This is a genomic window from Pseudomonas sp. GD03944, assembly GCF_029839275.1.
GTDB lineage: Bacteria > Pseudomonadota > Gammaproteobacteria > Pseudomonadales > Pseudomonadaceae > Aquipseudomonas.
In genome coordinates this window covers 167,509-224,665 of the sequence record NZ_JAOCAH010000006.1, presented here as the reverse complement: position 1 = coordinate 224,665, position 57,157 = coordinate 167,509, and the positions used below count along the sequence as shown (strand labels likewise).

Annotated in this window: 46 protein-coding genes and 3 tRNA genes (2 of these 49 running past the window's edge); 25 read left to right on the top strand and 24 right to left on the bottom strand. The window is 64.3% G+C overall.

From position 1 onward, the window contains the following. Positions 1–3,345 carry the 3' portion of a type VI secretion protein IcmF/TssM N-terminal domain-containing protein gene (locus tag N5C28_RS12165; RefSeq protein WP_279822578.1) on the top strand. The gene continues 465 nt to the left of window position 1, outside the view, so 3,345 of the gene's 3,810 nt are visible here — the last part of the coding sequence; the start codon falls outside the window, past its left edge; its stop codon occupies positions 3,343–3,345. Continuing rightward, entirely contained in the window at positions 3,342–4,442 is a 1,101-nt protein-coding gene (gene tssA, locus N5C28_RS12160; protein ID WP_279822577.1) for a type VI secretion system protein TssA, read from the top strand. The genes N5C28_RS12165 and tssA overlap by 4 nt, the downstream gene beginning before the upstream one ends. Before the next feature lie 49 nt (positions 4,443–4,491). Here tssA and N5C28_RS12155 read toward each other — a convergent pair whose 3' ends face one another. The 9 genes from N5C28_RS12155 to N5C28_RS12115 all read right to left on the bottom strand — a co-directional run bounded on the left by N5C28_RS12155 (position 4,492) and on the right by N5C28_RS12115 (position 11,374). Continuing rightward, positions 4,492–5,418, bottom strand: coding sequence for a zinc ABC transporter substrate-binding protein (locus N5C28_RS12155; protein WP_279822576.1), 927 nt, complete (start codon positions 5,416–5,418; stop codon positions 4,492–4,494). Beyond that, entirely contained in the window at positions 5,415–6,320 is a 906-nt protein-coding gene (locus N5C28_RS12150; RefSeq protein WP_279822573.1) for a metal ABC transporter permease, read from the bottom strand. The genes N5C28_RS12155 and N5C28_RS12150 overlap by 4 nt, the downstream gene beginning before the upstream one ends. Beyond that, complete coding sequence (locus tag N5C28_RS12145) at positions 6,317–7,102, bottom strand: metal ABC transporter ATP-binding protein (RefSeq protein WP_279822571.1); 786 nt, start codon at positions 7,100–7,102, stop codon at positions 6,317–6,319. Before N5C28_RS12145 ends, N5C28_RS12150 begins: the two co-directional genes overlap by 4 nt. Then, positions 7,099–7,959, bottom strand: coding sequence for a zinc ABC transporter substrate-binding protein (locus N5C28_RS12140; protein WP_279822660.1), 861 nt, complete (start codon positions 7,957–7,959; stop codon positions 7,099–7,101). The genes N5C28_RS12145 and N5C28_RS12140 overlap by 4 nt, the downstream gene beginning before the upstream one ends. Positions 7,960–8,073: 114 nt before the next feature. Continuing rightward, a complete protein-coding gene (locus N5C28_RS12135; protein WP_279822570.1) occupies positions 8,074–8,655 on the bottom strand; it encodes a DUF6162 family protein in 582 nt (193 codons plus the stop codon). Further along, a complete protein-coding gene (locus N5C28_RS12130; RefSeq protein WP_279822569.1) occupies positions 8,652–8,987 on the bottom strand; it encodes a hypothetical protein in 336 nt (111 codons plus the stop codon). Before N5C28_RS12130 ends, N5C28_RS12135 begins: the two co-directional genes overlap by 4 nt. Further along, a complete protein-coding gene (locus N5C28_RS12125) occupies positions 8,984–9,523 on the bottom strand; it encodes a thiamine pyrophosphate-binding protein (RefSeq protein WP_279822568.1) in 540 nt (179 codons plus the stop codon). The genes N5C28_RS12130 and N5C28_RS12125 overlap by 4 nt, the downstream gene beginning before the upstream one ends. Continuing rightward, positions 9,520–10,713, bottom strand: a complete 1,194-nt coding sequence (locus N5C28_RS12120; RefSeq protein ID WP_279822567.1) for a PepSY domain-containing protein — start codon at positions 10,711–10,713, stop codon at positions 9,520–9,522. The genes N5C28_RS12125 and N5C28_RS12120 overlap by 4 nt, the downstream gene beginning before the upstream one ends. Before the next feature lie 214 nt (positions 10,714–10,927). Then, positions 10,928–11,374 carry an Rrf2 family transcriptional regulator gene (locus N5C28_RS12115; RefSeq protein ID WP_279822566.1) on the bottom strand — a complete coding sequence of 149 codons (447 nt, stop codon included), beginning with the start codon at positions 11,372–11,374 and terminating at the stop codon, positions 10,928–10,930. A 311-nt stretch (positions 11,375–11,685) separates the two neighbouring features. Between N5C28_RS12115 and N5C28_RS12110 the strand changes: the two genes are divergently transcribed. Further along, complete coding sequence (locus N5C28_RS12110) at positions 11,686–11,943, top strand: DUF2790 domain-containing protein (protein ID WP_279822565.1); 258 nt, start codon at positions 11,686–11,688, stop codon at positions 11,941–11,943. Between the two features lie 132 nt (positions 11,944–12,075). On the opposite strand, the gene N5C28_RS12105 is transcribed toward N5C28_RS12110, so the two are convergent. The 3 genes from N5C28_RS12105 to N5C28_RS12095 all read right to left on the bottom strand — a co-directional run bounded on the left by N5C28_RS12105 (position 12,076) and on the right by N5C28_RS12095 (position 15,013). Then, complete coding sequence (locus N5C28_RS12105) at positions 12,076–12,444, bottom strand: cupin domain-containing protein (protein WP_279822564.1); 369 nt, start codon at positions 12,442–12,444, stop codon at positions 12,076–12,078. A gap of 75 nt (positions 12,445–12,519) precedes the next feature. Beyond that, positions 12,520–13,305 (bottom strand): AraC family transcriptional regulator, encoded by a 786-nt coding sequence (locus N5C28_RS12100; protein WP_279822562.1) that lies wholly within the window; start codon positions 13,303–13,305, stop codon positions 12,520–12,522. 166 nt (positions 13,306–13,471) lie between these two features. Beyond that, entirely contained in the window at positions 13,472–15,013 is a 1,542-nt protein-coding gene (locus N5C28_RS12095) for an alkaline phosphatase family protein (RefSeq protein WP_279822561.1), read from the bottom strand. 225 nt (positions 15,014–15,238) lie between these two features. Between N5C28_RS12095 and N5C28_RS12090 the strand changes: the two genes are divergently transcribed. Further along, positions 15,239–16,150, top strand: a complete 912-nt coding sequence (locus N5C28_RS12090) for a pyridoxal-phosphate dependent enzyme (RefSeq protein ID WP_279822560.1) — start codon at positions 15,239–15,241, stop codon at positions 16,148–16,150. Between the two features lie 279 nt (positions 16,151–16,429). Beyond that, positions 16,430–17,905, top strand: coding sequence for an inorganic phosphate transporter (locus N5C28_RS12085; protein WP_279822559.1), 1,476 nt, complete (start codon positions 16,430–16,432; stop codon positions 17,903–17,905). A 60-nt stretch (positions 17,906–17,965) separates the two neighbouring features. On the opposite strand, the gene N5C28_RS12080 is transcribed toward N5C28_RS12085, so the two are convergent. Then, a complete protein-coding gene (locus N5C28_RS12080) occupies positions 17,966–19,069 on the bottom strand; it encodes an NADH:flavin oxidoreductase (RefSeq protein WP_279822558.1) in 1,104 nt (367 codons plus the stop codon). Positions 19,070–19,192: 123 nt separating this feature from the next. Between N5C28_RS12080 and N5C28_RS12075 the strand changes: the two genes are divergently transcribed. Then, complete coding sequence (locus N5C28_RS12075; protein ID WP_279822557.1) at positions 19,193–20,077, top strand: LysR family transcriptional regulator; 885 nt, start codon at positions 19,193–19,195, stop codon at positions 20,075–20,077. Positions 20,078–20,369: 292 nt separating this feature from the next. Next, on the top strand, positions 20,370–22,169 hold the full coding sequence (locus tag N5C28_RS12070) for a methyl-accepting chemotaxis protein (RefSeq protein WP_279822556.1): 1,800 nt from the start codon (positions 20,370–20,372) through the stop codon (positions 22,167–22,169). A 132-nt stretch (positions 22,170–22,301) separates the two neighbouring features. On the opposite strand, the gene N5C28_RS12065 is transcribed toward N5C28_RS12070, so the two are convergent. Beyond that, the gene (locus N5C28_RS12065) at positions 22,302–23,504 is read right to left on the bottom strand and encodes an FAD-dependent oxidoreductase (RefSeq protein WP_279822555.1); all 1,203 of its coding nucleotides are present in this window, start codon (positions 23,502–23,504) and stop codon (positions 22,302–22,304) included. 313 nt (positions 23,505–23,817) lie between these two features. Between N5C28_RS12065 and N5C28_RS12060 the strand changes: the two genes are divergently transcribed. Both N5C28_RS12060 and N5C28_RS12055 read left to right on the top strand, forming a co-directional pair. Beyond that, a complete protein-coding gene (locus N5C28_RS12060; protein ID WP_279822553.1) occupies positions 23,818–24,345 on the top strand; it encodes an Rrf2 family transcriptional regulator in 528 nt (175 codons plus the stop codon). A gap of 80 nt (positions 24,346–24,425) precedes the next feature. Then, entirely contained in the window at positions 24,426–26,789 is a 2,364-nt protein-coding gene (locus N5C28_RS12055) for a DNA polymerase II (RefSeq protein ID WP_279822659.1), read from the top strand. Positions 26,790–26,798: 9 nt separating this feature from the next. On the opposite strand, the gene N5C28_RS12050 is transcribed toward N5C28_RS12055, so the two are convergent. Next, complete coding sequence (locus N5C28_RS12050; protein ID WP_279822552.1) at positions 26,799–28,646, bottom strand: sigma-54-dependent Fis family transcriptional regulator; 1,848 nt, start codon at positions 28,644–28,646, stop codon at positions 26,799–26,801. Positions 28,647–28,918: 272 nt separating this feature from the next. Between N5C28_RS12050 and N5C28_RS12045 the strand changes: the two genes are divergently transcribed. Genes N5C28_RS12045 through N5C28_RS12020 form a run of 6 tightly spaced genes read left to right on the top strand, consistent with a single transcriptional unit; the run spans position 28,919 to position 34,855 of the window. Next, positions 28,919–30,013, top strand: a complete 1,095-nt coding sequence (locus N5C28_RS12045) for an ABC transporter ATP-binding protein (RefSeq protein ID WP_279822551.1) — start codon at positions 28,919–28,921, stop codon at positions 30,011–30,013. Continuing rightward, positions 30,013–31,110 (top strand): ABC transporter ATP-binding protein, encoded by a 1,098-nt coding sequence (locus N5C28_RS12040; RefSeq protein WP_279822549.1) that lies wholly within the window; start codon positions 30,013–30,015, stop codon positions 31,108–31,110. The genes N5C28_RS12045 and N5C28_RS12040 overlap by 1 nt, the downstream gene beginning before the upstream one ends. Next, on the top strand, positions 31,107–31,970 hold the full coding sequence (locus N5C28_RS12035) for a sugar ABC transporter permease (RefSeq protein ID WP_279822547.1): 864 nt from the start codon (positions 31,107–31,109) through the stop codon (positions 31,968–31,970). Before N5C28_RS12040 ends, N5C28_RS12035 begins: the two co-directional genes overlap by 4 nt. 10 nt (positions 31,971–31,980) lie before the next feature. Next, entirely contained in the window at positions 31,981–32,778 is a 798-nt protein-coding gene (locus N5C28_RS12030) for a carbohydrate ABC transporter permease (protein WP_279822546.1), read from the top strand. Between the two features lie 10 nt (positions 32,779–32,788). Further along, positions 32,789–33,061: a DUF2160 domain-containing protein gene (locus N5C28_RS12025; RefSeq protein ID WP_279822545.1), complete on the top strand. Its 273-nt coding sequence runs from the start codon at positions 32,789–32,791 to the stop codon at positions 33,059–33,061. Positions 33,062–33,112: 51 nt separating this feature from the next. Next, positions 33,113–34,855, top strand: a complete 1,743-nt coding sequence (locus N5C28_RS12020; RefSeq protein ID WP_279822543.1) for an ABC transporter substrate-binding protein — start codon at positions 33,113–33,115, stop codon at positions 34,853–34,855. A 131-nt stretch (positions 34,856–34,986) separates the two neighbouring features. Here N5C28_RS12020 and folD read toward each other — a convergent pair whose 3' ends face one another. Further along, positions 34,987–35,841 (bottom strand): bifunctional methylenetetrahydrofolate dehydrogenase/methenyltetrahydrofolate cyclohydrolase FolD, encoded by an 855-nt coding sequence (folD, locus tag N5C28_RS12015; RefSeq protein WP_279822541.1) that lies wholly within the window; start codon positions 35,839–35,841, stop codon positions 34,987–34,989. Positions 35,842–36,111: 270 nt separating this feature from the next. On the opposite strand from folD, the gene N5C28_RS12010 reads away from it, so the two are divergent. The 9 genes from N5C28_RS12010 (at position 36,112) to N5C28_RS11970 (ending at position 45,057) form a co-directional block, all read left to right on the top strand. Continuing rightward, a tRNA-Arg gene (locus N5C28_RS12010) sits at positions 36,112–36,188 on the top strand. Positions 36,189–36,221: 33 nt separating this feature from the next. Further along, a tRNA-His gene (locus N5C28_RS12005) sits at positions 36,222–36,297 on the top strand. A 59-nt stretch (positions 36,298–36,356) separates the two neighbouring features. After that, positions 36,357–36,441 (top strand) — tRNA-Leu (locus N5C28_RS12000). 125 nt (positions 36,442–36,566) lie between these two features. Next, positions 36,567–37,877: a trigger factor gene (tig, locus tag N5C28_RS11995; RefSeq protein ID WP_279822539.1), complete on the top strand. Its 1,311-nt coding sequence runs from the start codon at positions 36,567–36,569 to the stop codon at positions 37,875–37,877. Between the two features lie 94 nt (positions 37,878–37,971). Next, on the top strand, positions 37,972–38,613 hold the full coding sequence (gene clpP, locus N5C28_RS11990; protein WP_279822538.1) for an ATP-dependent Clp endopeptidase proteolytic subunit ClpP: 642 nt from the start codon (positions 37,972–37,974) through the stop codon (positions 38,611–38,613). Between the two features lie 117 nt (positions 38,614–38,730). Further along, positions 38,731–40,014 (top strand): ATP-dependent Clp protease ATP-binding subunit ClpX, encoded by a 1,284-nt coding sequence (clpX, locus tag N5C28_RS11985; protein ID WP_279822537.1) that lies wholly within the window; start codon positions 38,731–38,733, stop codon positions 40,012–40,014. Between the two features lie 149 nt (positions 40,015–40,163). Next, the gene (gene lon / locus N5C28_RS11980; RefSeq protein WP_279822536.1) at positions 40,164–42,560 is read left to right on the top strand and encodes an endopeptidase La; all 2,397 of its coding nucleotides are present in this window, start codon (positions 40,164–40,166) and stop codon (positions 42,558–42,560) included. A 135-nt stretch (positions 42,561–42,695) separates the two neighbouring features. Next, complete coding sequence (gene hupB / locus N5C28_RS11975; protein ID WP_003239952.1) at positions 42,696–42,968, top strand: nucleoid-associated protein HU-beta; 273 nt, start codon at positions 42,696–42,698, stop codon at positions 42,966–42,968. Between the two features lie 226 nt (positions 42,969–43,194). Next, complete coding sequence (locus N5C28_RS11970; protein WP_279822534.1) at positions 43,195–45,057, top strand: SurA N-terminal domain-containing protein; 1,863 nt, start codon at positions 43,195–43,197, stop codon at positions 45,055–45,057. Positions 45,058–45,294: 237 nt separating this feature from the next. Here the strand turns inward: N5C28_RS11970 and fabI are convergent, their stop codons facing one another. The 6 genes from fabI to N5C28_RS11940 are packed head-to-tail and all read right to left on the bottom strand — an operon-like array spanning position 45,295 to position 53,502. Beyond that, positions 45,295–46,089 carry an enoyl-ACP reductase FabI gene (fabI, locus tag N5C28_RS11965; protein WP_279822533.1) on the bottom strand — a complete coding sequence of 265 codons (795 nt, stop codon included), beginning with the start codon at positions 46,087–46,089 and terminating at the stop codon, positions 45,295–45,297. A 22-nt stretch (positions 46,090–46,111) separates the two neighbouring features. Beyond that, positions 46,112–47,731, bottom strand: a complete 1,620-nt coding sequence (locus N5C28_RS11960; protein ID WP_279822532.1) for an ABC transporter ATP-binding protein — start codon at positions 47,729–47,731, stop codon at positions 46,112–46,114. A gap of 1 nt (position 47,732) precedes the next feature. Further along, positions 47,733–48,752, bottom strand: a complete 1,020-nt coding sequence (locus N5C28_RS11955) for an ABC transporter permease (protein ID WP_279822531.1) — start codon at positions 48,750–48,752, stop codon at positions 47,733–47,735. A gap of 1 nt (position 48,753) precedes the next feature. After that, the gene (locus N5C28_RS11950; protein WP_279822530.1) at positions 48,754–49,827 is read right to left on the bottom strand and encodes a microcin C ABC transporter permease YejB; all 1,074 of its coding nucleotides are present in this window, start codon (positions 49,825–49,827) and stop codon (positions 48,754–48,756) included. Between the two features lies 1 nt (position 49,828). Next, positions 49,829–51,676, bottom strand: coding sequence for an extracellular solute-binding protein (locus N5C28_RS11945; protein WP_279822529.1), 1,848 nt, complete (start codon positions 51,674–51,676; stop codon positions 49,829–49,831). Beyond that, the gene (locus N5C28_RS11940; RefSeq protein WP_279822658.1) at positions 51,673–53,502 is read right to left on the bottom strand and encodes an extracellular solute-binding protein; all 1,830 of its coding nucleotides are present in this window, start codon (positions 53,500–53,502) and stop codon (positions 51,673–51,675) included. The genes N5C28_RS11945 and N5C28_RS11940 overlap by 4 nt, the downstream gene beginning before the upstream one ends. Positions 53,503–53,648: 146 nt before the next feature. Between N5C28_RS11940 and N5C28_RS11935 the strand changes: the two genes are divergently transcribed. Continuing rightward, positions 53,649–55,094 carry an HDOD domain-containing protein gene (locus N5C28_RS11935; RefSeq protein ID WP_279822528.1) on the top strand — a complete coding sequence of 482 codons (1,446 nt, stop codon included), beginning with the start codon at positions 53,649–53,651 and terminating at the stop codon, positions 55,092–55,094. Here the strand turns inward: N5C28_RS11935 and N5C28_RS11930 are convergent, their stop codons facing one another. Both N5C28_RS11930 and gloB read right to left on the bottom strand, forming a co-directional pair. Next, positions 55,095–56,660 (bottom strand): LysM peptidoglycan-binding domain-containing protein, encoded by a 1,566-nt coding sequence (locus N5C28_RS11930; protein ID WP_279822526.1) that lies wholly within the window; start codon positions 56,658–56,660, stop codon positions 55,095–55,097. It abuts the gene before it with no gap. A 99-nt stretch (positions 56,661–56,759) separates the two neighbouring features. Beyond that, positions 56,760–57,157 carry the 3' portion of a hydroxyacylglutathione hydrolase gene (gene gloB / locus N5C28_RS11925; protein ID WP_279822524.1) on the bottom strand. 376 nt of this gene lie beyond the right edge of the window, so the window shows 398 of its 774 coding nt (coding positions 377–774); the start codon falls outside the window, past its right edge; its stop codon occupies positions 56,760–56,762.

Below are 57,157 nucleotides of genomic sequence, written 5' to 3'. Positions count from 1 at the left end.
TATGGCCTGGCGGCACGGCGCAAGTTCATCGACCTGCTGCAACGCCTGGGGCTGAGCCTGCCGGTGTACGTGGTGGTCACCGGTATGGAAGAGGTGCCGGGGTTCCAGGCGCTGCTGGCGGCGTTGCCGGCAGACAGCCGCGAATCCTGCCTGGGCTGGGCATCGCCCTATGGTGTGGAGGCGGCCTGGCAGCCGCACTGGAGCGACGCGGCGCTGGACGAGATCAGTCGTTCGGTGACCGAGGTGATGCTCGAACTGGGCACGTTGTCCGGCGGGGTGAGCGATGAGCTGTACCGCCTGCCCCAGCAACTCGACGCCTTGCACGACAACCTGCAGCTGATTCTGGACCCGGTGTTTCAGGGCAACGCCCTGGGCGAAGCACCGCGGTTCCGGGGCCTGTACCTGACGGCCAGCCAGGCCGTCGCCGAGGACGATGACTGGGGCAACACGGCGGCCAGCGCGCCACGTCGCAGCCTGCTTACCACCGGGCTCTGGCATCAGCGGTTGCTCGCCGAACAGGGCCTGGCCCAGGCGGTGCCGCGCATCCTGCGCCTGCGCCAGCGTTGGCAGCGGGTGGTGGGGGCGGGCGCCCTGGTGGTGGCGGTGCTGTGGGTGGCCGGCATGGCCTGGGCCTGGCGCGATGCGGTGGGGGATGCGGAGCGGCTGGCCACGGTGCTGCAGCGGGCACAGTTGCAGTATGTGGCGATCAACGATGAAACCCGTCGCCGCGACCTGACTCGGCAGAACGTGCAGACCTTCTGGAGCGTGCTGGAGCAGGGGCCGCGCTGGCGCTACACCTCCCCGGCGTTCCCGACCTCGTGGTTTTCCTCCCTCGACAGCCGCCTGGCCGACATCCTGCGCCACAGTGCGGTGACCCACCTCTACCAGCCGCTGTATCAACTGATGGAGGCCGAGTACCAGGCCCTGAGCCGCATCCAGCCGAGCGGGCGGGGCTCCACGGTCGAGGGCAGTGACCCGGAGCTGTGGCCGAACTACGTCAATGCCCGGGCGCTGGTGGACAAGGCGCTGCGGGTCGAGCAGCAGAACCAGCTGTTCTACCACGCGCTGAATCACCCCGACGGGCCGCTCGATGACCTGGCGCAGATCAGCAACAGCGCCTTCGGGCTGAACCTGAACGTCGGCACCCTGCGCCGGGGCAGCTACTACAACCGGGTGCTGTCGACCGCCGCGCCGCGTGGCATGCAGGCGCTGGACCTGCAGAAGAGCCGGCCGCTGATCACCGAGCACTTCCAGCGGCTCATGCAGTTCTGGCTGGCCCAGTATTCGCTGAGCGACAACTTCGTGCGCCCGGCGGGTTACCTGCGTATCCAGGTCAATAAGCTGCGGGATGGCTACGGCAATTCCCTGGAGGAGCTGGAAACCACCAGCGCCCTGATCGACGACCTGCAGGAGGTTATCGGCCTGACCAACTCGGCCTGGAGCCGCAGCAGTGGCCGCGACCTGGTGCCGGGCTACCGGGCGCTGCTCGAGGACGTCGACAAGAGCACGCTGCTCGGCCCCTCGGTGGCCAAGTCGGTGGACGACCAGGCCGCGCGCCTGCAGAGCGCTTTCCGCGACCAGTGGGTGGCCCGTGCCGGCACCAGCGACAACCTGCTGGTGCAGCAGAGTACCGGGGCCCTGTCGCTGCAGGAAGGCATCATCGGCCTGGATAACGCCATCGACAGCCTGCTCAAGTACGACTTCGTCGCGCTGGCCCTGCGCCAGGACGAGACCTCGGGCCGCACCCAGTCGGTGGATGGCAACGGCCTGGGCGCTGCGCTGGACTTCTACGACAGCTACAAGGGCTACGCCAGCCGCGAACTGCCGCAGATTCCGCCGGTCTACCGCGCCGCCTTGCTGGGGGCAGCACAGAGCGCGGCGGCCACGGCGATGTGGGTCAGCCTGGAAAGCCGGGCGAACCTGCCGCGGCTGCGGGCCCAGCAGACCTTCGACGTGCCGGCGGACAAGGCGCTGTTGCTGCAGAAGGCCTTCGTCGAGCTGAAGCGGCCGGACCTGGCGACGACCTTCCAGAACGTGCTCAACCAGCGGGCCCTGGCCGATGTGCAGCGGGCGCTGGAGGAGGTCGAGGTGTTACCGGTGTTCCACCCGCGCTATGCCATCGAGCAGTGGGACGGCGGCAAGAACCTGGGGCTGCAGCTGTTCCGCTCCACCGATGCCCAGGACCTCAAGCTGAGCCTCACCCAGCAGTTCGCGATCATGCAGAAAACCACCGAAGACCACGTGGCCGCCCTGGAGTGGCTGAAGGTGCAGCAGGCCAACCTGTCGGCCAGCGACTACGGCAAGGTCAGCCGCTTGCTGGCCCTGAACGAGGAGATGCTCAAGTACAAGGGACAGAACCCGGTCAGCGCGCCGGCGCTGTTCGAGCAACTGGTCAGCCGCGACTTCATCGACATGGACGCCCAGAGCTGCGCGCAGATTCTGCAGTCGGCCGCCGTGCCGCGCGGGGCGGACGATGTTTCCCGGCGTGGCCTGGCGCTGTGGAACCAGGCGCAGCAACGCTGCATGGTGTTGCAGCAGCAGCGCGGGGCCCTGGCCTGGAACCAGCTGGCCGGCTACTTCAACCAGTACCTGGCCGACCGCTTTCCGTTTTCCTACGACGTGGATGCCAAGGACGCCGACCCCGACCGGGTGCGCTACATGGTGCAGTTGATCGATTCCAGCCTGGCCCAGGCGGAGAGCGCGCTGATCTACAGCCGCTCCGCCGACCGCCTGGCGGCCCAGGATTTTCTCGACCGGCTCAAGCAGGCCCGGGTCTGGCTGGGGCCGTTGCTGGTGCGTGACCAGGACGGCGTGATCGGCCTGGACATGGACATCCTGTGGCGCACCGACCGCGACGGCGAGCGGGGCGCTGACCAGATCATCGCCTGGGGGCTGCACACCGGCAGCCAGTCCATCGTCTACCCGGGCGACGAGCAGAAACGCCTGAACTGGACCGTGGGTGAACCGGTGCGGCTGGTGCTGCGCTGGGCCAAGAACGGCTCGCAGCGCCCGGCCAACGACCCGCTGCAGCCGAGCCTGGCGGTGCATGGCCTGGAAGCCGGCTGGGAGTACACCGGCCCCTGGTCGCTGTTGCGCCTGATGCGTTCGCACGTGTCGGTGCAGCGACAGCCGAGCGTCGACCACACCCAGTTCCCCCTGACCCTGCAACTGCCGGTGCATGCCCCCTATACCGCCGACACCCAGGCCCAGATGTTCATGCGCCTGTCCCTGATGACCCAGGGCGGCAAGCTGCCGTTGTCGGTCCAGCCGTTGCCGGTGCGGGCGCCGCAGTCACCGTTCGCCATCGACGACACCCCGTTGCTCAGCGTCCAGGAGATCCCATGAGCCTGTTATCCGACGCACCTGCTCCCGAGTTGCTCCAGGCGCTGCTGGCGCCCCTCTCCGACGAGGCGCCCTGTGGCGTGAGCCTGCGCTACGAGCCGGACTTCGATCGCCTGCGGGAGATGCGCCGCGAAGACGACACCAGCCTGCCCACCGGGGTGTGGAAGGCCGAGGTCAAGCGCAGTGACTGGGCGGCGGTGGAGCGCCTGGCCAGCGACCTGCTCAAGACCCGCAGCAAGGACCTGATGGTCGCCGCCTGGCTGGGTGAGGCCTGGCTGCACCGGCAGGTGCCGGATGCGCTGCCCCGTGCCCTGGGGCTGGTGGCCGGATTGTGCGAGCGTTACCCCGAGACGCTGCACCCCCAGGCCGAGGACGGTGACCAGTCGTGGCGCGTGACGCCCCTGGACTGGCTGGCCCGCACCTATGCCACGGTGCTGCACACCCGGGTGCCGCTGTTCGATGACGAAGGCGGCGATTTCGCCACCTTTACCCTGCATGACTGGCAGCAGTTGCAACACCAGCAGGTGGTCGGCGCCGACAGCAAGGCGGCCAAGGCCGCTGCCGAGGTGGCCCACCTGCGCCAGCAGAAGCTGAACGAGCGGGTGCGCGAGGTGCCGATCGCCGTGTGGCTGCGCAAGAAGGGCAGCCTGGAGGCGAGCGAACAGAACCTGCAGCGCCTGGATCAGTGGAGCGACGCCTGGCTGGGGGATATCGGCCCCAGCTACAGCCCGCTGCGCGAGGTGATCGCGGCCCTGGCTACGCTGGTGCAAGGCTTCATCGACGCGCACCCGCAACGCCCCAGCCCGCAGCCAGCAGAGCCGCTGCCGACGACGGTCGAGGCCCGGCAAACGGATAACGAGGAAGTCGAGGGGAACAGAACCGTGGACGCCCAGAACCTGAGCAATCGCGACGACGCGTACCGGCAGCTGGAGCTGATCGCCGACTACCTGGCCAGGACCGAGCCGCACAGCCCGGTGCCGTACCTGATCCGGCGGGCGGTGGAGTGGGGCAACAAGCCGCTCAACGAGTTGCTCAACGAGCTGATCTCGGCGGATGCCGAGGCGCGACGCGTGTGGTCGCTGCTGGGGGTGTTGAAGTAGGGGAAGGGGGAGGCGCCGCCAACATTGGCGACGCCTCGCGGGGCACGGCTCAGCCGTTGCCCAGGGCCTTGAGCAGTTGCCCGATCAGCGTATCGAGGGTGGCCAGCGGCGTGCTGTCGTCGGCCTCCAGCACCACCGCCTGGCTGCCACCGGCTTCGATGGCGGCGGCCAGCTCGGCCGACGCCTTCTGCGCCAGCAGCACCACCGCCACGTCATCGGCCTCGAGGGTTTCCGTCAGGGCCTTCAGCGCTTCCGGGCTCCAGTCGTTGTTGGCCGGCAGCTCGACGTCCACGCGGTCCAGGTTGAGGCCGCTGATCAGGTAGTCGAAACGGTCCGACAGGCTGACCACGGTCAGGTTGTCGGCACGGGCCAGGATCGCTTCGCTGTCGGCGTTGAGCTTGAGCAGGTGCTGCTTGAACGCCGCCAGGTTGCCTTCCACCTGGGGCTTGGCCTGGGGCGCCAGGCGCACCAGGTCGGCGGCCAGCACATCGGCCATGCGCCCCATGTTGTTGATGGCCAGCCACGGCTGGCTGCTCAGGCCGTCGGCGGCGCGGCTGTCGCTCTGGGTGGCGATGCCGGGCAGGGCGCCGTCCACCGGCCGTGCGGCATCGATCTCGACGATGCGGATATTGCTGCGGCGGGCCATGGGGTAGAGCGGATCATCGGACCAGATCGAGCGCAGGCCGATCACCGCGTCGGCCTTGACCGCCAGTTTCTGCAGGCTGCCGGCGCCACGGCCGCTGAAGTAGGACACCTGGCGCGTGCCCGGCAGGTTGGCCGGTGCGGCGCGTTGCAGGCTCACGTCGGTGCCCTTGAGCAGCAGTTCACCGAGGCCGTAGGTGATCGGCAGCGAAGCGAGCACGGTCACCGATTGCTGGCTCTGTGCGGCAGGGGCGGCGGCCTGGGCGGCGTGGCCGAGGGCGGGCAGGCCGGCGAGCAACAGGGCCAGGCCAAGGCAATGGGGTTTCAGGTTCATCCGATATTCCCTTTCAGGCTGGGCAGGGTGCCCCGGGCAATGGCCGACAGGGCGAAGGTCAGGCCGGCGACCAGGATGATCGCGGCGCCCGACGGAATGGGCAGGTCGAGCACGATGGGCAGCATGATGCCGGCCAGGGTGCTGACGGTGGCGATCACCACGGACAGCCAGAAGAAGCCTTTCAGCGACTGGCTGAGCAGGCGGGCTGCCGCGGCCGGGATCACCAGCAGGGCGCCGACCAGGATCGCGCCGATCACTTTCACCGCGGCGACGGTGATCAGGGTGACCAGCACCACGAACAGGTAATCCAGGGTCTTCACCGCGACGCCGCGCACGGCGGCCAGTTGCGGGTTGAAGCTGGCCAGCATGATGCGGTTGTACAGCGGCAGCGCCAGGCCCATGACCATCAGCCCGACCACGGCCAGGACCACCAGGTCGTTGCCGTTGACGGTCAGCACCGAGCCGAACAGCACGTTTTCCAGGATGTGCACGTTGATGCGCCCGGCCAGGATCAGCAGCAGGCTGGCGCCCATGGCCAGGGACACCGAAAGGAACACGCCGATCAGGGTGTCCGGCGACAGGCCGGTGCGGTTGCGCAGGTAATTGAGCAGGATGCCGAACAGCAGGCAGTAGCCGAACAGGCTGCCATAGGGGCCGGTGTAGGGCTCGCCGAGCAGGATGCCGATGGCCACGCCGGTCAGGGCCGCGTGACCCACTGCTTCGGAGAAGAAGGCAAAGCGCTTGACCACCACCAGGGTGCCCAGGCCGCCCAGCACCGGGCCGATCAGCAGGCCGGCGAGCAGGGCGTTGACCACGAAGCCGTAGGCGAGGGCTTCGGGCAGGTAGCCGGAGGATGCCCAGCCCTGGATCAGCAGGCGGAATTGTTCGTAATCGAAAGTCATGCGGCGGGGCTCCCGGCGGGCTGGTCGCTGCTGCGCGGGTGGCTGGAGAACAGCGTGAGCAGGCGGTCTGGCGTGAGGGTCTGGGCGGGCGGGCCGTCGAACAGCACGCGGCGGTTCAGGCCGGTGACCCGGTCCGCCAGGCGGCCGACCGCTTCCAGGTCGTGCTCGATCCACAGCACGGTCATGCCGGCCTGACGCCAGTCCACCAGCAGGCGTTCGAAGACCTGGATGCCGGCTTCGTCCAGGGCCGACATCGGTTCGTCCAGGACCAGCAGTTGCGGCATGGGGATCAGCCCCTGGGCCAGCAGCACGCGCTGGCGTTCACCGCCGGAGAGAGCACCCATGCGGCGTTTGCGCTTGTCCTGCATGCCGACGCGGGCCAGGGCCGCTTCGATGGCCTGGGCGTAGTGACGGGACAGGCCGAGGAAGGCCGGGCGGCGCTGGCACATGGCGGCCATGAAATCGTCCACGGTCATTGGCAGGCCACGGTCGAATTCCAGGGCCTGCGGCACGTAGCCGATGGTGCCGGGTTCGCCGGCCCAGTCCAGGCTCAGCTGGCCCTGGTGCGGCATCTGCCCGAGCAGGGTCTTGATCAGCGAGCTCTTGCCGCCGCCGTTCGGTCCGACCAGTGCGTGCACGCTGCCCGGGGCGACCTGGAAGGTCACGTCATCGAGGATGACGGTGCGGCCCAGCGTCAGGCCGACGTGCTGGAAATCGAGGGTCGGGCCGCGGCTGGCATCGTTGCGCACCGGTTGTTCACCGAGGTTCTGCACCGCGGTCATGCCCCGGCCTCCTGGATGGCACGGACCACGGTGTCGAGGTTGCGGGCCATTTCCTCTTCGTATTTCTTGCTGGTGTATTCGCCGTAGGAGATGTGGGTCAGCGGATAGATCTTCACCCCGGACTCACGCTGGATGGTGTCGACGTAGGCCGAGGGGAAATCCATCTCCGAGAAGATCACCTTCACGTCCAAGGTGTTGAGCTGGTCGATGGTCTTCTTCAGCTGGCTCGGGCTCGGCTCGATGCCGTGGGCCGGCTCGACCACGGCGGTCACTTCCAGGCCGAACTCACGCAGCAGGTAGTCGTAGGCGGCGTGGATGGTGGCGACGCGGAAGTCGGCATTCGGGGCGCTGGTCAGCTTGCCCAGGGCCTCGGCACGCATCAGGCGCAGGCGCTTTCCATAGGCACGGGCGTTGCGGGCATAGGTCTTGGCGTTGTCCGGGTCGAGCTTGCCCAGCTCGCGGGCGATGTTGTTGACCTGGGCGATGGTGGCGCTGATCGACAGGAAGGTGTGCGGGTTGACCACCTTGCCGGCGCCGCGGGCGGCGTTGCCGGTGGCGGCCAGCAGCGGCACGTTGGCGTTGGCTTCGATGGTGGCGATGCCGGGCTTCTCGCTGGCCTCGATCATGCGGTCGGCGAAGTCGTCATGGCCCACGCCGTTGAGCACGACCACGTCCAGCGAGCCGATGCGCTTGATGTCTTCGGCGCGGGGCTCGTAGGCGTGGGGGTTGAAACCGGCCGGGATCAGCGGCACCACCTCGGCATGGTCGCCGACGATGTTGGTCACGTAGCTGTAGTAGGGGTGCAGGGTGATGCCGATGCGCAGGCGCTTGCCATCTTCGGCCATGGCCGAGGGCATCAGGACCGCAGCGATCAGGCCGAGCAGCGCGACCCGCAGCAGGGGGCGCTTACGCGGGGAAAACAACGAGGAAATAAGCATCGGAGAGCGTCTTCTGTCTGGAGGGCGGAAGGATCAGTGACGATGTTGACGGGTGACACCGGCGTCGTATTGCGCGACCACCTGCTTCCAGCCGGCTTCGCTCAGGGCCTGTTCGCCCAGGTCGGTGGGGAGGCCGGTCGCGGCGGTGCGGTTGAGCCACACCTGGGCGGTGCTTTCTGCCGTGCCGTCGAGGTCGATGAACAGCAGGAAGGAGCCGGCGGTTTCAGCGTCCTGGCTGAGCCCCAGATAAACGGGCGCGGTGTCCGCCTGCAGGACCTGCCACTGGTGGGCGCCCCGGGTGGTGGCGCTGGCGTCGGCGATGAACGGCGGGAAGCCTTCCTCGGCCAGGTCGTCGGGGGTGAGCAGGCTGTCGTCTTCGTGACGGCGGGTCTGGATTTCTTCGTAGGCGATGCGCAGGTCGGCGTAGATGCCCTGCTCGGCAGGGCTCAGGTCGCGCCGGGCATCGAGCTGGCCGCTGGCCACGCTTTCGTACTCGTCGGTCTCGGCGTGCAGGCTCACGACCAGAGCGGCCAGGGCCACGATGAACAGGCAGCACAGCAGGACATACAGCGTTTCATGCCCGGCGCCGGCCGGGCGTACCACTTGAACGGTCATTGGCCACCGATTTCCGTGTGATCGACTTCCACCACGTGGCCCGGGCCTGCGTCGAACAGCACGTAGAACTCACCGTCCGGGCGCTTGAAGGTGATGGTCGAATCGTCACCGAGCTTGCCGGGCACCAGGATGTTCTCGTCGTAGCTGATCACATCCAGGGTCACGCCCGGGGCGCCGCTGCCGTCGGAGAAACCGCCGGTGCAGCGGATTTCCTCGGTGCCGTGCTCTTCGCACTGGCACATCGGGTTGTGTGCGTAGGCCTGGGTGCCGAGCAGCAGCAAGGCGGCTCCAGCGGTCAGGCTCCAGCGGTTACGGATCTTGGTAATCATCATTTGCCTCCTTGTTGCTTCAGCCAGGCGATGGTGGCGGGGGATGCTTCGGCAAGCGGAATCGATGCCTGGTGCACCACGCCGTCCCAGCCTTCGATGGTGATCCAGAGATCGGCATCGGGCTTGGTGCGGGGTGGAATCGGTACGTTGGCGCTCATGCGGTAGGGGCTGCCGAAGAAGATACCGCCGGCGGCGCGCAGGCTGCGTGGCTTGCCAACGCGCACGTAGGTGGCCTTGACCTGGTCGATGCAGGCCTTGCACAGCGCGGCGTTGAAGGTCTTGATGTAGCCGGCCGGACCGTCCAGCAGCGGCGCCTGGGCGCGCAGTTCGGCCAGTTTCACGTTGTATGGGCCGACCTGCAGTTCGCCGAACTCACGCTCGCCCAGGCCGCTGTCGCCACGGAACAGCGCCACGTCCTGAAAGTACTTGGGCATGAAGCCCAGCGGAATGATCAGCAGCACGACGCTCAGGTGGAAGCGCCACTTGCGCCACAGGCGTGCCAGGGTCGAAGGCTGTTGTGCGGCTACCGCGTTGCTCATGGGGTCACCTCACTGGTTTCCGTGCGCGCGAGGGCGGCCGGCTGGGTCTTGCGGGCAGGGCGCTTGAGCGCGGCTGCGGTGGCTTGGACAGTGCGCTTGCTCCAGATCAGCATGCCGCTGAGGACCATCATGCTGAGCAGCAGGCCGAACACGAACCAGATCATCTTCACCCAGATACCGCCGAAATCACCGGTGTGCAAGGGGCGCATGGACTCGGTGACGAACTCCAGCTTGCTGCGGTCGCCCAGCAGGCGGGAGTACTCCACCTCGCCGTTGTACGGGTTGACCCCGGCAGTCTGGTACATCAGCGGGTACCAGCCACGGCCTTCGACGAAAATGTGGCTGTAGGCGTTGGCCGGCAGGAACACCGAGCTGATGTCCAGGCTCGGGATCTTGTCGATGGCGATGCGGCCGGCTTCGTCGATGGCGATCCACGGAGCGGGGCGGCCATCGGCGGTGCTCGGCACGTCTTCACGCGCCACCACCGGCGGCACGCCTTCGGTGCTGATGGTGACGTGGTTGTCGAACAGGATGGCCTGGATCAGGAACCACACGCCGGTGATCGAGATCACCGCGATGAACCAGATCGACCAGATGCCGCTCAGGCGGTGGAAGTCGCCCCAGAAGATACGGGCACCCTGGTTGAAACGCAGGCGCGGCTTGAAGAAGCCTTTCCAGAAACGCTTGTAGACCACCAGGCCGGTGACCAGCGAGGCGAGCATCGGCAGGCCCAGCAGCGACACCAGGTACCAGCCCCAGCTGAAACCATTGGTGAACGGCACCAGCCACCAGCCATGCAGGGCACGGGTGAACTGGCGGAAATCGAATTGCGGGCTGACCCCCTGGATGGCCCCGGTGTAGGGGTTCACGTAGAGGGTAGGGGAGCTGCCGTCGGGGTAGTTAACCCGGGCGGTGATGGCGAAGTGCGACTCGTCAGGGCGAGTCAGCGAACGCACGGAAATCTCCGGTTCGGCCTTGTTGATGGCGGCCAGCAGCTCGCCAAACGTCAGCAGCTCGGCGTCGTCCGAGGGCTTGGAGGCGCGGACGTCGGGGTTGGCCAGCCAGACGATTTCCTGGCTGACAACGGCCAGCGTACCGGTCACGCAGACGATCAGGACGAAGAACCAGATCGGCAGGGCCAGCCAGCTGTGAACCAGAAACCAGAGTTTCGAACGGGATTTCTTAGACATACATCGGAGTCTTTATCGCGGGTTGTCGGAGTCAGGCAGCGTCGAGCGGAGAAGACGCGATCAGGATGCGCTGAGCATCATATAGCATCGGCGATTGATTCGCATTTGTTCTCGCTCACCTTACTAGGACGAACGAGACGGGAAAAACCCGCATCCTGGGGCGTTTCAACTGCAAAAAAAGTGCATTTCGGCGACCGACGGTGGCCGGCGCGGGTCAGTCGGGGGCGCGTCCCATGACCGTGTGGTAACGCTGCTCGAAATCGGCGGCGAGGTCCGCCAGGGTGATGCCGCTCAGGCGCTCGAGCAGCAGCGCGCGGGCCTGGTCGAGGGCCTCGGTCAGGGAGGCGTTGACCGCCTGTTCGACCAGGCAGCTGGGGTTCTCGTTGGACAGCCCGATGGCGAACAGCGGCGGTTCGCCCAGGGCCTGGTAGATGTCGAGCATGCTGATCTCGCTCAGCGGGCGCGCCAGCGTCCAACCGCCGCCATGGCCCTTTTCCGACCGCACGTAGCCCTGTTCGCGAAGGCCCGCCATGGTACGGCGCACCACCACCGGGTTGGTGCCGAGCATTTGCGCGATGTTGTCGGAGGTCGCCCGCTGGGCGTGACGATCCATGTGGATCAGTACGTGCAGCATGCGGGAGAGGCGGCTGTCGTGGCGCATCGGGCGGTCATCCTGGCGAGAGGCTGGCAGGTATAACAAAGCGGCCCGCATGCAACAAGGCGAGTTACGAGACGGCGGGCGAGCGGAGCGGCACGCCCATGGTGCTCGACTATCGATGCTCGTTGATCGATCAGGCTCAACTATCAGTGGCAATGATCTTTGGTACAAATCGGGTCGATTTTTCGGCGGGAATACGCGGTGGTTAACTAACCCCGTCCCCAGCAGATACCGGACGAAACCCCAGGCACAGACGCCCGGACCGATCAGGTAACTGCATGTACTTACCGTTAAATCACTCAGGAGTTACCGACATGAAAGCTACCATCGCCCTCGCCGCTGCACTGTTCACTCTGGCTCCCGCTGCCTTCGCCGCGTCCGCCGATAACGCCGACACCCAGGCGCCGAACTACGAGTACGGCATGAAACTGGATGTGAAGAAAGTGATCTCGCTGACCGACGTCAGCCAGGAAGTCGGTGTGGTGCCGGTCACCATGGTCTACCAGGACAGCAACGGTTACGTACAGTCCGTGCAGTTCCTCCAGCTTGGCGGCCAGAACACCTCGGGTTGAGCCAATGCGTACTGACAACCGGGAGCCGAACCCAAACGGTTTACTCCCGGTTTTTTTATGCCTGCCGTTTATGGGCAGCCACCTCTCTACGGCCGGTTGGCCGCACTGGCAGCGCCGGGCGCTGCACCTGCCTCAGATCCAGATATCGTTCTGCGCCGTGCGTTCGGTGATTTCATCGCCGGTGTTCAGCACCCCCTTGGGCTCGATCAGCATCAGCTTCACCTCCCGTTCGGCATAGGGCTTGTGTTCCACGCCCCTGGGCACGACGAACAGTTCGCCGGCATTGAGCAGGACGAACCCGTCCCGAAAATCGATGCGCAACTGGCCGTCGACCACGATGAACGTCTCATCGGTCTCGGCGTGGCTGTGCCAGACGAAGTCCCCTTCGAGGCGGGCGATCTTGAATTGGTAGTCGTTCATCTCGGCGACCACCTTGGGTTGCCATTGCTCGGTGAACAGGCTGTATTTCTGGGCGAGGTTGACGCTCTGGTAGCTGGACATCTGGGGGCTCCTGACTGTTGGATGCCCCGATGCTACGCAGCGTGCCGGTGTCGATCTTGTACGTTATTGCAGTGCTTAGCCGCGGCGGGCCTGGAGCATTTTCTGCCAGCGGCCCGGCGAGTGGCCGAAGGCTTTGACGAACTGGCGGGTCATGTGGCTCTGGTCGGCGAACCCGGCCAGGGCGGCGGCCTCCACCAGTGGCGCGCCCTGGGCGATCGCCTGGCGCACCAGGTCCAGCCGACGCAGCGTCAGGTAGCGGTAGGGGCTGGTGCCGAACAGCTCGCGGAAATCCCGGGACAGGCGCCAGCGGTCGGTGTCCGTGGCCTGTTCCAGCTCCTCCAGGGTCACGCCGTCCTGCAGGCTGGCGAGCATCCGCTCCCGAGCACGCTGGGCGGCCGCGTAGTTGATGATCTGGCGGCCCTTGCGCACACCAGCGGCGTCCTGCAGGGCCATGGTCAGGTCATACAGGGCATCGTCCATTTCCAGCGGGTCGAGCGGGGTGTCGAGGTCGCGCAGCAGCACCTCGGTGGCGGCGAACAGGCGTGGGTCGCCGGATACGCCGCCCTTGATGAAGGGCAGGGGCTTGCCGCCCAGGATCTCCTGAATGACGGCGGGCTCCAGGTAGAACATGCGGTAGCGGAAGCCTTCGTCGCTGCCGGCGTGGCCGTCGTGGGGCTCGTCCGGGTGCAGCACCATGGTCTGGCCGGGCAGGTTGTTCACCTTCTCCTTGCCGTAGTGAAAACTCTGCACCCCGGACAGCGTGCGGCCGATGGCGTAGGTGTCGTGGCGGTGCATTTCGAAGCCATGGCCAAGGAAATATGCCTCGATCCGTTCCATCTGCGGCGTGGGGGCGGCCCGCATGACCCAATCCTTGCTGGAATGGGTGTGGTGGCTTTCGCCTGTCGAGTAGGTGTCCATGCGCGTGCTGCGAACCGGCTGCGAAGGGCCCTCACTGATAGCACTTCGCACCGGCCTTGGGAATACCGGGCGCTCACCCGAACGCCCAGAGCGGAGCCGCGCCCGCTGGCTAGTTGATCAGCCGTTCCACCGGGTGTGGCAGGCCTTCGATGTGCCATTTCGCCCAGAGCCGCTTGCGCCCGTCCGCCTTGCTGTCCGGCTCCAGGGCCAGCCAGTTGCGCGCCGGGATCAGGTATTGGCCCTTGGTGCCGATCGGCTGCATCGAACCGGTGATCCGGACGTCGATGGTCTCGGGACTGGCGCCGATCTGCTCGAGGAACCAGACCTCATAGGCCTTGGGCGCTGGATGGACCATGCCGGAGGCGATCAACTGGTGAATGGTGTTGTACTCGCCCCCGGTGTGCTCGGGGCGCTGGGATTCGATCAGGCAGGCACCGGCCACATGTACGTCGCCCGAGACGATGGTGACCTTGGTCTTTTCGCGGGCGGCGAAGTCGAGCAGGCCATGGATCAGGCGGCGCCGCTCGGCGACATGGGGCTCGCTGCGCCAGTGGTCGCGCAGGTCGTCTTCCAGTTCCTGGCGGCCCGGTGCGGACAGCAGCATGCGCTCCGCCAGGTGCAGGTCGAGGTAGGCCACCGGGATGCTCGACACCACGACCAGGTGCTGGTGCTTCTTCACCGTGGCGAGCCACTCGATCATCGCTTTCCAGCTTTCGTTGCTGACGATCCGGGTGGGGGAATAGGCCGGGCGGGTCAGGTCCGGCTGGCGCTCGAAACGCAGGTCCGGCACCAGGATCGCCAATCCGCCCAAGTCCTTGAAGCCCATGTGGAAACCGGTCGAGCCTGGTACCGCGCTGGGGTGCGTGTCGGCGTCGATGTCGGCGATCTGCTGCTGGAAGATCTTGAAGTAGCGCGAGGCGGTGCGAAAGATGCCGCCCAGCACCGGGCTTTCATGCAGGTCGGTGGAGTATGAGCCCCAGCCGTCGAAGATGTCGTGGTCGTCCCACATCATGATGGTCGGGATGCTGGCGAGCGCTTGCTTCGGTTCGTCCTGCTTCCAGCGTGTCAGGTACAGGTTGGTGAAGAAGCCGTCGAGCTGGTGCTCCATCTGCTTGGTCCAGGGGGCGGTGGCCCGCTGGCTCCAGGTCTTGGCCAGCCAGTCGCGCATGGTGGTGGCCTCGTAGCGCATGGAGTCGCTGTAGACCTGATCGCCCCCCATCAGAAACACATGGAACGGCTGCGCCTGGTGCTCCCTGATCAGGTGCTTCCAGCGCTCGTGGTTGTCGTCGATCTTCTCCATCAGCTGCGGGCTGGAAAAACCGAAGCAGGAGGCGAAGGCCATGCGCGGCGCCTCGTTCCTGGCCGGCACGCTGAACTGCGCCTCGATGCCCGCGACGCTGTAGCGCACGGTCTCGCCGCTGCTGCCCTGCTTGGCATGAAAGTCCACGCGAAATACCTTGGCGCGCGGGTTGAGCACCGGCACATCGGCCAACAGCACGGCCGGTTTCACCGTCACCCCGCTGGGCGACGTCGCCGTGGCAACGGGGGGCGTTGGCGTCGGGGCGCGCGGCAGCACCACCAGTGCCGATACATGGTATGTGCCATTGTGAATGCCACGAAATTGCAGGATCGGGCCGAGTAACACACTCATGGGGAAGTCCTCCTTGATCGGTGAAAGGAACGCCGTCTCCCTGGTTGTAGAACACGTCCGCCTGCTGGAGGGCGAGTAAGAGCGTAGTTGGGCTTTCAAGCGGTGCGGTGCCGGCAGTCGGCGAAGCGGGGCGTCAGGCCTGCAATTTCATCCAAGACGAAATCGCCTTGTGCAGGTAGCGTGGTGCTCATCCTCTGTCCCCTGAATCGCCGTCGAGAGAACGCCATGCTGCACATTCAAACACCGCTGATCCTGCACCCCGGTCTGTCCACGCCGTCCCGGCGGATCTGGCTCAAGCTGGAAAACCTGCAGCCGAGCGGCTCGTTCAAGATGCGTGGCATGGGCCTGTTCTGCAGCCAGGCGGTGGAGGCGGGGAATACGCGCCTGGTGTGCCCGTCCGGCGGCAACGCCGGCTACGCCACGGCCGTGGTGGCTGCCGGGCTGGGCGTGCAGGCCTGCATCGTGGTGCCGCAGACCACACCGGAGGCGACCCGCGCGCGGATCGAGGCGGTTGGCGCGCAGGTGATCGTCCACGGCAAGCTGTGGGACAAATCCAATCAGTTGGCGCTGGAATTGGCCAAGGAGGCGGGCTGCGCCTACGTGCCGGCCTTCGACCACCCGCTGCTCTGGGAGGGGCACAGCACCCTGGTGGATGAAGTTCTCCAGGCCTGCCCGCAGGTGGATACCATCGTCGCTTCGGTGGGCGGGGGCGGTCTGCTGGCGGGGATCATGACCGGCCTGCTGCGCCACGGGCGCACGGATTGCACGGTGGTTGCCTGCGAGACCGAAGGCGCGGCATCGTTCGCGGCGGCCCTGGCGGCCGGTGAGCCGGTACGCCTGAGTGAGGTGAAGACCATCGCCGGGTCGCTGGCGGCGTCTCAGGTGTCCGCTTGGCCGGTGCAGGCGATCCGCTCGTTCCCCCACGCCAGTGTGGTGCTGAGCGATGAGCAGGCGAAGCAGGGCGTGGTGCGGTATGCCGACGACCTGCGCCAGTTGGTGGAGCCGGCGTGCGGCGTGTCGCTGGCGGTGGGGTATCTCGATCACCCGGCCATTGCTGAAGCGCACGACGTGGTCATCGTGGTCTGTGGCGGGGTGAGCATCAGCGCGGCCACGGTGGCGCAGTGGCGTACGGCCTGATCGGGGTCGGGCGGCGGTGCAGGCCTAGCACAGCGCGACTCGCGCGGGTGGGGTCTGGTGTTTCTCTTCGTTGCAGAAGATGCCGATCGGCCTGAATCAGCAACATCCTGGCGCCTGATCCGTTCGAAGGCATTGCCCGGTTTTCGCCCAAAGATCGCCGATCGTTGTCCCCTAAGGCCGTAAAAAGCGATGAGCGGCCCCGAACTATCCTGCGTTCGTCTGCTGTAATTCTGAAAAACTTTTGTAACAATGCGCGCCCCCAATTCAGAGTGCTCTTGCATGCTCTCTTTTTTCGCAGGTCTGGACGCCTGGCTCGTGGTGAGCCTGGTCGTCGCACTGACCTTCGTGCTCGCGTTCGAATTCATCAACGGTTTTCACGATACGGCCAACGCCGTTGCCACGGTGATCTACACCAAGGCGATGACGCCCAACCTGGCGGTATTTTCCTCGGGGGTGTTCAACTTCCTCGGGGTGTTGCTGGGTGGGGTCGGGGTGGCATACGCCATCGTCCACCTGCTGCCCGTCGAGCTGCTGATCAATGTGGACACCGGCCAGGGGCTGGCCATGGTGTTCTCGCTGCTGGCTGGCGCCATCATCTGGAACCTGGGGACCTGGTACTTCGGTATCCCGGCGTCCAGCTCCCATACCCTGATCGGCTCGATTCTCGGCGTGGGCCTGGCCAACGCCATGCTCACCGACATCACCGTCGCCGACGGCGTGAACTGGCAGAAGGCCACCGACATCGGCCTTTCCCTGCTGCTGTCGCCGGTCGCCGGTTTCGCCGTGGCCGGCCTGCTGCTGCTCGGCCTGAAGCTGTGGAAGCCACAGTCCACCATGCATTCCTCGCCGGAACAGCGGGCCGAGGAGAAGGGCAAGAAGCACCCGCCGTTCTGGAACCGCCTGGTGCTGGTGGCGTCGGCCATGGGCGTGAGCTTCGTGCACGGTTCCAACGATGGCCAGAAGGGCATCGGCCTGATCATGCTGGTGCTGATCGGCATCGTGCCGGCGCAGTTCGCCCTGAACCTGGAAAGCACCACCTATGAAATCGCCCGGACCCGCGATGCGGCGGTGCACCTGGGCGAGTTCTACCAGCGTAATTCCGATTCGCTGTCCGAGTACCTGGCGCTGGGCAAGCCCAGCACCACCGAGCTGCCGAAGGAATTCCGCTGCGATCCGAAGCAGACCGAGGCGACCCTGACGACCTTGCTCAGCCGCCTCGATGGCATTCGCAGCTACTCCGAGCTGCCGGATGGCACCCGGGTGGAGCTCCGCCGCTACCTGTTGTGCCTGGACGATGCCGCTCGCAAGGTGGGCAAACTCGACCTGCTGCCGGCCGCTGAGAAGCGTGACCTGGAAAAACTGCGCAAGGACCTCACGGCGACCACGGAATACGTGCCGTTCTGGGTGATCATCGCGGTGGCCCTGGCGCTCGGCCTGGGCACCATGGTCGGCTGGAAGCGCGTGGTGCTGACCGTGGGCGAGAAGATCGGCCGTGGTGGCATGACCTACGCTCAGGGCATGAGTGCCCAAGTGACCGCCGCCGTGGCCATCGGCATGGCCAACGTGTTCAGCCTGCCGGTTTCCACCACCCATGTGCTGTCGTCCGGCGTGGCGGGCACCATGGTCGCCAACCGCAGCGGCCTGCAGGCCGGTACGGTGCGCACCATCCTGCTGGCCTGGGCGCTGACCTTGCCGGCCGCGATGACCCTGGCGGCTGGCTTCTACCTGCTGGTGAACATCGTCTTCCTCCGCTGAGGACGTAGCCAGCAACAAAAAAGGGCCACATAAGTGGCCCTTTTTCATTTCCGGGATGCCTCAGGCGAGGGCCAGTTCGCTGTCCTTGATGTTGGCGATCGGCCCCAGGATCGCCGGGTCGAAATCCGCCAGGGGCTGGCCGTTGGCCAGGCGTTTTGGCCAGTCCGGATTGGCCAGCGCGGCCTTGCCCAGGGCCACGATGTCCGCACCCTCCCGCCGCGCCTGGACAGCACGCTCGGGGGCGTTCAGGCCGCCGTTGGCGATCAGTGCCACCTGGGGTGCGAAGCGCCGGGCGAGGCTCACCAGGCTGTCGCCGCCATCGGGGAAGGCCGGTGCCCAGGCCTCGAATTCAGTGACATGGATGAAGTCGACCCCGGCATCGGCCAGGGAACCGAAGATCACCTCGGCGCCGGCATCGCCTTCCGCCCATTTGTGCGTGTAGTCGTTGACCTTGCTTTGCGAGATGCGCACGCCCAGCGGCACCGGGCCCACCGCCTGGCGCACGGCCTTGACCACCTCCAGCGTCAGGTTCAGGCGCTGGCGCACGTCGCCGCCCCAGCGGTCATCCCGCTGGTTGGTGTAATCGGTGAGGAATTGGTCGAGCAGGTAGCCGTTGGCCCCGTGGATCTCGATGCCGTCGAACCCCGAGAGGGTCATGGCCCGTTTGGCGGACCGGGCGAACCCGTCGATCGCATCGGCGATGTCTTCGTCGCTCATCGCCTGCGGCACCGGGTATTGGCCCTGGCCATAGTAGAAGGCCATCTGCGTGCCTTTCGGGCGGACGGCCGACGGCGCGGCGGACTGCGTCATGAAGCGGTTGCCCTGGTTCAGCGCGCCGGCGTGCATCAACTGGGCGAAGAGGGTTCCCTGTGCGGCGTGCACGCGGTCGGTCACGGCGCGCCAGGCCAGGGCCTGCTCGTCATCGCTGAGACCGGGCTGGAACGCATAGCCCTGGGCGAAGCGCTGGTCGGTGTAGAGGCCTTCGGTGATCACCAGGCCGAAGCCGCCCTTGGCGAAGCGTTCGTAGTAGCGGGCCATGGTGTCGGTGGCCAGGCCTTGTTCCGTGGCGCTGACCCGGGTCATGGGGGCGACGGCCAGGCGGTTGCGCAGGTGCAGGTTGCCGATATCGAAAGGCGTTAGAATTTGCTCGTTGTTCGTGCTCATGGTGACGGCCCTCATGCAGTCGAAGTGGTGGGCTGGATGCCTGAGCGCTACAGTAGGACGGTCGTGTCGTCGGCAGAAGACCACCGGCCCGATAAGGCGCTTTAACGAAAATGGATATGATCCGTGCAGATTTCCGATGTCGAGGTGTTCCAGGCCATCGCCGCCGGCGGCAGCCTGTCCGGGGCGGCGCGGCGGTTGGGGCTGACGCCGATGACGGTGTCCCGGCGCCTGGCGGCGCTGGAGAAGGAGCTGGGCGTGCGGCTGGTGCACCGCACCACCCGGTCGGTGGCCCTGACTGCCGAGGGCGATGTGTTCCTGCCCTATGCCCAGCGCATGCTGGAGGCCGACGAGGCGGCGCGCGTGACGCTGCGCAGTCATGCGGGCATGGCCAGCGGCCTGCTGAAAGTGACCGCGCCCACGGTGTTCGGCCAGGCGGTGATCATGCCGCTGATTCCGTCGCTGCTGGCCGACAACCCGGGCCTGCAGCTGGACCTGACCCTCTCGGACAGCATCGTCGACATCGTCGGCCTGGGGATTGACGTGGCCATCCGCATCGCCACCCTGCGTGATTCCGCCCTGGTGGCGCGGCCGCTGGCCGATAACCCGCGGGTGGTGTGCGCCAGCCCGGACTACCTGGTGCGCCAGGGTGTGCCTGCGGTGCTGGACGACCTGCGCCAGCATGCCTGCATCGCCTTGCACGGCATGCCGTACTGGCCGTTCGTGCGCAACGGCGGCAGCGTGTCGGTGCGGGCCGAGGCGGCGTTTTCCGCCAACAGCGTCGAGGCCGTGCGCACGGCGTGCCGGCAGGGGCTGGGGTTGGCCATGCTGACCTACTGGGATGTCCGCGAGGAGTTGCTCGACGGGCGACTGGTGCAGATCGAGCTGGCCGATGTCACGCCCGAACGCCTCTCCATCACCGCGGTATTGCCGACGCGCCAGCATGTGCCGCACCGGGTGCGGGTGTTCCTGGAGCGTCTGGAGGCCGTGCTGGCACCTGTCGGAGGCTAAGAGAGGCAGGGGCGTTCAGTGTCGCTGTGGTGGTGGGGCGCGCCGTCGTTCCCTGACGAACGTCGCGCGACTGGTCATCGTACGACTGGCACCGTGCCATGTATAATCGCCGCCCCTGACGGGCGTCAACGCAGGGTTCCGCGCAAGGTGGGACCCTTATGCAAAGAGGCCTGCTTGAGCGGTTTCGGGCCAGCAGCGGCGCAGGAATCTGTCGCCGGTTCCCCTTCAGCTTTTGCGTCAGCGGTCGATCTTTAGAGCTTGATGTCCCTTTATTCTGCCAAGGAGCAGTGGCATGCAGTCGTTAAAGGCTTTGTATGAAGCGATCGAGATGCAGTTCTTCGATACGCTGACCAAGAAGCTCTCAAGTCTTTTTCTGATTGTCCTGGCCAGTGGCCTGCTGTACTGGGTCGTTCTGAGCATGCGCAGCGACATCCTGCAGCAGCTGCAGGAGGCGCAACTGGATGCCGCCGTGCTGGCGCAGATCCAGAGCAAGCTCGACAACCTCGGCCACGCGATCCTGCTCGGCACGCTGTTCACCTTCGGCATGATCAGCTTCATGGTGTGGTACTTCCGCCACCTGATCGTGCGCCCGGTGTCGTTCATGACCAAGGCCCTGGAAGAGATCGCCAACGGCGAGGGCGACCTGTCCAAGGACCTGCCGCTGCTGACCCACGACGAAATCCGCACCCTGGCCAGCACCTGCAACCGCTTCCTGGCCAAGCAGCGCGAGATCATCAGCAACGTCCAGGCGCTCACCGTGCACATTGCCGTGGAATCGGCCCGCTCGCTGAAGAACATCAGCGATTCCAGCCAGAGCGCCACCGACCAGGCGCGCTTCGCCAAAGAGGTGATGAGCCAGAGCAACGAGGCGGTGGGGCGCGTCGAAGAGGTGTCGCTGCAGACCCAGGAGATCTCCAGCGTCACCGCGCAGAACCTGAGCATGGCGCGGGACTCCTACGCCGAACTGCTGGAAGTGACGCAGAACATCGGCAAGATTTCCAACAGCCTCGATGAATTCGCCACCCTGGTCGCCGCCCTGAACCAGCGTTCGTCGAGCATCAAGTCGATCGTCGGGCTGATCCAGCAGATTTCCTCCCAGACCAACCTGCTGGCTCTCAACGCCGCCATCGAGGCGGCCCGGGCCGGCGAGAGTGGCCGCGGTTTCGCGGTGGTGGCGGACGAGGTGCGGACCCTGGCGCAGAACGTCAGCAAGGCCACCGACGACATTTCCCAGAACATCGACGCAATGCTGCGCGAGGTGAGTTCCACCCACGAGCAGACCACCCAGATCAGCCACAGCGCCCATGAAACCCAGAAGGTCGTGGAGCGGGCATCCGGCCACTTCGAGATCATGATCGGCGACTTCGAGTCCACCAATGGCAAGCTGGCCGATATTGCCGAGCACATCCAGCAGTTCGCCGATACCAACACCGGTATCAACGAGCGGGTCACCCAGATCCATGCCGACAGCCAGTCCATCGACCAGCGCATGCAGCACTCGGCCACCGCCATCCGCGACCTGACCGGCGTGGCCGAGCGGGTGCAGGCGCTGCTCGGGCGTTTCGTGCTGGGCCATGGCGAGCTGGATGCCGCCATCACCCGGGCCAGCCGCTGCCGTGATGTGCTGCAAGAGCGTCTCGCCGGGTTGAAAGACCAGGGCGTCAACCTGTTCGACCAGAGCTACAAGCTGATCCCGGACACCGACCCCAAGCAGTACATGACCAGCTACACCGAGCGCTTCGCCCAGATCTGCCAGGAAGAGTGCGACAAGCTGACCCGCAGCACCCCGGGCGGCATCGTGACGTTCATCGTCGACAACCGCGGCTATTGCCCGGTGAACAACAGCTGGGTCTCGAAGAAACCCACTGGCAACCGCGAGGTGGACCTGCCGGTGTGCCGCAACAAGCGCATGTTCTCCGACCCGATCGGCCTGCGCGCCGCGGCCAACACCCAGCGCTTCCTGCTGCAGACCTACCTGCGCGACACCGGAGAAATCATGACCGAGATCGACGTGCCGTTCTTCTTCGAAGGCCGTCACTGGGGCAACCTGCGCATGGGCTTCGACGCGTCCAAGCTGCTGGAAAAAGGCTGAGCACTCGGTCGTTCGACGCTCCGCTGGCGGGCAGAGCCCGCGCAGCCAATCAGCCGCCCATGAAAAAGCCCCGAACGTCTCGCGACGGTCCGGGGCTTTTTGTTTGCCGGGCCTCGAGGCCCAGCGCCTGGGTCAGGCAACGACCGGGATGCTCGGATCGGCGGCGGCCAGTGCAGTGGCGCGGTCGGCTGCCGGCGGGTAGATCCACACGCTGTTGATCTCGCTCTTGATCTTCTTGGCCTCGTCGCGAACGAAGCGCACCTGACGGTCCCAGCCCTCGGTGAAGGCTGCCCCCCAGCCACCCAGGTCGATACAGGTCACGTACTTGGGCTGGCTGTAGGCGGTCGGGTCGACGTCGATCAGGCTGGCAGCCACGTTGTTGCCGGCCGAGCGGCCCAGGGCAATGGCGTGCTGGCAGGACATCGCGGCGTAGTTGCCCAGGTCATCGGTGGCGGCATAGGCCACGTCGCCGGTGGCGAAGATGTCGTCCTGGCCGATCACCTTGAGGTTAGCGTCCACGTGCAGGCGGCCATAGGCATCACGTTCGCCGGGGATCTGCTCGGCCAGGGAGCTGGCGCGGACGCCGGCGGTCCAGATCACGGTCTTGGTGAAGATGCGCTCGCCGTTGGCGAGGAAGATGCCGTCGGCGTCCACCGATGCCACGGTGCTGTTCAGGCGCCATTCCAGGCCCAGTTCTTCGGAGGCTTCGGCGATCAGCGGGCTCGGGTTGTCACCCAGGGCACCGCCAAGCTTGCTGCCACGGTCGACCACGATGACCCGCACGTTGGCGTCGGCACCCAGCACGGCACGCAGGCGGGCCGGCATTTCGGTGGCGACTTCGATTCCGGTGAAGCCGCCGCCAGCGACCACCACGGTGTTGCGACCGGCAGATTCCGGCTGTTGGGCCAGGGATTTGATGTGCTCTTCCAGGCGGATGGCCTGCTCGATTTCATCCACGTCGAAAACACGTTCGATGCCCGGCAGGGTCGGACGAGCGACCTTGCTACCGGTGGCCAGGACCAGGCGGTCGTAGTTCAGAAGCGCGGGGTTGCCGCTGGCGTCGCGGTATTCGATGCGCTTGCCGGCAATGTCGATGCGCTCGGCCGCGCCCTTGACGAAGGTGACACCGACAGCGTCGAACAGGGCGTCGAGCGGGGCGGTCATCTTGTGTACATCCTGCTCATAGAAGCGAGGGCGGATACGCAGCTCGGCCTGAGGGGCCAGCACCACGATTTCAGTGCCAGTGTGGCTGTGCAGGTCGAACAGGCGCGCCGCGCTCAGGGCGCTCCACATGCCTGCGAAGCCGGTACCAACAATCAGAATGCGCTTTGTCATGGTTATCTCCTGATATCAAACGTTGCTTGGGGGTGGCGAAGAGTTCGTGGTGCTGATGAGTGGTCAGCCCTCACTTCGTAACTGCGACTCTATTGGTCGGAGTTTGTGGTGGCAAGATTTTTTTTCATCGCGGAGATGCCGTTCGTCGGTATTGTGGCGACCAAGGTAGTCGTAGTTTTGCGTGGCGCTCAGGTGGATTGGGGCTTTGCGGGGGGTTGAGGTGGTTGTGTTGTCTGTTGTTTGGCGGGCTTCAGCCTTGTGATTGGCTGGGTAAAGCCTTATTTTATTGCGACTACTTGAGTCGGAGTTTGTGATGTCTCTTTATAGCGCAGGGGTGGAGTACGGCATTCATTGCCTGCTCTTCCTCACCGATGAAAAAGGCGACAGCCACGAAGCCAGCGTGCGTTCGCTGGCCGAGTTGCAGGGTGTGCCCCAAGAGCTGCTGGCCAAGGTCTTCACCAAGCTGGCCAAGGCCAAGCTGGTGGCGGCGACCGAGGGCGTGCGCGGCGGTTTCCGCCTGGCGCGGCCGGCCGATGAAATCACGGTGCTGGATATCGTGCGGGCCATCGATGGCCACAAGGCGATCTTCGAGTGCCGGGAAGTCCGTGGACGCTGCGCGGTGTTCGACGGCTGCCCGCCGGATTGGGCAACCAGCGGCACCTGCGGTATCCATGCGGTGATGCTCACGGCCCAGAAACGCATGGAAGAAGCCCTGGCCCAGCAGACCATCCTCGACCTGGTGCGGCGTACCGCGCGCAAGGCGCCGATGGAGTATGGCGAGCAGGTGATCCGCTGGATGGACGAACGCCGCGACTGCAAGACCGCTACGCCGGCGGCCTGAGCCATACGCACACCCGCTGCGCAATTGCCGCCGGGGCCGCGTAGAATCGCGCGGTGAAAAACGGCTTCGAGGGTGCAGTGGTGGCGTTACGGCAGGGCTTCGTCCTGACCCGGCATTGGCGTGATACGCCGGCCGGTACCGAAGTCGAATTCTGGTTGGCGACCGATGATGGCCCGCAGCGTGTGCGGGTGCCGTACCAGCCTTCGGTGGCGTTTATCCCGGCGGCGCAGCGTGAGCGGGCCGAAGCCTTGCTGCGCGGCGAGCGCGGTATCGAACTGCGGCCGCTCGGCCTGTGCGATTTCCAGCACCGCCCGGTGCTGGGGCTGTACTGCCAGCAGCACCGCCAGTTGATGAACGTCGACAAACTGCTGCGCAGCGCCGGCGTCGAGGTCTACGAGGCGGACGTGCGCCCGCCGGAGCGCTACCTGATGGAGCGCTTCATCACCGCGCCGGTGTCCTTTGGCGGAACCCCGGACGGCGACGGAACGCTGCTCAACGCCCAGCTGAAACCCGCACCGGATTACCGCCCGACCTTGCGCCTGGTGTCGCTGGATATCGAAACCACCGAGCGCGGCGAGCTGTACTCCATCGCCCTGGAAGGCTGCGGCCAGCGCCAGGTGTACATGCTCGGGCCGCCGAACGGGCAGGGCGACGAGGTCGATTTCCAGCTCGACTACTGCGACAGCCGCGCGCACTTGCTGGAGCGCCTGAATGAGTGGTTGGCCCGGCATGACCCGGACGCGATCATTGGCTGGAACCTGGTGCAGTTCGACCTGCGGGTGCTGCACGAACACGCTCAGCGCCTGCAGGTGCCGTTGCAGCTGGGGCGCGGCGGCGATGCCATGGGCTGGCGCGAGCACGGTGGGCGCAACAACCACTTCTTTGCCAGCGCGGCCGGGCGGCTGATCATCGACGGCATCGAAGCGCTGCGCTCGGCGACCTGGAGCTTTCCGTCCTTCAGTCTGGAAAACGTCGCGCAGACGCTGCTCGGTGAGGGCAAGTCGATCGACAACCCCTACCAGCGCATGGACGAGATCAACCGCATGTTCGCCGAGGACAAGCCGGCCCTGGCCCGCTACAACCTCAAGGACTGCGAGCTGGTCACGCGGATTTTCGCCAAGACCGAAATCCTCACCTTCCTGCTGGAGCGCGCCACGGTCACCGGCCTGCCGGCGGACCGCAGCGGCGGCTCGGTGGCGGCTTTCACCCACCTGTACATGCCGCTGATGCATCGCCAGGGGTTCGTCGCCCCGAATCTTGGAGGGCTTGCGCCGGAAGCCAGTCCCGGCGGATTCGTGATGAACTCGCAGCCGGGGCTGTACGAGTCGGTGCTGGTACTGGACTACAAGAGCCTGTATCCGTCGATCATCCGCACCTTCCTGATCGACCCCATCGGTTTGGTGGAAGGCCTGCGCGAGCCGGACGATGCGGCGTCGGTCGCCGGGTTTCGCGGCGCCCGGTTCTCTCGCACGCGGCACTGTCTGCCGTCGATCGTGGCGCGGGTTGCGGAGGGCCGCGAGACAGCCAAGCGCGAGCACAATCAGCCGCTGTCCCAGGCATTGAAGATCATCATGAACGCCTTCTACGGGGTGCTGGGCTCCAGCGGCTGCCGCTTCTTCGACCCGCGCCTGGCCTCGTCCATCACCCTGCGCGGCCACGAGATCATGCGCCGCACCCGGGAGCTGATCGAGGCCCAGGGCTATACGGTGATCTACGGCGACACCGACTCCACGTTCGTCTGGCTCAAACGCGCCCATGGCGAAGACGAGGCCGCGCGCATCGGCCGGGCGCTGGTGCAGCACGTCAACGACTGGTGGCGCGAGCACCTGCGCACGACCCTGGGGCTGGAGAGTGTCCTCGAGCTGCAATTCGAAACCCACTTCAAGCGCTTCCTCATGCCGACCATTCGCGGCGCCGAGGAGGGCAGCAAGAAGCGCTATGCCGGGTTGGTGGCGAAGGCTGGCGGCAGCGAGGAGATGGTCTACAAGGGCCTGGAAACCGTGCGCAGCGACTGGTCGCCCCTGGCCCAGCAGTTCCAGCAGGAGCTGTACCTGCGCATATTCAAGCGCCAGCCGTACCAGGACTATGTGCGCGACTACGTGCGGCGCACCCTGGCCGGGGAGTTGGACGAGCTGCTGATCTACTGCAAGCGCCTGCGCCGTACCCTGGACGATTACCAGCGCAATGTGCCGCCCCATGTGCGGGCGGCGCGCATGGCCGATGCGGTGAACGACGAGATGGGGCGGCCGCGGCAATACCAGAACGGCGGCTGGATCAGCTACGTGATCACCGTGGCCGGCCCCGAGCCGCTGGAGGCGCGGCAGGCGCTGGTGGACTACGACCACTACGTGACGCGCCAGCTGCAACCGGTGGCGGATGCCATCCTGCCGTTCGTGGGGGACGATTTCTCGACCCTGATCGGCGGCCAGCTCGGCTTGTTCTGAGGCCTGGCCTCAGACTTTCAGCCCCTGCGCCTTGAGGCGCTTGTAGAGGGTGTTGCGGCTGACCCCCAGGCTGCGCGCCAGGTGCGAGATGTTGCCGCCGCAGGCCTGATAGCGGCCGGCCAGGTCATCGACGCTCGGCAGGGTGGCCACGGGCGCCGGTGCGGGGTCGGCGGCCGGCAGTTGCAGGTCGGCGAGGAAATCGTCGGGCAGGTGCTCCGGGCGGATGGGCTGGTCCTCGGCCATGGCGAGAGCAATCTGCAGCACGCTGCTCAACTGGCGCAGGTTGCCCGGCCAGGGGTGGCGCTCGAACAGGGCCAGCACCTCGCGGCTGAGGCCGGCCCATTGTTGCGGTTCGCGATGGTGTTCCCAGATGCGCTGGAACATCGCGGCCTTGTCGGTGCGTTCGCGCAGCGGCGGCAGCTCCAGGTTGAGGCCGCTGATGCGGTAATACAGGTCGGCGCGGAACAGGCCGCTGTCGACGTCCTGGCGCAGGGGGCGGTTGGTGGCCGAGATCAGGCGGATGTCCACCGGGTACAGCTCGCTGCTGCCCAGGGGCTGCACGCAGCGTTCCTGCAGCACCCGCAGCAGGCGGGCCTGGACGCGCAGCGGCATGTCGCCCACTTCATCGAGGAACAGCGTGCCTTTGTGGGCCTTGCGTATCAGGCCGATGCTGCCTTTCTGGTTGGCCCCGGTGAAGGCGCCTTTTTCGTAACCGAACAGCTCGGACTCCACCAGCTCGGCGGGAATCGCCGCGCAGTTCACCGCGATGTACGGCTGGCTGGCGCGGGAACTGGCGTGGTGCAGGGCCTTGACGAAGATTTCCTTGCCGACGCCGGTCTCGCCGTGGACCAGGATCGGGATGTCTTTCTCCAGCAGGCGCTCGGCCTGGCGCACGGCCTTTTCCACGCGGGGGTCGCCCAGGTTGATCGAGGCCAGGGTGAAGGCGGTGGCCGGTTGCTCGGTACGGCTGGGGCGAAAATCCCGGGCCTGGATCGGCGCGGCCTGGAGCGGGCGGCGGACCTGGGCGTGAAAGCGAAAGCGCCCGCCGGCCCGCAGGTTGAACGGCTGGCCGTCGGGCTGGTTGAGCAACTGTTGCAGGGGGACATCGAACAGGCTGTCGATGTTGACCCGGGTCAGGCCCACGCCAAGCAGGTTATCGGCACGGCGGTTGGCCGAGACCACCTGGCCCTGGTCATCGAAGATCAGCAGGCCGGCCCAGGGGCTGTCGAGGTTGGTCAGGCTGGTGTTGAAGGTCAGCTGGAAGTAGCGGCCCTGGAACAGGTTGAGGATCAGCCGGTTCTCCACCGACTGGCTCATCATCTTCACCATGCCCAGGGTGTGCGACGGCGGCAGGTAGCTGTCGCTGGATACATCGAGCACCGCGATCATCTGCCGTTGCTCGTCGAAGATCGGCGAGGCCGAACCGGTCATGAAGCGGTTGGCCTTGAGGAAGTGCTCGTCATGCTGGATATGCACCGCCTGTCCGCAGCTCAGTGCCGTGCCGATGGCGTTGGTGCCGGTGTAGCGTTCCAGCCAGCGGGCGCCAGCGACGAAGCCGGCGGCCTGGCTCGGCTCCACGAAACGGCGATCGCCCCAGGACTGCAGCACCTGGCCCTGGTGGTCGGCGAGCATGATCAGGCAGTTGGAGTTGGCGACGATGTTGCCGTAGTAGGGCAGCACTTCCTGGTGGGTGGTCTGCACCAGCGCGTGCTGGCTTTCCAGCAGGGCCGAGACCTCGCCCTGGGCCGGGCTGCCGAAGCTGGGGGCGCTCTGGTGGGTCAGGCCGAAGTCGCGGCAGCGCGCCCAGGAGTCCTGGATGATGGTGTCGTGGGGCAGGGCGCGGGCGGCCTGGTTCATGGGTCACGTTCTCGCTGTTCTTATTGTTGTACTGCGCGGTCTTCGCCGGGTGGGTTCAGTGTTGTTCATTACTGTTCAATGTCAACGGGTGATGTGTTCAATTGTTCACATCCCGTTGTTCATTTTTGTTCAGGGAGGCGCGCCTTCGTCCTGTCGAATTTTTATCCATATCCAGCTAAATCAATGACTTGTTCTGTTGTTTGGGTGCTTGGCACGGAAGTCGCTCTTGAAGTTCGAAACCGAAGGGCGCCACAACAAGAAAAGGACAGGCCATGTCGCTTACGCTGGAGCACGTTACCCGTGTCGTCGATGGCCAGGTGCATATCGACGACGCCTGCCTGAGCTTCGAACCCGGTTCGTTCAACGTCCTGCTCGGCCGCACGCTGGCCGGCAAGACCAGCCTGATGCGCCTGATGGCGGGGCTGGACCGGCCGACCAGTGGTCGCATCCTGATGAATGGCGCCGATGTCACCCAGGTGCCGGTGCGCCAGCGCAACGTGTCGATGGTCTATCAGCAGTTCATCAACTACCCGACCATGACGGTGTTCGAGAACATCGCCTCGCCGCTGCGCCAGGCCAAGGTCAGCCAGGCGGAAATCGTCGAGAAGGTGCAGAGCACCGCGCGCATGCTGCGCATCGAGGGGCTGCTCCAGCGCTACCCGCTGGAGCTGTCGGGCGGGCAGCAGCAGCGCACGGCGATGGCCCGGGCGCTGATCAAGGACGCCTCGCTGATCCTGTTCGACGAGCCGCTGGTGAACCTCGATTACAAGCTGCGCGAAGAGCTGCGCCAGGAAATGCGCGAGCTGTTCCAGCTGCGCCACACCATTGCCATCTACGCCACCACCGAGCCCAACGAGGCCCTGGCCCTGGGCGGCACCACCACCATCCTGCATCAAGGGCGGGTGATCCAGAGCGGCAAGACCGCCGAGGTGTACCACCAGCCGCAACAGGTGCTGGCCGCGGAGCTGTTTTCCGAGCCGCCGATCAACCTGATGCCCGGGCGCATCAGTGGCACCGAGGTGAGCTTCGCCGATGCCGTGCATTTTCCGCTCAACCCCGACCTCAGGAGCATCGCCGAAGGGGCCTACCGCTTTGGCGTGCGTCCCAGCCATATCGGCCTGGTGCCGTCCAACGACGATGACCTGGAGTTGGCGGTGACGGTCGAATTGGCCGAGATCAGCGGCTCGGAAACCTTTCTGCACGTGCGCAACGAGCAGTTCGTACTGGTGCTGCACCTGCCGGGGGTGCACGAGTACGACGTGGACACGCCGATCCTGATCTACATCCCGACCCACAAGCTGTTCGTGTTCGATACCGAGGGGCGCCTGGTCCAGGCGCCGAGCCGTCGCCTGGGGAGGACTGCCTGATGGCCGAGATTCGTTTGCATCGCCTGGCGCACAGCTACAGCCGGCAGCCGCAGGGCACCGAGGATTATGCGATCCGCGAGATGGAGCATATCTGGGAGCAGGGCGGCGCCTATGCCTTGCTCGGGCCGTCGGGCTGCGGCAAGTCGACCCTGCTCAATATCATCTCCGGGCTGCTGAGCCCGTCCCAGGGCGAGGTGCAGTTCGATGGAAAGGTGGTCAACGACCTGCCACCGGAAGAGCGCAACATCGCCCAGGTGTTCCAGTTCCCGGTGGTGTACGACACCATGACGGTGTTCGACAACCTGGCGTTCCCCCTGCGCAACCAGGGCATGGTCGAGGCCAAGGTGCTGAGCAAGGTCAACGAAATCGCCGAGGTGCTGGACTTGCACCCGTTGCTGCAGCGCAAGGCACGCAACCTGACCGCTGACGAGAAGCAGAAGGTCTCCATGGGCCGCGGGCTGGTGCGTGACGACGTGTCGGCGATTCTCTTCGACGAGCCGCTGACGGTGATCGACCCGCACCTGAAGTGGAAACTTCGGCGCAAGCTCAAGCAGATCCACGAGCAGTTCAACATCACCATGGTCTACGTCACCCACGACCAGCTGGAGGCGTCGACCTTCGCCGACAAGATCGCGGTGATGTACGGCGGCCAGATCGTGCAGTTCGGCACGCCCCGCGAGCTGTTCGAGCGGCCCAGCCACACCTTCGTTGGCTACTTCATCGGCAGCCCGGGCATGAACCTGATCGAGGTTACCCGCTGCGAGGGCGGGGTGCGCTTCGGCGCTACCCAGGTGCCATTGGGCTCGGCGCTGAACCAGCGCCTGGCCGAGCTGGACGGCGCCACGCTGAAGCTCGGCATCCGCCCCGAGTTCATCCATGTCTGGGACGGCCACCAGGAGGATGCCCTGTGCGGCGAGGTGCAGCACGTCGAGGACCTGGGCACCTACAAGATCCTGACCCTGACCCTCGACGGCCAGGTGCTCAAGGTGCGCCTGCAGGAGGACCAGCCGGTGCCGCAGCAGCAGGTCTACCTCAGCTTTCCGGCGCAGTGGCTGATGCTCTACGCCGATGATTTCCTGGTGGAGGTGGCGCCATGAAGATCCAGAACAACAAGGCCTGGTGGCTGGTACTGCCGGTGTTCCTGCTGGTGGCGTTCAGCGCCATCGTGCCGATGATGACGGTGGTCAACTACTCGGTGCAGGACATCTTCGACCCGTCCAGCCGCTTCTTCGTCGGCGCCGACTGGTACCGCCAGGTGCTGCAGGACCCGCGCCTGCACGATTCGCTGCTGCGCCAGTTCATCTTTTCCGGTTGCGTGCTGCTGATCGAGATTCCCCTGGGCATCGCCATCGCCCTGACCATGCCGACCAAGGGCCGCTGGTCGTCACTGGTGCTGATCCTCATGGCGATCCCGCTGCTGATCCCATGGAACGTGGTCGGCACCATCTGGCAGATCTTCGGCCGGGCCGACATCGGCTTGCTGGGGTGGACGCTGAACGCCCTAGGCATCAGCTACAACTATGCCTCCAACACGGCGGACGCCTGGGTCACGGTGCTGGTGATGGACGTCTGGCACTGGACCTCGCTGGTGGCGCTGCTGTGCTATTCCGGACTGCGGGCCATCCCCGACGTGTACTACCAGGCGGCGCGCATCGACCGGGCCTCGGCCTGGGCGGTGTTCCGGCATATCCAGCTGCCCAAGCTCAAGAGCGTGCTGCTGATCGCCGTGATGCTGCGCTTCATGGACAGTTTCATGATCTACACCGAGCCGTTCGTGCTCACCGGCGGCGGGCCGGGCAACGCCACCACCTTCCTCAGCCAGACCCTGACGCAGATGGCGGTGGGGCAGTTCGACCTGGGGCCGGCAGCCGCGTTCTCGCTGGTGTACTTCCTGATCATCCTGCTGGTGTCCTGGCTGTTCTATACCGCCATGACCCACGACGACAAAACTCGCTGAGGCCGCCACGATGATCCGTAAACGTCTGGTGCTCGTGCTGTACATCCTGTTCCTGCTGGTGCCGATCTACTGGCTGTTGAACATGTCGTTCAAGAGCAATACCGAGATTCTCGGCGGCCTGACCCTGTGGCCCCAGGGCTTCACCCTGGACAACTACAAGGTGATCTTCACCGACCCGGCCTGGTACGAGGGCTACCTCAACTCGCTGTACTACGTGACGCTGAACACGGTGATTTCCCTGAGCGTCGCGCTGCCGGCGGCCTACGCCTTCTCGCGTTATCGCTTCCTCGGCGACAAGCACCTGTTCTTCTGGTTGCTGACCAACCGCATGGCGCCGCCGGCGGTGTTCCTGCTGCCGTTCTTCCAGCTGTATTCCTCGATCGGCCTGTTCGATACGCACATCGCCGTGGCGCTGGCGCACTGCCTGTTCAACGTGCCGCTGGCGGTGTGGATTCTCGAAGGCTTCATGTCCGGGGTGCCGAAAGAGATCGACGAGACGGCTTACATCGACGGCTACAGCTTTCCCAAGTTCTTCGTGAAGATTTTCATCCCGCTGATCGGTTCGGGGATCGGCGTCACGGCGTTCTTCTGCTTCATGTTCTCCTGGGTCGAGCTGTTGCTGGCACGGACCCTGACCTCGGTCGACGCCAAGCCGATCGTCGCGGTGATGACGCGTACGGTGTCGGCCTCGGGAATCGACTGGGGCGTACTGGCGGCTGCCGGTGTGCTGACTATCCTGCCAGGCATGCTGGTGATCTGGTTTGTCCGTAACCACGTGGCCAAGGGCTTCGCCCTGGGCCGGGTCTGAGGAGACTGTCATGAGCTGGATGGCCTGGACCCTGCCCACCGCCTTGTTCTTCGGCACCATCGCCGTGCTGCTGGCCGGCATGACGCTGCTGGAAATCCGCAACCCTTGCGTGGAACGCAAGGGCTTCCTGCCGATCGCCACGACCCGTGGTGATCGGCTGTTCATCGGTCTGCTCGGCAGCGCCTACCTGCACCTGCTGGTGGTGGGCGCGACCGATTGGAGTGTCTGGATAGCCTCGGTGCTGTCCCTGCTGTGGCTGTTTGCAGTGATGCGTTGGGGGTGATTCGGCCTGCCGGCGAATCACCTCTCCCCATACCCAGAGATGGAGGTCTCTATGTTCGACAATAAAAACAAAACCCGACATAGCATGGCGCTGGCCGCCTTGCTGGCGTTGTCCGGACTGAGCGGTGCAGCCTGGGCGGATGCCTACGAAGAGGCTGCGAAGAAATGGATCGCCGAGGAGTTCAGCCCCTCGACCCTGACTCCCGAGCAGCAGCTCGAAGAGCTGAAATGGTTCATCAAGGCTGCCGAGCCGTTCCGCGGCATGAACATCAGCGTCGCCTCGGAAACCCTGACCACCCACGAGTACGAAGCCAAGGTGCTGGCCAAGGCCTTCAGCGAAATCACCGGCATCAACCTCAAGCATGACCTGATGCAGGAAGGCGATGTGGTGGAGAAGCTGCAGACCCAGATGCAGTCCGGCAAGAACATCTATGACGGCTGGGTCAACGACTCCGACCTGATCGGCACGCACTTCCGCTACGGCAAGGCGGTGTCGATCACCGACATGATCGCCAACGAAGGCAAGGACGTGACCTCGCCGACCCTGGACCTGGAGGACTTCATCGGGATTTCCTTCACCACCGGCCCGGACGGCAAGGTCTACCAACTGCCCGACCAGCAGTTCGCCAACCTGTACTGGTTCCGCGCCGACTGGTTCGAGCGTCCGGAGCTGAAGGCCAAGTTCAAGGAAATCTACGGCTATGACCTGGGCGTGCCGGTGAACTGGTCCGCCTACGAGGACATCGCCGAGTTCTTCAGCAAGCACGTCAAGGAAATCGACGGCAAGCGCGTCTACGGCCACATGGACTACGGCAAGAAAGACCCGTCCCTGGGCTGGCGCTTCACCGATGCCTGGTTCTCCATGGCCGGTGGCGGCGACAAGGGCCTGCCGAACGGCTTGCCGGTGGACGAGTGGGGCATCCGCGTGGACGGTTGCCGCCCGGTCGGTTCCAGCGTCGCCCGTGGCGGTGACACCAACGGGCCGGCGGCGGTCTATGCGACCCAGAAGTACGTGGACTGGATGCGTGAATACGCACCGCGGGAAGCCCAGGGCATGACCTTCTCCGAGTCCGGCCCGGTACCGGCTCAGGGCGCGATCGCCCAGCAGATCTTCTGGTACACCGCGTTCACCGCCGACATGACCAAACCCGGCCTGCCGGTGGTCAATGAAGACGGCACGCCGAAATGGCGCATGGCACCGTCGCCCAAGGGCCCGTACTGGGAGGAGGGCATGAAGCTCGGCTATCAGGACACCGGTGCCTGGACCTTCCTCACCTCCACGCCGGAGAAACAGCGCCTGGCCGCCTGGCTGTACGCGCAGTTCGTGACTGCCAAGACCGTGTCGCTGAAGAAAACCCTGGTGGGCCTGACGCCGATCCGCGAGTCGGACATCAACTCCCAGGCCATGACCGACGCCGCGCCGAAGCTGGGCGGTCTGGTGGAGTTCTACCGCAGTCCGGCGCGCGTGCAGTGGACGCCGACCGGTACCAACGTACCGGACTACCCGCGTCTGGCTCAGCTGTGGTGGCAGTTCATCGCCGAAGCGGCCAGTGGTGACAAGACGCCGCAAGAGGCGCTGGATGGCCTGGCGGCTGCCCAGGACACCATGCTGGCGCGACTGGAACGTTCTGGCGTGCTGGGTGAGTGCGGGCCGAAGCTGAACGAGCCGCGTGATCCGCAGTACTGGTTGGATCAGCCTGGCGCACCGAAGCCGAAACTGGAAAACGAGAAGCCGAAGGGCGAGACCATCGCCTATGACGAACTGCTGAAATCCTGGGAGCAGTCGCGCAACTAAGGTGGCGCGGCAGGCGGTGCTTTAGCCGCGATGCGTTCGATGGGCGTATTGCGGCTAGCCCCCGATCCTGGTTTCAACGGCAATAAAAAACGGCACCCTCGGGTGCCGTTTTTTATTGCCGAGTGCAGCGCTTACTGATGCAGGTGCTCAGCGGCGTGCAGGGTGTTCTCCAGCAGGCAGGCGCGGGTCATCGGGCCTACGCCGCCAGGCACTGGGGTGATCCAGCCAGCGCGGGGCAGGGCGGTGTCATACACCACGTCGCCGATCAGCTTGCCGTCTTCCTGGCGGTTGATGCCGACGTCGATGACGATCGCACCTTCCTTGATCCACTCGCCTTTGACCAGGCCCGGCTTGCCGGCGGCGACCACGACGATATCGGCCTGGGCCACGTGGCCAGCCAGGTCCTTGGTGAAGCGATGGGTCACGGTCACGGTGCAGCCACCCAGCAGCAGCTCCATGGCCATGGGGCGCCCGACGATGTTCGACGCGCCGACGACAACGGCGTGCAGCCCATAAAGGTCGACACCGGTGCTCTGCAGCAGGGTCATGATGCCTTTGGGGGTGCAGGGGCGCAGCAGCGGCATGCGCTGGGCCAGGCGGCCGATGTTGTAGGGGTGGAAGCCATCGACGTCCTTGTCCGGACGGATGCGCTCCAGCAGCAGGGAGGCGTCCAGGTGCTCGGGCAGCGGCAACTGAACCAGAATGCCGTCGATGGTCGGCTCTTCATTAAGGCGGTCAATCAAGGCCAGCAGGTCGGCCTGGGTGGTGCTGGCTGGCAGGTCGTAGGCCTGGGAAACGAAGCCGACTTCCTCACAATCTTTGCGCTTGTGCGAGACATAAACCTGGGAAGCCGGGTCGCTGCCCACCAGGATCACCGCCAGGCCCGGTGCACGGAGGCCTTGCTGGCGTCGCTCGGCGACACGTTGAGCGATCTGCTGGCGGAGGCTGGCGGCGATCGCTTTGCCGTCGATCAGTTTTGCGGTCATTACGCTTGGTTAACCATAAGAAAGGGTGGAAAAAGGAGGCGCATTCTCGCATGGCCATGCGATGGGGCAAAGGCGCGCGCCGGTGTTTTCGCGTAACCCCTTTAAATCGCTGAATTTTTTTTGAATTTTCTGTTGACGACCTGTGGGAGCCTCTATAACATTCGCCCCGCTTGTCGAGCACAGCCAGTCGCTGGGTAAGACGGCAGAGGCAAAGCCCCTTGGGGTGGCGTCAACGCCGAAAGCTTTAAGTCTGCATCTGCAGATGGATAAGCGCCCGTAGCTCAGCTGGATAGAGCATCCGCCTTCTAAGCGGATGGTCGCAGGTTCGAGTCCTGCCGGGCGTGCCATTTGGCTGCTAGGCACAAGCAACATGCAATATGGTGGGCGTAGCTCAGTTGGTAGAGCACAGGATTGTGGCTCCTGGTGTCGAGGGTTCGATCCCCTTCGTCCACCCCATATTCCAAAGCGCCAGGCCCTAAAAAGCCTGGCGTTTTTTGTTTCAAGAGCCTTACCACGCGGACGTGGTGGAATTGGTAGACACACTGGATTTAGGTTCCAGCGCCGCAAGGCGTGAGAGTTCGAGTCTCTCCGTCCGCACCATCTTTACTCCCTCCCGATTGCCGCCTGCATCTAGGGTGACTTCTGCACATTGACCCTCTAGAATGCATGCCCTTGATTCGGGGCCGGCGAATGGTCGGCTTATGTCTGTGCAACGAGGAATATCCATGCAAGTTTCTGTTGAAAGCACTTCTGCTCTTGAGCGCCGTATGACCGTCGGCGTCCCCGTCGAGCGCATCGAGACCGAAGTCAACAAGCGTCTGCAGCAGACTGCCCGTCGCGCCAAGGTCCCTGGCTTCCGCCCTGGCAAGGTGCCGATGAGTGTCATTCGCCAGCGTTATGAAGACGCCGCTCGCCAGGAAGCCCTGGGCGACCTGATCCAGGCCACCTTCTATGAAGCCGTGGTCGAGCAGAAGCTGAACCCGGCTGGCCAGCCTGCCGTCGAGCCGAAGAGCTTCGAGAAGGGCAAGGACCTGGAATACGTCGCTACCTTCGAAGTGTTCCCGGAATTCGAAGTGACCGGTTTCGACTCCATCGCCATCGAGCGCCTGCAGGCTGAAGTGGCCGATGCCGACCTCGACAACATGCTGGACATCCTGCGCAAGCAGAACACCCGTTTCGAAGCCGTTGAGCGTGCTGCCGAAAACGGCGACCAGCTGAACATCGACTTCGTTGGCAAGATCGATGGTGAAGCCTTCGCCGGCGGTTCCGCCAAGGGCACCCAGCTGGTGCTGGGTTCCGGCCGCATGATCCCGGGCTTCGAAGACGCCCTGGTCGGTGTGAAGGCGGGCGAAGAGCGCGTCATCAACCCGGTGTTCCCTGAGGATTACCAGAACCTCGACCTGGCCGGCAAAACTGCCGAGTTCACCGTCACCGTGAACAGCGTTTCCGCACCGCAACTGCCTGAGCTGAACGACGAGTTCTTCGCCCTGTTCGGTATCAAGGAAGGCGGTCTGGAAGGCTTCCGCACCGAAGTTCGCAAGAACATGGAGCGCGAACTGCGTCAGGCCATCAAGTCCAAGGTCAAGAACCAGGTAATGGACGGCCTGCTGGCTGCCAACCCGGTCGAAGTGCCGAAGGCGCTGATCGGTAACGAAGTCAATCGTCTGCGCGTTCAGGCTGTTCAGCAGTTCGGTGGCAACATCAAGCCGGACCAGCTGCCTGCCGAGCTGTTCGAAGAGCAAGCCAAGCGCCGCGTCGTGCTGGGCCTGATCGTCGCTGAAGTGGTCAAGCAGTTCGACCTGAAGCCGGACGACGCCCGCGTTCGCGAGCTGATCCAGGAAATGGCGTCTGCCTACCAAGAGCCTGAGCAAGTGGTGGCCTGGTACTACAAAAACGACCAGCAAATGAACGAAGTGCGCTCGGTTGTGCTCGAAGAGCAAGTTGTAGATACTGTTTTGCAGAAGGCCAATGTGACCGATAAAGCGGTCTCTTACGAAGAAGCTGTCAAGCCGGTAGAAGCTCCAAGCGCCGCCTGATTTCTTTACCTCGTTCGAACACGCCATAAGCCAGCCTCCGAGCTGGCTTATGCGTATTTGTGACATGACTATTTTAGGGAGCGAGTGCCAAGACATGTCCCGCAATCCTTTTATGCAGCAAATGCCTGACATCCAAGCCGCTGGTGGCCTGGTCCCGATGGTTATCGAGCAGTCGGCCCGCGGTGAGCGCGCCTACGACATCTACTCGCGCCTGCTCAAAGAGCGTGTGATCTTCATGGTCGGCCAGGTCGAGGACTACATGGCCAACCTGATCTGCGCCCAGCTGTTGTTCCTCGAGGCGGAAAACCCGGACAAGGACATCCACCTGTACATCAACTCCCCGGGCGGTTCAGTGACTGCCGGCATGGCGATCTACGACACCATGCAGTTCATCAAGGCGGACGTGTCCACCACCTGCATCGGCCAGGCTTGCAGCATGGGTGCCTTCCTGCTGGCTGGCGGCGCCAAGGGCAAGCGTTTCTGCCTGCCGAACTCCCGCGTGATGATTCACCAGCCGCTGGGTGGCTTCCAGGGCCAGGCGTCGGACATCGACATCCATGCCCGTGAAATCCTCTATATCCGTGAGCGCCTGAACGAGCTGCTGGCGTTCCACACCGGCCAGCCGCTGGACGTGATCGAGCGCGACACCAACCGTGACTACTTCATGAGCGCTTCGCGCGCCCTGGAGTACGGGATCGTCGACGCCGTGCACGAGAAGCGCCAACTGCCGGTCTGATGCCGGCTTGATGGGGTGCAAATAGCGGACATCTGTCATGTGCGCCGTGCGCGCCCTTGAAAATGCCCGCATTTGCCTTCATCTTGTATTTCAAGCTTACCGTATTGGATTGATCGAATGACTGACACCCGCAATGGCGAGGACAACGGCAAACTGCTTTATTGCTCCTTCTGCGGCAAAAGCCAGCATGAAGTGCGCAAATTGATTGCCGGCCCCTCGGTCTTTATCTGCGACGAGTGCGTCGACCTGTGCAACGACATCATCCGCGAGGAGGTGCAGGAAGCCCAGGCCGAGAGCAGTGCGCACAAATTGCCGGCGCCCAAGGAAATCAGCAGCATCCTGGATCAGTACGTGATCGGCCAGGAGCGTGCGAAAAAAGTGTTGGCGGTAGCGGTCTACAACCACTACAAGCGCCTCAACCAGCGCGACAAGAAAGACGATGTCGAGCTGGGCAAGAGCAACATCCTGCTGATCGGTCCGACCGGCTCGGGCAAGACGTTGCTGGCGGAAACCCTGGCACGCCTGCTCAACGTACCGTTCACCATTGCCGACGCCACGACCCTGACCGAAGCCGGTTATGTGGGCGAGGACGTCGAGAACATCATTCAGAAGCTGCTGCAGAAGTGCGATTACGATGTGGAGAAGGCCCAGATGGGCATCGTCTACATCGACGAAATCGACAAGATCTCGCGCAAGTCGGACAACCCGTCGATCACCCGTGACGTATCGGGCGAAGGCGTGCAGCAGGCGCTGCTGAAGCTGATCGAAGGTACCGTAGCCTCCGTTCCGCCTCAGGGTGGTCGCAAGCATCCTCAGCAGGAGTTCCTGCAGGTCGACACGCGCAACATCCTGTTCATCTGCGGTGGTGCATTCTCCGGTCTGGAGAAAGTCATCCAGGGGCGCTCGACCAAGGGCGGCATCGGCTTCACTGCCGAGGTGCGCAGCAAGGAAGAGGGCAAGAAGGTCGGTGAGTCGCTGCGTGCGGTCGAGCCGGACGATCTGGTGAAGTTCGGTCTGATTCCGGAATTCGTAGGCCGTCTGCCGGTTATCGCCACGCTGGACGAGCTGGACGAAGCTGCCCTGGTGCAGATCCTGACCGAGCCGAAGAACGCCTTGACCAAGCAGTACGGCAAGCTGTTCGAGATGGAAGGCGTGGACCTGGAGTTCCGTCCGGACGCCCTGCGCTCCGTGGCGCGCAAGGCTCTCGAGCGCAAAACCGGTGCCCGTGGCCTGCGTTCGATCCTCGAAGGCATCCTGCTCGACACCATGTACGACATTCCGTCCCAGGCGGACGTCAGCAAGGTGGTCATCGATGAGAGTGTCATCGATGGGGCTTCCCAGCCATTGCTGATCTACGAGAACAGCGAACCGCCTGCCAAGGCCGCTGCGCCTGACGCGTAAGCGTTCTGTCACATCATGAAAGCAAGGGGCCTCTGGGCCCCTTTGCTTTTCCAGCCGTAGTGCTTGTTTTTTGCTTGGGCTGCCCCCATCTTAGGGCCAAGGGTTATCCCATCTGTTTACGGCCGTAAGGCCGCCGTAGAGCTGAAATCATGAAGACAACCATCGAATTGCCTCTCCTGCCATTGCGCGATGTCGTGGTCTATCCGCACATGGTCATCCCGCTGTTCGTGGGGCGTGAGAAATCCATCGAGGCGCTGGAAGCAGCGATGACGGGCGAAAAGCAGATCCTGCTGCTGGCCCAGAAAAATCCTGCCGACGACGATCCGAGTGAAGAAGGGCTCTACCGCGTCGGGACCGTTGCCACGGTTCTGCAATTGCTGAAACTCCCGGACGGTACCGTCAAGGTGCTGGTGGAAGGGGAGCAGCGGGGCGAGATCGAACGTTTCATCGAGGTCGACGGCCATTGCCGTGCCGAAGTGCAGTTGCTCGACGAAGTCGATGCTGCCGAGCGCGAGTCCGAGGTCTTCGTTCGCAGCCTGCTCAGCCAGTTCGAGCAATACGTCCAGTTGGGCAAGAAAGTGCCGGCCGAGGTGCTGTCCTCGCTCAACAGCATCGATGAGCCGAGTCGCCTGGTCGATACCATGGCGGCGCACATGGCGCTGAAGATCGAACAGAAGCAGGAAATCCTGGAAATCACCGACCTGCCGACGCGCGTCGAGCACGTGCTCGCGCTGCTGGATGCCGAGATCGACCTGCTGCAGGTCGAGAAGCGCATCCGTGGCCGGGTCAAGAAGCAGATGGAGCGCAGCCAGCGCGAGTACTACCTGAATGAGCAGATGAAGGCCATTCAGAAAGAGCTGGGCGACATCGATGAAGGTCACAACGAGCTCGATGAGCTGAAAAAACGCATCGAAAATGCCGGACTCAGCAAGGAAGCGCACGCCAAGGCGCACGCCGAGCTGAGCAAGCTCAAGCAGATGTCGCCGATGTCCGCCGAGGCCACCGTAGTGCGCTCGTACATCGATTGGCTGGTCAATGTGCCGTGGAAGGCTCAGAGCAAGGTCCGTCTCGACCTGGTCCGTGCCGAATCGATCCTGGACGCCGACCACTACGGTCTGGACGAGGTCAAGGAACGCATCCTCGAATACCTCGCCGTGCAGAAGCGCGTGAAGAAGATCAAGGGCCCGGTCCTGTGCCTGGTCGGTCCGCCCGGCGTCGGTAAGACCTCGCTCGCCGAGTCGATTGCTTCGGCCACCAACCGCAAATTCGTACGCATGGCCCTCGGTGGTGTGCGTGACGAGGCCGAGATCCGCGGCCATCGCCGTACCTACATCGGGTCCATGCCGGGTCGCCTGATCCAGAAAATGACCAAGGTGGGGGTGCGCAACCCGCTGTTCCTGCTCGATGAAATCGACAAGATGGGCCAGGACATGCGTGGTGATCCCGCATCGGCCCTGCTCGAGGTGCTCGACCCGGAGCAGAACCACAACTTCAACGATCACTACCTGGAGGTCGATTACGACCTGTCCGATGTGATGTTCCTCTGCACCGCGAACTCTATGAACATCCCGGTCGCGCTGCTTGACCGCATGGAAGTGATTCGCCTGCCGGGCTACACCGAGGACGAGAAGGTCAACATCGCCATCAAGTACCTCGCGCCGAAGCAGATTCAGACCAATGGCCTGAAGAAGGGCGAGCTGACCTTCGATGAAGCGGCCATTCGCGACATGATTCGTTACTACACCCGCGAGGCAGGGGTGCGCAGCCTGGAGCGTCAGATTGCCAAGGTCTGCCGCAAGGCGGTCAAGGAGCATGCGCGTGACAAGCGTTTCGAGGTCAAGGTGACGGCCGACTCGCTCGAGCACTTCCTGGGCGTGCGCAAGCACCGCTACGGCCTCGCCGAGCAGCAGGATCAGATCGGTCAGGTGACCGGCCTGGCGTGGACCCAGGTGGGCGGCGAACTGCTGACCATCGAGGCCGCCGTGGTGCCCGGCAAAGGCAATCTGATCAAGACCGGTTCCCTGGGTGACGTGATGGTCGAATCCATCACCGCCGCGCAAACCGTGGTTCGCAGCCGGGCGAAGAGCCTGGGGGTGGCGCCTGATTTCTACGAAAAACGTGACATCCACATCCACATGCCGGAAGGGGCGACCCCTAAAGACGGCCCGAGCGCGGGCATCGGCATGTGCACGGCGCTGGTGTCGGCACTGACCCAGATTCCGGTGCGCGCGGACGTGGCGATGACGGGTGAAATCACTCTGCGTGGTCAGGTTCTGGCCATCGGTGGGCTGAAGGAAAAATTGCTGGCCGCACACCGTGGTGGAATCAAAACCGTGATCATTCCCGAAGAAAATGTGCGTGATCTGAAGGAAATTCCGGAAAATATTAAGCAGGACCTGCAGATTAAACCCGTTAAATGGATTGACGAGGTCCTGCAAATTGCGCTGCAATACGCCCCGGAGCCCTTGCCCGATGCGGCTCCTGAGATGGTTGCAACGGATGAGAAACGCGAGTCTGATTCCAAGGAGCGAATTAGCACGCATTAGCCGGGGGGCTTTCTTGACACAATTTTCGAGCCCTTGTTATAAAGCGGCTCTTATCGTGTCGGCATGCCACCCAGCACCCGCTTTGCTTACACTAAAAATCAAGAAACAAACTCAACAGAAATAAGGGGACTTAGAGTGAACAAGTCGGAACTGATCGATGCTATCGCTGCATCTGCTGATATCCCGAAAGCTGTTGCTGGCCGCGCGCTGGACGCAGTGATTGAATCTGTCACTGGCGCTCTGAAGGCTGGTGATTCCGTCGTACTGGTTGGTTTTGGTACTTTCGCTGTTAAAGAGCGTGCTGCGCGCACTGGCCGCAACCCGCAAACTGGCAAGCCGATCAGCATCGCGGCTGCCAAGATCCCGGGCTTCAAAGCTGGTAAAGCACTGAAAGACGCCGTCAACTAAGCGTCTTTCGGGCCTTGCCCGTCGGGTCGGCGTCATCGCTGACCTGATCGCGGGGCGGTGGTGCAGTCGGACGTAACGCCGACATGTCACACCGGGATACGAACATTTCAGATCCCGTCCGCACCGCCAGTTACGAGAAGGCGCATCCCCGGATGCGCCTTTCTTCTATCCGGATTTTACCCACACTGCGCGGCTGCGTATTTTGTACAGCCGTTCTGGGGGAAGCATGCTGCAGAACATCAGGGACAATTCACAGGGTTGGATTGCCAAAGTCATCATTGGCCTCATCGTCGTACTCATGGCGCTGACGGGTGTCGATGCCATTTTTACCAGTACGAGCAACAGCCAGAATGCGGCCTCGGTCAATGGTGAAGAGATCACCACGAACGACCTGAGCCAGGCGGTCGAGATGCAACGCCGCCAGCTGATGCAACAGTTGGGCCCGGATTTCGACGCCTCCCTGTTGGATGAAAAACTCCTGCGTGATGCCTCGCTGAGCGGTCTGATCGAACGTGCCCTGCTGCTGCAGAGTGCCCAGGACGCCAAGTTCGCCTTCTCCCAGCCGGCCCTGGATCAAGTGATCCTGCAGACGCCTGAATTCCTCGTCGATGGCCGCTTCAACGCCGACCGTTTCGACCAGGTCATTCGCCAGCTGGGCTACACCCGCCTGCAGTTCCGCCAGATGCTTGAGCAGGAAATGCTGATTGGCCAACTGCGCGCCGGTCTGACTGCCAGCAGCTTCGTGACCGATGCCGAGATCCAGGCCTTTGCCCGTCTCGAGCGCCAGACCCGTGATTTCGCGACCCTGACCATCAAGGCCGATCCGGCCGCGGTGCAGCTGAGCGAAGACGACGTCAAGGCTTACTACGATGCCCAGGCCAGCGATTTCATGAGCCCGGAGCAAGTGGTTCTGGAATACGTCGAGCTCAAGAAAGACGCCCTGTTCAGCCAGGTCGACGTCAACGAAGACGACCTGAAGAACGCCTACGAGAGCGAGGTCGCCAACCTGGGCGATCAGCGTCAGGCCGCGCACATCCTGGTCGAGGTCAACGACTCGGTCAGCGAAGACGAGGCCAAGGCCAAGATCGAAGACGTGCAGAAGCGTCTGCAGGGTGGTGAAGACTTCGCCGCTCTGGCCAAGGAGTTCTCGGATGACCCGGGTTCCGCCTCCGAGGGTGGTGACCTGGGCTATGCCGGCCCGGGTGTGTATGACCCCGCGTTCGAAGATGCCCTGTACGCCCTGGAGCAGGGCCAGGTCTCCGCGCCAGTGCGCAGTGATTTCGGCTGGCACCTGATCAAGCTGCTGGGCGTCCAGTCGGCGGAAATCCCGTCCTTCGACAGCCTGAAAGAGAAGCTGGAGCGTGACCTCAAGGTCAGCAAGGTCGAGCAGCGTTTCGTTGAACTGACCAAGCAGCTCGAAGACGCCGCGTTCGAGTCGTCCGACCTGGCGCAGCCTGCCCAGGAACTGGGGCTCGAGGTCAAGACCACCGAGCCGTTCGGTCGTGAGGGCGGCGAGGGCATTGCCGCCAACCGTCAGGTTCTGACCGCCGCCTACAGTCCTGAAGTGCTGGAAGATGGCAGCAACAGCGGTGCGATCGAACTCGACCCGGAAACTGTCGTGGTGGTGCGTGCCAAGGAGCACAAGAAGCCTGAGCAGCTGACCTTCGAGCAGGTGGCTGACAGCATTCGCCAGCAACTGACCACCGTTCGTGCGAACGAAGCGGCCAAGGCCAAGGGCGAAGAGCTGCTGGCGGCACTGCGCGATGGCCAGACGCCTGCCGATAGCACCGATCAGACCTGGAATGTGGTGGAAGCCGCGACCCGTAGCCAGGATGGCGTTGAGCCGGCCGTGCTGCAGGCGCTGTTCCGCATGGCCAAGCCTGACGGCACGCCGACCTTCTCCGGCGTCAGCCTGAACAACGGTGACTACGTCGCGATCCGCCTGAATGGCGTGAGCGAGCCGGAAGAGGCACTCTCGGACGAGGACAAGGCCATGTACAGCCGCTTCCTCGCCTCGCGCAGCGGCCAGCAGGACTTCGCGGCCTTCCGCAAGCAGCTGCAAGCCAAAGCGGACATCGAACGCTTCTGATCGTCCAGCGTCACGAAAAAGCCCCGTAGCCAACGCTACGGGGCTTTTTTATTGGGGCGGCTGGATGCTTGGATACGGTGCTCTTTGCGCTGTGCGTGGGGTTCTGGAGCCTGGCGTGCCCGTTCTGCAACCCGACCCATGCCGGCAGCCCGTGGCAGGCTCAAAACTGCTGTGGCGTATTGACGACGGAAATAAAAAAGGCCGCTCCGGGAGCGGCCTTTTTCATGGGGCGTGGAATCAGTCTTCCATGGCACCCATGGCGGTGGTGTTGAAGCCGCCGTCGACGTACATGATCTCGCCGCTGACACCCGAGGCCAGGTCAGAGCAGAGGAAGGCGCCGGCGTTGCCGACTTCTTCGATGGTCACGTTACGACGCAGCGGGGTCTGCTTCTCGTTGGCCGCGAGCATCTTGCGGAAGCTCTTGATGCCGGAGGCGGCGAGGGTGCGGATCGGACCGGCGGAAATGGCGTTCACGCGGGTGCCTTCCGGGCCCAGGCTGCCGGCCAGGTAGCGGACGCCGGCTTCCAGGCTGGCCTTGGCCATGCCCATGACGTTGTAGTTGGGCATGGTGCGCTCGGCACCCAGGTAGGAGAGGGTCAGCAGGCTGCCGTTGCGGCCTTTCATCAGTTCGCGGCCACCCTTGGCCAGGGCGACGAAGCTGTAGGCGCTGATGTCGTGGGCGATGCGGAAACCTTCACGGGTGGTGACGTCGGTGAAGTCGCCATCCAGCTGGTCGCCCGGGGCGAAACCGACCGAGTGGACGATGCAGTCCAGGCCGTCCCACTTCTTCGCCAGTTCGGTGAAGACGTTGGCGATTTCTTCATCGTTGGCCACGTCGCACGGGAAGCACAGCTCAGGGCCCGAGCCCCAGCCAGCCGCGAACTCTTCGACGCGGCCCTTGAGCTTTTCGTTCTGATAGGTGAAGGCCAGTTCGGCGCCTTCGCGGTGCATGGCGGCGGCAATGCCGGAGGCAATGGACAGTTTGCTGGCGACGCCAACGATCAGTACGCGCTTACCGCTTAGAAAACCCATGTGTGCTCTTCCTCTTCCTATATCAAGGATGTGTAGCGGTTGTCGGGACCATGAAAGCGGCCTCCAGCAACTGCTGCGTATATACATGCTGCGGTGCGGAGAAAATCGCGTCCGCCGGACCTTGCTCGACCACTCGACCGTGCTTGACCACCATCAACTGGTGGCTGAGCGCCCGAACCACCGCCAGGTCATGGCTGATGAACAGGTACGTCAGGTTGTACTTGGTCTGCAGTGAACGCAGTAACTCCACCACCTGACGCTGAACGGTACGGTCGAGTGCCGAAGTCGGCTCGTCCAACAGTATCAGCGCCGGTTTCAGCACCAATGCACGGGCAATGGCAATCCGCTGCCGTTGCCCGCCAGAAAACTCGTGGGGGTAGCGGTGCCGGGTTTCCGGGTCCAGACCTACCTCCAAAAGCGCGTCGATGACAGCCTGTTCCTGCTCCGCTTCCGTCCCGATCCCGTGGATGCGCAGGCCTTCGCCCACGATCATGCACACGGTCATGCGTGGGCTCAGGCTGCCGAACGGGTCCTGAAACACCACTTGCATCTGCCGGCGCAGCGGTCTGACTTCGCGCTGCGCCAGGCCATCGATTGCCTGACCCTGAAAGCGGATGTCGCCCTGGCTGCCCAGCAGTCGCAGGATCGCCAGCCCGAGGGTGGACTTGCCGGAACCACTTTCACCCACGATGCCCAGGGTCTGGCCCTGGGGCAGGCTGAAATTGATGCCGTCCACCGCTTTCACGTGATCGACGGTGCGCCGCAGCAGCCCTTTCTTGATCGGGAACCACACGCGCAGGTCGTCGACTTCCAGTAGCGGCTGGCCTGCGGGAATGTCCACGGGCTCGCCGCTGGGTTCGGCACCGAGCAGTTCCTGGGTATAGGGATGCTGCGGCGCATGGAACAGTTGTTCACACGACGCTTGTTCGACGATCTTTCCGCGCTGCATGACACATACGCGGTGCGCAATTCGTCGAACCAGGTTGAGATCGTGGCTGATCAGCAGCAGCGACATGCCCAGGCGGGCCTGCAAATCCTTGAGCAATTCGAGGATTTTCAGCTGCACGGTGACGTCCAGAGCGGTGGTCGGCTCGTCGGCGATCAGCAGTTCCGGCTCGTTGGCCAGGGCCATGGCGATCATCACGCGCTGGCGTTGCCCGCCGGACAGCTCATGGGGGTAGGCCTTGAGGCGCTTGTGCGGCTCGGGGATGCCGACCAGCTCCAGCAGCTCCAGGGTGCGCGCCGTGGCCGCTTTGCCGCGCAGGCCCTTGTGCAGGGCGAGCACTTCGTTGATCTGCTTCTCGATGCAGTGCAGCGGGTTCAGCGAGGTCATGGGCTCCTGGAAGACCATGGCGATGCGGTTGCCGCGGATGCCGCGCAGGCGTTTTTCGCCGAGCTTCAGCAGGTCTTCGCCGGCGTACTCGATGGTGCCGCTCGGGTGCTGGGCCAGGGGGTAGGGCAGCAGGCGCAGGATCGAGTGGGCGGTCACCGACTTGCCGGAGCCGCTTTCGCCGACCAGCGCCAGGGTCTCGCCGCGCTTGATATCGAAGCAGACCTGTTCGACCACGCACTGGCGGTGCTCGCCGGTGACGAACTCGACGGCCAGGTTGCGGACTTCGATGAGGTTGTTGGCGTCGTTCATGTCATTTCCTCGGGTCGAAGGCATCGCGTGCGGCTTCGCCGATGAACACCAGCAGGCTCAGCATGATCGCCAGCACCAGGAAGGCGCTGATGCCCAGCCAGGGGGCCTGCAGGTTGGCCTTGCCCTGGGCCACCAGCTCGCCCAGGGACGGGGCGCCGGGCGGCAGGCCGAAGCCGAGGAAGTCCAAGGCGGTGAGGGTGCCGATGGCGCCAGTGAGGATGAAGGGCATGAAGGTCATGGTCGAGACCATGGCGTTGGGCAGGATGTGGCGGAACATGATCGCGCCGTTCTGCATGCCCAGGGCCCGGGCCGCGCGCACGTATTCCAGGTTGCGCCCGCGCAGGAACTCCGCGCGCACCACGTCGACCAGGCTCATCCAGGAGAACAGCAGCATGATCCCCAGTAGCCACCAGAAATTGGGCTGCACGAAGCTGGCGAGGATGATCAGCAGGTAGAGCACCGGCAGGCCGGACCAGACCTCCAGGAAGCGCTGCCCGATCAGATCGACCCAGCCGCCGTAGAAGCCTTGCAGGGCGCCGGCGACCACACCGATGACCGAGCTGAGCAGGGTCAGGGTCAGGGCGAACAGCACCGAGATGCGGAAGCCGTAGATCACCCGTGCCAGCACGTCACGGCCCTGGTCGTCAGTGCCCAGCCAGTTCACCGAGGAGGGCGGTGCCGGAGCCGGGACCTGCAGGTCGTAGTTGATGCTCGAGTAGCTGAAGGGGATCGGCGGCCAGAGCATCCAGCCGTCCTTTTCCTTGATCAGCTCCTGGATGTACGGGCTCTTGTAGTTGGCCTGCAGCGGGAATTCGCCGCCGAAGGTGGTTTCCGGGTAGCGCTTGACCACCGGGAAGTACCACTCGCCGTCGTAGCGCACTGCCAGCGGCTTGTCGTTGGCGATCAGCTCGGCGCCCAGGGTCAGGACGAAGAGCGCCAGGAAGATCCACAGCGACCACCAGCCGCGCTTGTGCGCCTTGAACCGTTCGAAACGCCGTCTGTTGAGCGGAGAGAGCGCCATATCAACCCTCCCGACTTTCGAAGTCGATCCGCGGATCGACCAGGGTGTAGGTGATGTCACCGATCAATTTCACGACCAGTCCCAATAAGGTGAAGATGAACAGCGTGCCGAAGACCACCGGGTAGTCGCGGTTGATCGCTGCTTCGAAGCTCATCAGGCCCAGGCCGTCGAGGGAGAAGATCACCTCGATCAGCAGCGAGCCGGTAAAGAAGATGCCGATGAAGGCTGCCGGGAAGCCGGCGATGATCAGCAGCATGGCATTGCGGAACACGTGGCCGTAGAGCACGCGGTTGTTGCTCAGGCCCTTGGCGCGGGCGGTGGTCACGTACTGTTTGTTGATCTCGTCGAGGAAGCTGTTCTTGGTCAGCAGCGTCAGGGTCGCAAAGTTGCCGATGACCAGCGCGGTGACGGGCAGCGCCAGGTGCCAGAAGTAATCGAGCAGCTTGCCGGCGAAGCTCAGTTCGTCGAAGTTGTTGGACGTCAGCCCGCGCAGGGGGAACCAGTCGAAGTAGCTGCCGCCGGCGAACAGCACGATCAGCAGGATGGCGAACAGGAACGCCGGGATCGCGTAGCCGATGATGATCGCCGAACTGGTCCAGACGTCGAACGCGCTGCCGTGCCGGGTGGCCTTGGCGATCCCCAGCGGGATCGACACCAGGTACATGATCAGCGTGCTCCATAAACCGAGCGAGATCGACACCGGCATCTTCTCGATGATCAGGTCGATCACCGCGGCGTCACGGAAGAAACTTTGGCCGAAATCCAGCTGGGCGTAGTTCTTCAGCATGATCCAGAAGCGTTCGGGGGCCGACTTGTCGAAGCCGTACATGCGCTCGATCTCTGCGATCAGTTCCGGGTCGAGGCCCTGGGCGCCCCGGTAGTTGGAACCGGCCACCGCCACCTCGGCACCGCCGCCGGCGATCCGGCTGGTGGCGCCGTCGAAGCCCTCCAGCTTGGCGATCATCTGCTCGACCGGGCCGCCCGGGGCGGCCTGGATGATGATGAAGTTGATCAGCAGGATGCCGAACAGCGTGGGGATGATCAGTAAGAGGCGACGAATGATATACGCCAGCATCTTAGTGCTCCGTGCTCGCCGGTTCGGCGTCGACAGGTGGTTGTGGCGCCTCCACGTTCGGCCGCACCCACCAGGTGTTCAGGCCGATGTCGTAGTGGGGCGTGACCTTGGGGTGCTCGAAGCGGTTCCAGTAGGCCACGCGCCAGGTCTTGATGTGCCAGTTGGGGATCACGTAGTTGCCCCACAGCAGCACCCGGTCCAGGGCGCGGGTATGGGCGACCAGGCTTTCCCGGGAGTCGGCGTTGATCAGGTCTTCGACCAGTTGGTCGATGGCCGGGTCCTTGAGGCCGATGTAATTGCGGCTGCCCGGGTTGTCGGCGCTGCTGGAGTGCCAGTATTCGCGCTGTTCGTTGCCCGGCGAGTTGGACTGGCCGAAGCCGCCGACGATCAGGTCGAAATCCCGCGAGCGCAGGCGGTTGATGTACTGCGACACGTCGACCCGGCGGATCACCAGCTCCATGCCCAGGTCGGCCAGGTTGCGCTTGAACGGCAGCAGGATGCGTTCGAATTCGGTCTGGGCCAGGAGGAACTCGATGATGACCGGCTTGCCACTGGCGTCGAGCATCTGGTCGCCTTCGATGCGCCAGCCGGCTTCCTGCAGCAACTGGTAGGCCCGGCGCTGCTGTTCACGAATGATGCCGCTGCCGTCGGAGACCGGGACCCGGTACTCGTCGGTGAAGACCTGCGGAGGAATCTTGTCGCGCAGCGGTTCGAGGATCTTCAGCTCGGCCTCGTTCGGCAGGCCCCGGGAGGCCAGTTCGGAGTTGTCGAAGTAGCTGCGGGTGCGGGTGTAGGCGCCGTTGAACAGCTGCCGGTTGGCCCACTCGAAGTCGAACAGCAGGCCCAGGGCCTCGCGTACCCGGCGGTCCTGGAAGATCGGTTTGCGCACGTTGAAGATGAAGCCCTGCATCCCGGTCGGGTTGCGGTTCTGGATTTCTTCCTTGATCAACTGGCCGTTGGCCACGGCGCTGGTGTTGTAGGCGGTGGCCCAGTTCTTCGCGCTGATCTCCAGCCAGTAGTCGAACTGGCCAGCCTTGAGGGCTTCAAGGGCCACGGTGTTGTCGCGGTAGTAATCCACCTGCATGACGTCGAAGTTGTAGAAGCCGCGGTTGACCGGCAGGTCCTTGCCCCACCAGTCCTTGACCCGCTCGTAGCGAATCGTGCGCCCGGCCTTCACGTCGGCGATCCGGTAGGGGCCGCTGCCCAGCGGGGCTTCCAGGTTGCCCTTGGCGAAGTCGCGCTCGGCCCACCAGTGCTTGGGTAGGACCGGCAGCTGGCCGAGAATCAGCGGCAGCTCGCGGTTGCCTGGGTGCTTGAAGACGAAGCGCACCTTGAGCGGGCCTTCGACTTCCACCGTGTCCACGTCGGCGTAGTAGCCACGGAACATCGGGGCGCCCTTGGTGATCAGGGTCTCGAAGGTGAACTTGACGTCTTCGGCGGTGACCGGCTGGCCGTCATGGAAGCGCGCTTCGGGGCGCAGGTAAAAGCGCACCCAGGCGTTGTCCGGGGCTTTTTCGATCTTTTCCGCGAGCAGCCCGTACTCGGTGAAGGGTTCATCCAGGCTGTGGCGGGTCAGGGTGTCATAGATCAGGCCGATGTCATCGGCCGCGACCCCTTTGCTGATGAAGGGGTTGAGGCTGTCGAAACCGCCGGAACCGGCCTGGCGGAAGGTGCCGCCTTTGGGCGCGTCCGGGTTCACGTAATCGAAGTGCTGGTAGTTGGCCGGGTACTTCGGCGCTTCGTCGTACAGGGTCACGGCGTGCTTGGGCGCCGCCTGGCCGAGGCCGGCGAGGCCGAGCAGCAGGATGCCGCTGCCATGGACGAGCAGGGTGCGCAGGGGGTGCGTCATCGGGGGTTCTCCGTAGGTTTCAGCCACCAGGTGCGCAGGCCCAGGGTGTAGGGCGGGGTGGTGACGAAGGCAAACCGGTTACGGTAGGCCAGGCGGTGATAGTCGATGTACCAGTTGGGAATCGTGTAGTGCTGCCACAGCAGGACGCGGTCCAGGGCGCGGGTGGCCGCCACCTGTTCGTCACGGGTCTGGGCCGAGAGCAGTTTTTCCAGCAGGGCGTCGACCACCGGGTGGTTGACCCCGGCGTAGTTCTTGCCGCCCTTGATCACCGACTGGGTCGAATGGAAGTACAACGATTGCTCCAGGCCGGGGCTGAGGGTCTGGGGCAAGGTCAGCAGCACCATGTCGAAGTCGAACTGGTCCAGGCGCTGCTTGTATTGCGCCCGGTCGACCGTGCGCAGGCGGGCGTGGATGCCGATACTGGCGAGGTTTTCGGTAAAGGGTTGAAGAATGCGCTCAAGGTTCGGATTGACCAGCAGGATTTCGAAACGCAGCGGCTCGCCGTCGCTGTTCTGCAGACGCTGGCCGGAGGGTTTCCAGCCTGCTTCGGCCAATAGACCGAGTGCCTTGCGCAAGGTTTCCCGCGGGATGCCCCGGCCGTCGGTCTTCGGCACGGCGAAGGCTTCGGTGAACAGGCGTGCCGGCAGTTGCTTGCGGTACGGCGAGAGCAGCAGCCACTCGGCGCCCTCGGGTTTGCCGGTGGCGGAGAACTCGCTGTTGGGGTAGTAGCTGCTGGCGCGGCGGTAGGAGTCGTTGAACAGGGTGCGGTTGGTCCACTCGAAATCGAACATCAGCCCCAGTGCTTCGCGGACCTTGCGCTCGGCGAAGATCGCACGGCGGCTGTTCATGAACAGCGCCTGGGTCTGGGTCGGAATCTGGTGGGGGATTTCCGCCCGGATCACCTCGCCGCGGGTCACGGCGGGAAAACGGTAGCCGTTGGCCCAGTTCTTCGCCTGCTGCTCGATATAGAAGTCGAATTCACCGGCCTTGAACGCTTCGAAGGCCACGTGGCTGTCGCGGTAGAACTCCACCTCGACGCGGTCGAAGTTGTACTTGCCGCGGTTGACCGGCAGGTCCTTGCCCCACCAGTCCTTGACCCGTTCGAAGGTCAGGCTGCGGCCCGGGCTGACCCGGGCGATACGGTAGGGACCGCTGCCCAGGGGCGGTTCGAAGGTGGTGGCCTTGAAATCGCGGTCCTTCCAGTAGTGCTGGGGCAGGACCGGCAGTTCACCCAGGCGCAGGATCAGCAGCGGGTTGCCGGCGCGCTTGAAGACGAAGCGGATGCGGTGACGGTTGAGGATGTCGACGCGCTTCACTTCCTGCAGGTTGGTGCGGTACTGCGGATGGCCTTCCTTCAGCAGGAGACGGTAGGAAAAGGCCACGTCGAAGGCGGTGATCGGCTTGCCGTCGTGAAAACGTGCTTCAGGTCGCAGGTTGAACACCACCCAGCTGCGGTCTTCGCTGTATTCCACGGACTTGGCAATCAGGCCGTAGCTGGAGGCGGGCTCGTCGCCGGACGGGTCATAGGCGCCGGTGCCCACCATCAGCGGCTCGTTGAGCTCGGTGACGCCGTATTGCAGGAAGTTGGCGGTGGCGATCGGGCTGGTGCCCTTGAAGGTGTACGGATTCAGGGTGTCGAACGTACCGGCAGCCATCATCCGCAGGGTGCCGGCCTTGGGGGCTTCGGGGTTTACCCAGTCGAAATGCGTGAAGCTCGCCGGGTACTTGAGCGCGCCGAATTGAGCGTAACCGTGACTCTCATGGACGGCCGCCGATACGGGAAAGCCAAGTGCCAGGCTGAGCAACAGCGAGAGGAGGGGACGTATCAAGTGAAATATCCGATCCGTGGCGGCTTTAGGGCTTCTTGGGCCGTACAGTAACAGCTTGTATCCGCTGGAAAAAGGCCATCCCCGCAGGCAAGTTGTGGCAGGATTTTGACTACACTTGAATGAATTGTGACGAGGCCACGATCTTGGGTATACGCAGTCAGGGTGTGCAGTCATGGATCGATCGCTTCAATCAGGCCGAACTGCCAGCACTGGCGGCCGTGGTGCAGGATCTGCACCGCCTGGCACAGCAGGAAAAATCATCGGTCCAGCAACTGGCCGATGTGCTGTTGCGTGACGCCTCGCTGACCTCCAAGGTCCTGCGTGTCGGCAACAGTGTCTATTACAACCCCTCCCAGGAATCGATCCGTACCATCTCCCGGGCCATCGTGCTGATCGGCTTCGACACGGTGCGCTCGATCAGCATGTCGGTCAGCCTGATCGACGGCCTGCTGACCAAGGCGCCCCGCGAGCAGCTGCTGGCGTTGCTCGCACGTTCGTTCCACGCCGCGGTGCAGGCGCGCAATATCGCCGGCTACGTCTTGCCGCGGCAGGAAGAGGAGGTGTTCATCGCGGCGCTGCTGTTCCACCTCGGTGAGCTGGCCTTCTGGGGTTGCGGTGGCGAGCAGGCCGACGAGCTGGCCGTTGCCCTCGACCGTCCGGGTGTGGACGCCGACGAGGCCGTGCGCACCATCCTGGGGACCAGCTTCCGGCAACTGACGCTGGGCCTGGTGAAAAGCTGGAACATCGGCGAAACGGCAGCCCTGGTGCACGCCGGCGGCGGTTCACGCGACCCGGCGGTAATGGCGGTCAGCCTGGGCGCGCGGATCAGCGAGGCCGCCCTGGCCGGCTGGGATGCCCCGGAAATGGAAGCGCTGGTCGCCCAGCTCGCCGGCGTCATCGGCATCACCCCGGCGGAGGCCATGCAGCAGGTGCTGGCCAGCGCCGACGAGGCGGTGCAGGTGGCGGCGAGCTTTGGTGCCAGCCAGTTGTGCCGGCTGATTCCCTCCACCGATCCCGAGCAGATCTTCCTGTTGCAGGAGCAACGCCGCGCGCGCCTGCTGCAGCCGGACCTGCTGGTGATGCAGCAGGCCCTGCAGGACCTGGGGCTGATGGTCTCGTCGCGGGCCAACCCGGGGATGATCCTCGACACCCTGCTCAAGGGCTTGCACCAAGGCGCCGGGCTGGAGCGGGTCATGCTCATGGTGCTGGCTGACGAACAGAGCTGTTTTCGCGTCAAGCGCGTGCTGGGCGAAGGCACCGAAGGCTGGCTCACCGACTTCGTGCTGCCGGCCGAGCAGCGCGAGCAGCCGCATATCTTCAGCTACGTGCTGCGCAACAAGGAAGCGCTGTGGATGGGCGTACCGGCCAGCTACAACCTGGCGGAGCTGGTGACCCAGCCGATTCGCCAGCGCCTGGGGGCGGGGATGTTCTTCGTGTCACCGCTGCTGGCGGGCACGCGGGAAATCGGCGTGCTCTACGCCGACAGCTGGGTGTCCGGGCGGGCCCTGAGTCACGAGCAGTTCGTGGCGTTCCAGCGCTTCACCCAGTTGGGCAGCCGCTGCCTGGAGGCATTGAGCAAGCGCGCCTGATCAGGGCAGGCGCAGGGTGAGGGTCTGGCCGGGCTTGAGGGCGCTGCCGGTACGCGGGTTCCAGCTCTTGAGGTGCTTCATCTGCACCTTGAAACGCTTGGCGATCAGGTACAGCGAGTCGCCCTGGCGCACCTTGTAGTAGGTGATACCGCCACGGGCGCTGCCGTGGTTGTCGTTGGCAGCGACCGCATCCTGCAGGATCAGGGTCTGGCCCACGCGCAGGTTGTTGCCCTTGAGCTTGTTCCAGCGCTGCACGTCGTTGACCGACACCTGGTGCGCCTTGGCGATCTGCCACAGGTTGTCACCGTTCTTGACCGTGTAGCTGCGCGAGCTGGCCTTGCTGCTGGCGACATCCTCGTACAGCGGGGCCGGGCTGCCTGCCGGACTGCCCGGTTCGGCCGGAATGCTCAGGACCTGGCCGATGCGCAGGTTGTTACTGGGCAGCTTGTTGATGTCCTTGATGGTGTTGACCGTCAGCCGGTAGCGGTTGGCGATGCTGTGCAGGCTGTCGCCCGAGCGCACGGTGTATTGCTGCCAGTCCACGGCTTCCTGGGGTGTCATCAGGGCCAGGTTGGCAGTCAGCAGTTCGACGTTCTCGGTAGGAATCAGCAACTGCTGTGGGCCGTCCAGGGTGACGCGCTTCTTGAAGGCGGGGTTGAGCTGGTACAGCTCGTCCTCGTCCAGCTCGGCCATGGCGGCCACGCGGGACAGGTCCATGTGCTGCTTGAGCTCGACCGCCTCGAAATAGGGTTCGTTGGCGATCGGTGCGAGGTTTGCGCCGTAGGCCTGTGGGGTCATGACCACCTGAGACAGGGCCAGCAGCTTGGGCACGTAGTTCCGGGTTTCGGTGGGCAGCGGCAGGTTCCAGTAGTCGGTGGGCAGGCCGAGTTTCTGGTTGCGCTCGATGGCGCGGCTGACGCGTCCTTCGCCGGCGTTGTACGCCGCCAGGGCCAGCAGCCAGTCGCCGTTGAACATCTCGTGCAGGCGCGACAGGTAGTTCATCGCCGCATTGGTCGAGGCCATCACGTCGCGGCGACCGTCGTACCACGAGGTCTGGCGCAAATTGAAATGGCGGCCGGTGGACGGGATGAACTGCCACAGGCCCACGGCGTCGGCGTGGGAGTAGGCGAAGGGATTGTAGGAGCTCTCGATCATCGGCAGCAGTGCCAGCTCCATCGGCATGTTGCGCTCTTCGAGGCGCTCGACGATGTAGTGGATGTAGGGGCTGCTGCGCTCGCCGGCTTTCTCGACGAAGGAGGGGTTGCTGACGAACCACAGGCGCTGCTGTTCGATGCGCGGGTTGATGCCGATCTCATCCTGCAGCTGGTAGCCGGCTCGCACCCGCTCCCAGATATCGGTCGGGGCTTCGGGCTTGAGGGTGTCAGTGAGCCACTGCGGCTCCTGTTCCAGGCCGACCGCACGGTCGGTATCCCGCGCGCTGTCGCGAGGGGCGTTGTTGCCCATGCTCTGGCAACCTGCCAGCACGACGCCGCACACCACCACCAGCGCTTTTGCGCCGAGTGCCAATGCCTTTAAATTCAAGGTCTTGCGTGGGGATGAAGGCATTGGTCGTGGGGGGTTCCCTGGGTCGAAAGTCGGGCGATTCTAGAAATCGAACCAGGGGTGGTCAAGTTTTAACCAGGTTTTTGCGCAGTCGTCGACCTTTTAGAACTGGTCTTTCCAGCTGCGCAAGGCGGCGAAAACCTCACTGGGCGTGCGGTTTCGCTTGCCGTCGCGTTCGTCGATTTTTTCTTTAATAGATGTTTCGGTCACCCGCAGGAACGGGTTGGTGGCGAACTCCAGTTCCAGCGTGGAGGGCAGGCTGATGCGCCCGGCTTCCCGCCAGGCCATGACCTCGTCGAAACGCTGGGCGATCTGCCGGTTCTCCGGCTCCACCGCCCGGGCGAAACGCAGGTTGCTCAGGGTGTATTCGTGGGTGCAGTACACCTGGGTCTGTGCGGGCAGGGCGGCCAGGCGGCTCAACGAGTCGTGCATCTGCGCCGGCGTGCCTTCGAACAGCCGGCCGCAGCCGGCGGCGAACAGGGTGTCGCCGCAGAACAGCC

Bases quoted from the DNA above. Each gene is read 5' to 3' on its own strand.
- tssA (WP_279822577.1), top strand. From the start codon at position 3,342: ATGAGCCTGTTATCCGACGCACCTGCTCCCGAGTTGCTCCAGGCGCTG.
- N5C28_RS12155 (WP_279822576.1), bottom strand. From the start codon at position 5,418: ATGAACCTGAAACCCCATTGCCTTGGCCTGGCCCTGTTGCTCGCCGGC.
- N5C28_RS12150 (WP_279822573.1), bottom strand. From the start codon at position 6,320: ATGACTTTCGATTACGAACAATTCCGCCTGCTGATCCAGGGCTGGGCA.
- N5C28_RS12145 (WP_279822571.1), bottom strand. From the start codon at position 7,102: ATGACCGCGGTGCAGAACCTCGGTGAACAACCGGTGCGCAACGATGCC.
- N5C28_RS12140 (WP_279822660.1), bottom strand. From the start codon at position 7,959: ATGCCCTCGGCCATGGCCGAAGATGGCAAGCGCCTGCGCATCGGCATC.
- N5C28_RS12135 (WP_279822570.1), bottom strand. From the start codon at position 8,655: ATGACCGTTCAAGTGGTACGCCCGGCCGGCGCCGGGCATGAAACGCTG.
- N5C28_RS12130 (WP_279822569.1), bottom strand. From the start codon at position 8,987: ATGATGATTACCAAGATCCGTAACCGCTGGAGCCTGACCGCTGGAGCC.
- N5C28_RS12125 (WP_279822568.1), bottom strand. From the start codon at position 9,523: ATGAGCAACGCGGTAGCCGCACAACAGCCTTCGACCCTGGCACGCCTG.
- N5C28_RS12120 (WP_279822567.1), bottom strand. From the start codon at position 10,713: ATGTCTAAGAAATCCCGTTCGAAACTCTGGTTTCTGGTTCACAGCTGG.
- N5C28_RS12115 (WP_279822566.1), bottom strand. From the start codon at position 11,374: ATGCGCCACGACAGCCGCCTCTCCCGCATGCTGCACGTACTGATCCAC.
- N5C28_RS12110 (WP_279822565.1), top strand. From the start codon at position 11,686: ATGAAAGCTACCATCGCCCTCGCCGCTGCACTGTTCACTCTGGCTCCC.
- N5C28_RS12105 (WP_279822564.1), bottom strand. From the start codon at position 12,444: ATGTCCAGCTACCAGAGCGTCAACCTCGCCCAGAAATACAGCCTGTTC.
- N5C28_RS12100 (WP_279822562.1), bottom strand. From the start codon at position 13,305: ATGCGGGCCGCCCCCACGCCGCAGATGGAACGGATCGAGGCATATTTC.
- N5C28_RS12095 (WP_279822561.1), bottom strand. From the start codon at position 15,013: ATGAGTGTGTTACTCGGCCCGATCCTGCAATTTCGTGGCATTCACAAT.
- N5C28_RS12090 (WP_279822560.1), top strand. From the start codon at position 15,239: ATGCTGCACATTCAAACACCGCTGATCCTGCACCCCGGTCTGTCCACG.
- N5C28_RS12085 (WP_279822559.1), top strand. From the start codon at position 16,430: ATGCTCTCTTTTTTCGCAGGTCTGGACGCCTGGCTCGTGGTGAGCCTG.
- N5C28_RS12080 (WP_279822558.1), bottom strand. From the start codon at position 19,069: ATGAGCACGAACAACGAGCAAATTCTAACGCCTTTCGATATCGGCAAC.
- N5C28_RS12070 (WP_279822556.1), top strand. From the start codon at position 20,370: ATGCAGTCGTTAAAGGCTTTGTATGAAGCGATCGAGATGCAGTTCTTC.
- N5C28_RS12065 (WP_279822555.1), bottom strand. From the start codon at position 23,504: ATGACAAAGCGCATTCTGATTGTTGGTACCGGCTTCGCAGGCATGTGG.
- N5C28_RS12060 (WP_279822553.1), top strand. From the start codon at position 23,818: ATGTCTCTTTATAGCGCAGGGGTGGAGTACGGCATTCATTGCCTGCTC.
- N5C28_RS12050 (WP_279822552.1), bottom strand. From the start codon at position 28,646: ATGAACCAGGCCGCCCGCGCCCTGCCCCACGACACCATCATCCAGGAC.
- N5C28_RS12045 (WP_279822551.1), top strand. From the start codon at position 28,919: ATGTCGCTTACGCTGGAGCACGTTACCCGTGTCGTCGATGGCCAGGTG.
- N5C28_RS12040 (WP_279822549.1), top strand. From the start codon at position 30,013: ATGGCCGAGATTCGTTTGCATCGCCTGGCGCACAGCTACAGCCGGCAG.
- N5C28_RS12035 (WP_279822547.1), top strand. From the start codon at position 31,107: ATGAAGATCCAGAACAACAAGGCCTGGTGGCTGGTACTGCCGGTGTTC.
- N5C28_RS12030 (WP_279822546.1), top strand. From the start codon at position 31,981: ATGATCCGTAAACGTCTGGTGCTCGTGCTGTACATCCTGTTCCTGCTG.
- N5C28_RS12025 (WP_279822545.1), top strand. From the start codon at position 32,789: ATGAGCTGGATGGCCTGGACCCTGCCCACCGCCTTGTTCTTCGGCACC.
- N5C28_RS12020 (WP_279822543.1), top strand. From the start codon at position 33,113: ATGTTCGACAATAAAAACAAAACCCGACATAGCATGGCGCTGGCCGCC.
- folD (WP_279822541.1), bottom strand. From the start codon at position 35,841: ATGACCGCAAAACTGATCGACGGCAAAGCGATCGCCGCCAGCCTCCGC.
- tig (WP_279822539.1), top strand. From the start codon at position 36,567: ATGCAAGTTTCTGTTGAAAGCACTTCTGCTCTTGAGCGCCGTATGACC.
- clpP (WP_279822538.1), top strand. From the start codon at position 37,972: ATGTCCCGCAATCCTTTTATGCAGCAAATGCCTGACATCCAAGCCGCT.
- clpX (WP_279822537.1), top strand. From the start codon at position 38,731: ATGACTGACACCCGCAATGGCGAGGACAACGGCAAACTGCTTTATTGC.
- lon (WP_279822536.1), top strand. From the start codon at position 40,164: ATGAAGACAACCATCGAATTGCCTCTCCTGCCATTGCGCGATGTCGTG.
- N5C28_RS11970 (WP_279822534.1), top strand. From the start codon at position 43,195: ATGCTGCAGAACATCAGGGACAATTCACAGGGTTGGATTGCCAAAGTC.
- fabI (WP_279822533.1), bottom strand. From the start codon at position 46,089: ATGGGTTTTCTAAGCGGTAAGCGCGTACTGATCGTTGGCGTCGCCAGC.
- N5C28_RS11960 (WP_279822532.1), bottom strand. From the start codon at position 47,731: ATGAACGACGCCAACAACCTCATCGAAGTCCGCAACCTGGCCGTCGAG.
- N5C28_RS11955 (WP_279822531.1), bottom strand. From the start codon at position 48,752: ATGGCGCTCTCTCCGCTCAACAGACGGCGTTTCGAACGGTTCAAGGCG.
- N5C28_RS11950 (WP_279822530.1), bottom strand. From the start codon at position 49,827: ATGCTGGCGTATATCATTCGTCGCCTCTTACTGATCATCCCCACGCTG.
- N5C28_RS11945 (WP_279822529.1), bottom strand. From the start codon at position 51,676: ATGACGCACCCCCTGCGCACCCTGCTCGTCCATGGCAGCGGCATCCTG.
- N5C28_RS11930 (WP_279822526.1), bottom strand. From the start codon at position 56,660: ATGCCTTCATCCCCACGCAAGACCTTGAATTTAAAGGCATTGGCACTC.